Raw genomic sequence first — 48,119 nt, 5'->3', positions numbered from 1 at the left:
TGATTGGCAATGCGACTGCGGGTGAAACTGGCATCGACAACGATTTCGCGGCCAAGTCTATGGCTAACAATGGCGCGTGGATTCTAGGTCGCAATATGTTCAGCCCTACGCGAGGTCCATGGACTGATGATTCTTGGAAGGGCTGGTGGGGAGACAATCCTCCATATCACGTTCCAGTTTTCATTCTTACTCATCACGCAAGAGCGCCAATTCAGATGGAAGGCGGAACTACTTTTTATTTTGTCACCGACGGAATCGAATCAGCGCTAAAGCAAGCGAAAGCAGTTGCTAAGGAAAAAGATGTTCGTATCGGGGGCGGTGTTCAAGTCATTCGCGAATATTTGAAAGCGGGACTGGTCGATGAATTGCATCTCGCATACAGCCCGGTATTTCTTGGCTCGGGTGAGAATTTACTTGAAGGCATTGATATGCCAAAACTAGGATTTTCTGTGGCTGAAAAAGCTATCACAGATGAAGCGACTCATATTGTTTTAACTAAGAAATTTTGAAACTGGTAAGAGAGAAGGCTTAAGGGAAAACTAAAGCCTTCTGAAGGTCGACGAATTGAAACAAGCCCTGATCAAGCATCCAATGTGATGGCACCTCTTCAGGAGTTTGCATATACTTTCTTTCCCATTCAAAAGATGTGCGGCAGATTAAGTTCAAATCATCACGTTTCGGAGTCCAACCCAAAAGCTTTTTAAGCTTTGAAGAATCAGCTACCAGTAAAGGAGCATCCCCTGCGCGGCGGTCTTGGCGAATAACATCGAATGATGCGCCTGTGATACGCTTCATTGTATCTAGAACTTCCAAAACAGAATAGCCGCGACCATAACCGCAGTTCAAGATTTGTGACTCGCCACCTTGCTCAAGATATTTCAAAGCCAAGATATGGGCATCGATAAGATCTTCAACATGAATATAGTCGCGAACTCCAGAACCATCTTTTGTTGGATAGTCTGTACCGAAAACCTGAACCTGCTGACGTTTCCCACAAGCAGCTTCTGCCGCAACTTTGATCAAGTGACTTGCATCAAGAGTGCGTTGACCATTTTTACCATCAACAGCAGCTCCAGCAACGTTGAAATATCTTAAGATCACGGATCTGATACCATGGGCGTTTTCAGAATCCTGTAGAATTCTTTCAGCCATTAATTTCGAAGAGCCGTAAGGATTGATCGGAGAAATAATCGAATGTTCAGTCACTAAGCCATCGTGACCATTTGCAGTTCCATAAACTGCAGCCGTGGAAGAGAAGATAACTTTATCAATCTTTGCTATTTTGCATGATTGAATCAAAGAGATCGTGCCCGAGATATTATTGTCGTAATAATCCAACGGTTTTGTGATCGACTCTGGAACTTTCAATTTCGCCGCGAAGTGAATGACTGCATCGACTTTATTATCGATCATTGCGCGTGTTAATTTATCAGTGTTTCGAATGTCGCCTTCGATAAATTTAACTTGCGACGGAATAGCCTGAAGAAATCCAGTACTCAAATTATCATAAGCAACAACTTCAAAGCCTGCGGCTATTAGAGCATTGCTTGCGTGCGAACCGATATATCCGGCAGCACCAGTAACGAGTATTTTCATTGAACTCTCCAGTAAGGAGCCGGAATATAAATTTCCTCAATACAATCGTCCAGTTATTTTCTTGTTTGATTCTTGATTACAATGCAATGAATAGAAATTTCAATTGCGACAAACACTTAGACACCCATCGAAAATACTTCCTAAAAAGCATCATCTATTTTGACTAGAGTTCATCTTCTACATCTCGTCGAAGGTCCTGGAATAATCTCTGACTGTTCCATGAAAATTTCGGAAACTATCGAACTTATAGACGCTTTGGACTCACCCCTACATTTCTGATCTCGACCTTCCGATTGATTTCTCAACAGCGCATTCGCGGAGGACTCAATGTCGGTATGGACGTCATCTTTAGTCACACTTTTGTTAGGTGCAATGATCCCTATGGCGGCACATGCGACATCAACAAGACTTACTGGATCCACTACTTTTGGTTCCATTACTATTGGGCAAACGAAGACAAATATCTTCACTCTTAAAAATACCAGCAAGACCAGTGTGCGTTTAGACAGTAACTGGTTTTCAGGGGATTCCTCATATTCTGTGGCTGGAGGAACTTGCTCTTACGACACGACGACAGGTTGGATTTTGAAAGCTGGTGCTTCTTGTACTGTGCAGGTCAAGTTTGCCCCGACGGTTGCGGGCGGAATCAACAGTAAGCTTGTGGTAGGTTATTTTCTAAATACAGGTTGGACGTGGGAGGAGATTAGTATTTCTATGTCAGGAACAGGCGTGCAAGCAACAACGACAACTCCGACACCCACACCGAGTCCCTCACCAACGCCAACAACAGGCGCATGGTTGCAGACAAGTGGAAATAAGATCGTGAATTCCGCAGGCCAACAGGTTCTTTTAAAAGGTGTTAACATCGCCGATCCAGAGGCCCTTGACGTGAAAACGTGGGAGCGCCCAGGAGTTTCCGCTCGCAGCGTGGCGAGTTTAGCCACAGACCAATACAACGCTAAGGTGATTCGTTTGCCAATCTTACCAGGGGACCCAGCATATCCAACAGAGGGCTTCTTTGGAACGGTAAATGGTGGCGATACTTACTATCAAAATCACATCTTGCCGTTGGTGACTGAGCTTACCAGTAAAGGCATCTACGTTATCATCGATTTGCATTACGTAAGCGACTACAGCAGTTTGTACAGCAAGGTTGAATCCTTCTGGAAATATATGGCTCCGAAGTTCGCGAACAACCCTTATGTGATGTACGAAATATTCAATGAACCGATTTATCCGGACGACTGGTCGACATGGAAAAACACGATGGCTCAACCGATCGTGAATGTGATCAGAAGCTTGGCCCCGAATAATTTGATTTTGGTTGGCGGCCCATACTGGTCATCCCATATCTCTGGTGCGGCAACAGATCCTGTTGTCGGCAATAATATCGTCTATGTAGGTCACGTGTACTCGAACCAGTCGCCGTCGATTTGGGATGCTCGCTATGCGACGGTGGCAAATAAATATCCTCTGTTCATCACAGAGTGGGGTTTTGAAACTGGCGGTACTGAAGGTGGAGATATCACTTACGGTAAGGCATGGACAGACTGGATGGCGGCACACAATTTAAGCTGGACAGCTTGGTGCTTTGATAACCTCTGGGGCCCACGCATGTTCAATTCAGATTGGACATTGAAGACGAGCCCGGGAGGCATGGGCGAGTTGGTTCGAGACCTCCTCGCCAAATAGAAATTACTATTGAACTGGCGTTACAGGGATTCCCATCTCTTTAGCGCCGTAAGTTTGCTTAGTGATCGGGCTGCCATCATTTGGAATGATCACAAGAGTCATCGACCAAGCTGGCAAAGTAACTGAAGAAGCTTTGCTTAGGGATGGGCCAGATACCAAGCTCAACATCGGAGAGTGCGCAACAACGTCTTTGTTAACAAGGATGATGTTCGTGCTCTTCGCCGTTTTTACAGCGTATGAATTCACTTTATCACCGTAAGTGTCAGCAGTCTGAACAACGTCACCCAGGAAGTTGTTAGAGTAGAAGTTGTAGACCCAATACAAAGATGTTCTGTTTTGGTCTACGATCATACCCCATGAATCGTTCTTGCTAGCTCCTTGGATGAAGGAATTCACGAAAGTATCAATACCTTCAGAACCAAGACGACCCATCAAATCAGCAAGGTACAAAGGACGAACAATTGGGTGGTAGTTAATGTTATCTACAGAATCGACACCACATTCAGTCACCGCAATGCGAGCTGTTGAGTAGTATTTGTTTCTCCAAGTTTGGAAACGTTGAACGATCTTAGGTGTAATACCTTTTGGAGAAGCAGCATCATATTTGTTTACGTAGCTTACATCATTCCAAAGGTTTACAGACTCAAGCATACCAGCAACGTTTTGTTGACCGTTTGGAAGTCTGATCACGCTGTCTTTGTCGCCGAACTGAGTTCTGAACAATGGGTAGTAGTGGAATGTCAAAACATCCAAAAGTTTGTAACCTTTTGGGTTCACTGTTGTGTCATGTTCTGCAGCTGCTAGGCGAGAAAGGAAATACGGAATGAACTCTGTAAATTGACCGCCACCGTAAGAACAAACGTAACCGCCTGGAACATTGTAGTTCTCAGTGCAATCTAACGGGTGAGTCGTTTGCCAAAGAGTGTAACCTGTAGAAAGTTCTGGACCCCAAAGCTCGATATCGTTGGCGTTGCCAGAGATAGAAGCTTGAGCATCACGAAGAGCTACAGCGTATTTGATGTATTTCGCGATGTATTCATCTGCAGAAGGTGCTGGAAGACCATGAACTTCTTGTTCAATGAATGGTTCGTTACCCATAAGGATGTGCTTGATGCCCAATGCTTTTTGGCCATTCAAGAACTTGATCGCATTAGCCGCATGAGTTGCGTCAGCTGTTGGCATCATTACAAGGTGATTTTGAGAATCGTAGTCAGGCTCAAGACCTAACATGTTCACTTGGAACATAGGTGCCGCATGGTAACCGCTTTGAACACCTTGAATACGTGTTGCAAGAGGAGAATAAGCTTCTTGGATTCCATCGTGACGGTCCAAGTACATATTCAATTCCCAGTTGTACACTGAGTGCAAGCTGCCACCGAATTTAACATAACCTAAATTCAAAGCGCTAACGTAGTCTGGGCGAGGCATTGTTGCGAAGCCATTCAAGTCTACACCATAGAAGCTCTTGCGTACTGTGACACCGTTTTTAGAAGCAGTATCGATAACAACATTACCGTCAACAGCAGCGTGAGCGCCGAAAGAAATTGCCAACAAAGAAGTAGTAATTGCTAAAAAGTTTTTCATTCTGGACCCCACCTTAGTTCACGCAACGATCATTGTAATCGTAATGAGATGCTCTGTTGAAACGAGAGAGTCTTTGGCCTGAAACTTCCAAGCTGAAGTCCATACCGCAGTTGCGACCCTTTTCAAGGAATACACGGAAGATAGCTGGGTTTGACCACACAGCACCGCCGAAGTTGGCCATACCTTGAGAAAAGGCATTTTTGTTTTTACCAACAGAAGCTTTGATTTGTGCAGCTGCTTTTCTGATCGTAGAGAAACCACTGGAAACAGAAGGTCTGCTGCAAGCTGGGTTTGCAGCTTGGTTATTGTGATCGTATGGAGAATCACAGTCAGCATCGCGTCTTGCTTGAGCGTCCATTGCAGTAGCTTGGTATTCAAGCTTAGCCAAGAATGAAGGACCCGATGTGCCCATGCCCACGATCTCTCTCATATATTGGTCAGACAAGTTCATTTGAAGAATTACTTGGTTGTAGCCTAAAGAACCGTCAGTGTCTGGAACTCTTACGCAAGTTTCTGGCATGCCTTTAGTGCCAGAGATGTCCAGTGCATAGTCAACTTGACCGCGCAAGCGACCTTCTTGACCCCAATCAGCTTGGTAAGCATGTTTGAATTGGCCGTAGAATACAGAAGTTGTTTTTTTATCAGTACCAGTGCCAACGTCAGTTGTTGTTGCGCCACCCTTGAAGGATGTCGCTTTCTTAGTGTGTAGACCGCCGAAGCGACTGCTGCTTTGTTTTGTGTAAACGCCGTAGTCTTTAACTACGTGTTCGTCCCAGATAGAAAGTTCTTCTTCGTGGTTATAATCTTTGCCAGTCGAAGAGCGTAAAGAAATAACTGGGATAAATGGAGTCGACAAGCTGACGCCGAAAGATCTGCCGAATTTAGTCAAAGATGTATCAGCGATTTTCTTAGCGCCAGAACCTTCAATTTGAGAAAGTTCGTAAGCTTTTGTTGTATCACCAGCCATGAAGCGTTCGAAAGCTTCTTGAGCCGCAGAGTTGTTCAAAGTGAATTCGTAGTTAAAGCCATTTGCTTTTTCTACTTCAGTTTCCGCTCCTACAGATAATAGGGAGACTCCGCCGCCGACATCTACTGATTTTACGTATTTTTTCGCTCTTTCAACGTAAACTTTGTCTTCGCCTGTTTTTTCAAGATAGTTGGCCCAACCACCCGTCGCAACCGCAAAAACACCAACGCTGACTGGGTCGATGCCAGCGCCCATGTAGAATGCCAAGCCACCTTGAGACTCCCAATAAGCAGAGTCTTTAACTTTCCATTTGCTAAGCTCTTGAACAGTCAAAGGAAGCTTTTTAGCTTTCTCTGCTTGAACTTGGCTTAGAGAAGTAATGTTTGATGAGATAATTCCGAAGTTGTTAACCATCGGTCCAACAGAGAAAGAAGCCCATAGTTCTGGATGTGGGAACCAACGAGAGATAGAGGCAGAAACGTTTCCGTAGAAGCTAGTTTGCATTGCCGTGCGGAAGCCATCGCGATAACGATCTGTATCCACCTCAGGGCAAGCGCCGTCACGAACTGGAGTTTGGTTAACGACTTGATCTAACCAATCATAATTAAGATACCAGCCGTATCCTTGATTCATATTTTCGCCTATTTGATTGGCGTGTGCGACTGGCACAGCTAGCAAGCTAGCAAACAAAACTGAAACGAAACGTTTCATAACCCACCCTTTTTGTATTTGAAATGCGCCGACATACTACGGAGAGTTTATGAAGTGCGCTAAAAAATATAATGTTTTTAGAACTTGGAGTAATTTACATCGAGTTGAATACCCATCTCTTTGGCACCAAATTGGTTAACCTCAAATCCTTTTCCGGAAGTGGGGTTCTTCTCGATTTTAAGCACCGATGTCGACCATCCTGGAACTACATAGGTCGCCATTTTCTTAAGCGAACTGCTTTTTAGATAAATTTGAACAGTTCTGTCAGTAGGACTTTTATTGATCAAAACTAGATTTACAGCTTTACCATCGTCAGCGGCGTAAGAGTTTACAAGATCACCCATATTGTCGTCAGAAGCCACGATTGTGCCTTTGAAGTTATTGCTCAATAAGGCGTACATGTAGAACATATTGGTCTTTTGGGTGCCACCATCTAGCATAGTCCATGGGATCATAGATCCTGGGGCGCTGTTAAGAACGAAGTTATTGAAGAAACTCACGCCCTCTGTCGCTGCGATACCTACTGCATCAGCTGTATAAAGTGGACGAACAATAGGATGATAGTTTGTAGTGCGATAATCAGAATCCACGGCGAACTCATTCAATGCAAGCTTTGCATTTGGATAATAAGATGCCAACCAACTTTTCATACGGTTGATGATGTTCGGACTGGTATTCTTATAAGTACTAAGATCAACAGTATTTATATAAGTTGGATCATTCAAAGCGCGAGTTGCCTCAAGCATCTTAGAGACCCACTGACGACCATCTGGTGCTGTGATCATTGAATTAGTATCAGCGATTTTAGTTCTGAAGTTCGGATAGTAGTGGAATGCGAAGTAATCCAAAAGCTTATAGCCCTTTGGATTCACTGCCGGATCTTTTTCAGCTTTTGACAAACGGTACAAGAAGTAAGGAATAAACTGATGGAAGCTGCCGCCACCGTAAGAGCACACAACCTGGCCACGGACAGTGTCGGACCATTGGCAGTCTTTCGTAAAGTTGCCGGTGTTCCAGTCTAACCAAGAAGATGAAATTTCAGGTCCCCAGATTTTGATGCTGTTAGGGTTGCCATTGATTTCTTCCTGAGCCGCGCGAATAGCGATAGCAAATTTAATATATTTTGTGATGTATTCATCGGCAGAGATACCGCTGTCTGGGCTGAACGCTTTCGTATGAGAATGAGTCTCGTGCCATTGCTCTGGTTCGTTACCCAAGCTGAAGTTAACGATACCAAGATTCAATTCACCATTTAAAGTTTTGATAAGTTCGTAAGCAGAATGGTCTGTGAAAGTGTTTTCCAAAACAACATTGTTGCCAATGATGTCAGGTTGATAACCCAGAAGATTGATCTGATAGATACCAGTCACTTTGTAATTGCGAAGAAGAGCATCCGTGCCAACAAATCCCAAGATGTTGTAGAGGCCTGTCTTAGTGTAGGAAAGATTGTTTTTCCAATTGAAAACATCGTACTCGTTACCACCGATTCGAATCTGCCCGATTCCTAATTCGCTCACTAGGGCAGGGCTTGGTGCTTGTGAAAAAGAATCTAAGTGTGAACCATAGAATGAGCTGGTAATTGTTTGCCCTCTCTTAGATAGATCGATAACGACTTTGCCAGCTATTTTTGAATTTTCTGTAGAGTTATAAGATTGGCTTGTCTTTAATATTCCAGGTGAACTGTAAGCCATAGCTGTCGCAAAAAAGCTGGTTCCGAAGAGCAAGATCTTCAGTGAGAGTGATTTCTTCACAAATACCTCATGGTTTTTTAATTTAGCGACTAGCTCTTAACACATCCTTGACTGCATCGATACTTAAACATACTTCAGTGATGCATTTCTGGTAAATTTTGCGAGGCTTTCCATAAGGGTCCTCGATCTCCCCCTTCGGTGGGATGTTTTTCGCTGCAAAACCTAAGAGATAAGTTTTCCCAACATAGTTTGGAAACTCCTTATGAATTCTTTCCCAGTGAGAATCTTCCATTACGAAAATTACATCACTTGTCCGCAACATCTCTTCAGTTACTTGGCGTGAAGACCAATTTTCCATGTTGATATCAACAGCTTGGGCTTCCTGAATCATGACCGGATCGGCAGAGCGGCCAGAATTAGGGTGAAACCCAGCTGAAACAACTTCTATGTTAGAATCAGGATAGATTTTTTTAAAGTAACGCTCAGATAAGGCACTACGATTGATATTGCCGTAGCAAATGAAGGTAATCTTCTTAGCATCACGAATACGTTTTTGCGCCGCGCCAGAGTCCCAGAACGCCTTGTGGAAGCGGAATTGCTGGCGTTGGTGCAAAATATCCTGAACACGTCTTCGATAATTTCGAGCTATACGAAGCAAATCCTTAAAGCCAGGGGCCGGATCACGAAGAGATTGAATATCGAAGGCGTGTTTGAAAGTAAAAATTCTGAGGGCGTCAATCCAAAGGCGACGCTTGTCCTCCCATATACCGTGGAATTTTTCTGGAAGATGGCGGCGCAAGACCAACTCGTACCACTGCAAGTCCGTAGATAGATTTCGAGCATAGAAATTCTCTTTATAGGGTTTGCGCGGTTGGATCTTTCCATCAACTAAAAGCTCGGCGAGCATCCCTGGGAAATCCGCGCCAGCTGCTACTGCCAAAGGCAAAGAACCCCAGAAGCGGCCATTGATTTCGACTAAGACGAATTTTCTGCTCTCGGGATTCCATTTAAATTCGACCATGGCAACGCCCGTCCATTGAAGAGCACGAATAAGTTTTTGTGCGGCCTCATAAAGAGCGTCTTCGAGTTTCATACTTACGCGTAAACAGCTTGCTCCACCAGTGAGGGGGAGTTCATGAACACGCAGATGTTGGAAGGCATATTGGATTTCGCCATTGGAGGCTAAGAGTTCGACACCAACCCCTTGGCCTTGAAAATATTCTTGAACGATAACGTCACCAAAATTTAAAAGCGCATCTATTTTATTTTGTGCCTCTTCAAGATTGAATGCGTATTGAACTTCAAGCTTACGACGACCTTCTTTATTGCTACCAATAGAGCGGCCCGGTTTAATAACCAAGGGACCCGTTGAAGAAACATCCTTCAAGCCACCTTTGGCAATAAACTGCTGAAGGTCTTCTTGGCTGGTTAAAGTCAAAGATGCTGGTAACGGGATGTTTAAAGTTTTTGCCATCTCTGTAGTCAGGTTTTTATCAAGAACAGTTTCCAGAGCTTTATTGCTGGCCAAAGCAAGCTTGTCGCCACCTTCTTGATGGCGAATTTTCATCAACGGAACTACAGTGCGTTCAGTGACAGGGATGATGAGCGCATAAGCTCCGCGAGCTAAAAGGGTTTCCACCCACGAGAGGAACGCGGCCTCCGAGGCCAGAGGATTGGGATATATCATCGTATTCGCAACGAAGCGCGAATAGCTAGCTACACCATGTTCTACGGGGCTTGCCACATCAACTTTCCAGCCCTGTGAGCCGAGTGATCTAACGATTGCTAGGGAGGAACCCATGTCTCCGTCCAAGACTAAAATACGTTTCATTTTTTAATAGTCACATTTCTGCAAAAATCATAGACGGTCACAGCCCCGTCACTATGCAAGTGATGAGTTCCAAAAATATTAGGAAAAAAATCAGGAGCAATTCTTGCCACAGTTTCTTCGCGGTAGTCGCTCTGTGAAATATTTAAAATTTTATGAACGCAAGAGGCAGCTCCGTAAACTCCGAAGCCCTGAACTTGCGATACACGATATAGATCGCAGCCTTTACGAAGAAGACCACCGTTGCGAGCTTTCTTGGGATTAATCACCAAAGGATTTGAAGGGTGAGCTGTCCATTTGTCGCTTAATGGGGAATCCGCAGAGAAAGCCAAAAGCTCAGTGCAGTGATCGTTGCGCTGTAAAGAATCGATATTTGTAAGCATCCACCATCGACCCTCCTGCTCGAACAGCATGCTGTCCACGGCGGAGATGTCCTTCATAATGGCTTTCACAAAAGTCCATCTCATAGGAAATTCGTTACATTTGTAGACGCGAATTTCCCTGGCTCCGGAAGTCTCTGGGCACATATAGAGTTCATTTTGATATTCAAATAAATACGGAAAGGAAAGATGAAAGGGCTCCTTAAAAACCACTCCCAACGGAAGTGCTTCTTTCTCGGTCAATTCAAAGGCCGAGATATGGCCCAAGGATGTTTTAAAATCGTACTCTTCGACAAAGCAGTAGTGACGATTGTCCTTCGTGATAACGAAAGGGTCCGCGAAGAATTGATCGCTATTAATAGGAAATGAAATCCCCTGTGATAAAATTGTGGGATTCCATTCAGCTTTCTTAAAGGCCACATTCCACTGTTGTTCTTTACCCTGGCGCAATGTCTTCTTTTCCTGAAGAGTTCTGAAGATGCGCTTAAAGATATAAGAGCAAAGTTCGAACGCGCTTGGATCGCGTGGATGGGACAGATCCGATGATCGAAGATGATTCAAAGAGCTTTCGGTCCCTTCAGAGAGCTTCTCGAGATAAATCTTCAAGTAGTGCAGGGCTTTTTGTGCAATATAAGCTTTATTCAGCAAGAAGCTTGGTTGAGTCAAAAGACTTCCAGCTAAGGCAGAGCTTATCTTGCCGTCGATCCCTTGATGATCAATGCGGAAATCAGTCGTGACTTGGCGATGAAATACTTCCCAGAAGCCATAAAAATCTGCGGAAATATCACCAAGACCTGCCTGCAGAAGAAAAGCACCTTTCTTTGTGAATGAAAGTGCCTCCTGAGGAAGGGGAGAGCCATCAAAGGAAATCAAATAATCAAAATTCAAAGCTTTTAAATCGTCATAGGATCTTACAGGTTCTGCGGTAATAGCGACATGATTTAGAAGGTCGCGATAGGGCGTCCGGCGTAAATAGCGACTGTCGAGCTTAAAGATAATCTTATTGAGAATGTCGGTGATGGGGCCTGTCTTGTCTTTTTTCTTCAACTGACCACTCAAAGAAAAGCAAGTGGCGCGAATTTGTGATGGAAGGCTTTTCAGGAAATCACTGATAGGTTTTGGTACGTCGTGGGACGTCAGCAATATACCGATGTTAAGTTCCTGAGCCTGGGACGTCACAAGTTACATCCTAATCGAAGTCATTACGAGATAGGCAGTTTCGACATCTCTATACAGAGAGAAGGAGTGCAAAGGAATGGGGCTGGTTTGACCGATGCCGAACGAAAGATCGATATTATCATTAACTTCAAAATTCAAAGTAGTCTCAAGCAATTGATATTGCGAGTGAGCATCTTGATTCACTGTTGTGCCGTTAAAGTATTCGTCCTTCAAACCAATCCCTTGAGAGATATTAAATTTATCGCCAAAATATTTAGAAACCCTGAACCATTGTTCGATGCGAGATATCTGCGTTGGAAGAGCCAAGCTCATACCACTGTCCTGATATACGAATGTGCTTTGTTTTTGGGCCAAAACAAATGCCTTAGGGTAATAGCCCACAGAAAAGCCATTAGCAAAATCCTTGGACATCTCTAATTCAGCACCAACACCACCGTAAGTGCCTGCTTGCTGCCACTCGGGATCTGTCGGCACATAAATCTTGTAAATGGCTTTAGTCTTAAGATCGAAAGGCAAAGAAAATGGAGCTTTATCAATCAGAGCGAAATGAGAATCAGCCATTTTTGTACGTGCCGGCATGTCTTCACCATAACGAATCCCCGCACTGTCATAAGTGAAAGTAGGGCGAGCGCTGACTGTGAAACGTGAGCTAAGCTTGTAGTTGATAGCGATGAGGTTGTAGGCGTAAAAGCTAGGATTACCGGCGTTCACATCTTGAATTTCACTAGAGTAATAACCGAAATAACTGATGGCAGTGTTAGAAAGGCCCATCGGTGTCGACATAGAGGGCGCCTCTGCTGCACGAGCGGCAAAGGGCAGAAGCAGCAGAGTCAAAAGCAATAGGTTCTTCACCTGGATCCCTCGTTTTTCAATTAAGTTCTGACGTGGGAATTTACATGGAGACAGTAAGTCGATAAAGGGAGCGTCTTACGACTGTAAAGATTTCTAGACCTGTTCAGAAATCAGACGGTGATGCCATTTTTTCAGAGCGAGGGAAAGCAATAAGGGCTGCCTCGAATTTCGGTGTATATTGGCTGCTCTTTTCAAGTGCCTTAGCTCGGGAGAATCTGTGATCAAAGCAATTCTATGCATGTTTGTGTCTCTGACAGCAGCAGTGGCCCTGGCTGATTCGACCAGTATTTGCGATCGCGGTTCCGTCGTGCCATTTATTCTCGAAGCTGTTGGCGCGCGGGATTGTTCTAGTGTTTCGAGTGACAAATTGGCAATGTTGCAAAGCTTGGTGATTTCCAACAAGTCACTTCCATCAATTTCACGAAATGCCTTTGCGGGAATGAAAGGGCTTCGCAGTTTGATCTTGGACTGCAATCAGATTTCGGCAATTGCGCCTGGGGCTTTTTCCGACTTGGAAAGTTTGATGGTGTTAAAGCTGAATCAGAATGCTCTGACTGAGCTTGCACCAAATACCTTTGTTGGACTTCGCTCGCTGGAATCGTTGGATCTTTCCTTTAACCATTTATCGGGACTGTCCGTAAATTCCCTGTCAGGTTTGGTTTCTTTGGTAGACCTCAATCTTTCTAATAACGAACTTACTCAAGTTTTGCCTGGCTCTTTGGGAGCTCTGGGAAGTTTACGTAAGTTGAATCTTTCCAGCAATCACCTTGTTGAAATTCAATCTCTCAGTTTGAGTGGTCCACGCGCATTGGTCGTGCTGATTTTAGAAAATAACCAAATTGCGAATTTGATCGACGGAATGCTGTCGGATTCAGTTTCTTTGCAGGTTTTAAATCTGCGCGGGAATAAAATAAAAAAACTTTCCAGTGGCCTTTTTTATGGAGCCTATGCGCTAACGACAGTGATTCTAGATGACAACAAGATCGAAGACCTTCAAAAAAATGTATTCGCGGATTTGGTGAGTCTGACTGAGCTGGACTTATACCAAAACCCTATCAAAGAAATTTCTCGATCCTATTTAGGATTGAATGACAGCACTTTTGTTGGTGGTGTCACGGCACGCCCTTAGGAAGTAAATCATGCAACACCAAAAGGGATTTAATCGAGCCGCATTGTTAACAGGAGCCCGCATCTTTGGGGTTGTGTTTTCTTTTGCAATCCCTATGTATTTGGGACGTCATTTAGCGGTTGAAACCTACGGGACTTACAAACAGGTTACTTTGATTTACTGGTTTGCTCAGGTGGCCTTGAACTTAGGTTTCGATGATTCAGTATTTTATTTCCTGCGCTGGGATCGCAAGAATTTTCCTTTATACAGCTTAAACTCTTTGGTCTTCAATGTTTCTGCGACAGGCTTCTTAGCCATTTTGATGACGATCTTCCGGTTTAAAATTGCGGCGGTCGTGAATAACCCTGACTTAGCTCAATATCTGCCGTTGCTGGGATTCCTGATTGTCGTGACTATGTCGTCACTGCAAATTGAAGGCTTCCTGATCAACCTTAACCGTTTTAAGCAAAGGCTTTATCTAGATGCGGGGACTGAGCTATTTAAGTCCATGGCGATTTTAGGGGCCTTCATCTTTTTTGACTCTATCCACGTAGCGCTGGTGTTGCTATCGGTTTTGATGAGCTTAAGATTTTTATGGATGCTTCAGGTGATGCATTCGCACAAAAAGCAGGAAGGCGTTCGTTATCGAGATGCCATTAAGTTCTTTAAGGCTCAAGCCAAGTTCGGCCTGCCGCTTGGGGTGTCACGTATTGTTCAGAATGTTCTGAATATGGAGAACTTATTAATTTCTTCATTCTATAACATGACCCAATTTACTTTCTATTCAGTGGGCAGCTTTGAAAATCCCATCGTGAATTCTCTGCGTACTTCTTTGTATGAGCTGGTGAATATCGATCTGATTGACGATATTCGCCATAACAATTACGAAAAAGCGATAGAGACGTACCGTCGTATGACTCGAAATCTCTTGATGATTGTTATTCCATTTACGGTCTATATGACCTTTTTTGCCAAAGAACTGATAGTCTTTATTTTCTCGGACAAGTATCTAGAGAGTGTTCCGTACTTCATGGTGTTTAATTTTTATATTTTTATTGCGTGTTTGAATCCAGAACCATTATTCCGCTCAACATCGAACACAGGTTATGCCTTCAAGATCAAAGTCTTTGGGGTGGTGTTGGGGCTTGCGATGATGGTGGGTGGTGCTTACTACATTGGCCCGATGGCTGTGCTTTGGGGTAAGATTCTTGCGGTGGCATTCATTAATATTTCGGGCCTGTTTATTGGAGCACGCTTGATTAAAACCAATGTCTTAAGTCTTTTTTCGTGGAATGATTTGGGAAAGACATTAGCTCTGTCGTTGGTATTCTCGATAGCAACGCGTGCTGCGTTCTATAATCTTTCGTGGCATCCGTTTTGGGTATTGGCATTTAGCTCGAGCATCTATGCCGTGATATTCTTTCTGGCGGCCTGGAAAATCAATCTTATTAAGACGGAAGAAGCTCAACATTTATTTGGCATCGCAAAAAAAGTGTTGGCGAAGCTTCGCTTGATCAGACCTGCTGAGGTGGTTCATGACTAAAAAAATTCTTATTATCGCTCTTGCTAAAGACTGGACGGGAATCAGTCGTTTACCTTCTGGATTAAAGCGAGCCGGCTTTGAAGTGGCAGCCTTGTGCCCTAAAGACAGTTACTTATCTAAGACCAAGTACCTTGATCATTTGATGACATATCCGATCTTTACATACACACGCTCTAAGGTGATCTATGGATTGATTTTGGCTGCGATGGTGCGCTTTGATGCGGACATCATTATTCCTGGTGACGAAGAAGCTTTACTTGCCATGCAGAACCTTTCAAGAACTTTGAAGCATATCCCGGGCTTAAAAGGTTTTGCAAAATCACTGCGTAAATTTATCGCTCCTGAACAATTTGATCGTATTGTTTTAAATAAATCTCGTCTTGTCGAAGGCTGTGGCCAGTGGGGTGTGCGCGTTCCCAAAAATGTGCGTATTAATAGCGTTGAAGAGGCCATCAAAGAGGTGCCTTCTTTCGGATATCCTGTCGTCTTGAAATTTGATTTTGGTTATGGTGCTTCGGGTGTTTCGATTTGCCGCCATGAGGAAGATCTTCGCAAAGGTTTTTATAAATATTCAAAGGCCGGATTTGCAGCTCGCGCGAAAGAGTTCTTGAAAAGAACTTTCTTCGTAGTTCAAGAGTCCGACGAAGCGAGTATCTCTTTGCAGCAATATATCACAGGTCCGGTTGGGCAAGTGCCTTTTGTAGCTAAAGACGGCGAGGTGTTTGCGATCAATCCTATGTTGAAATATAAAACATATCCTGGCGAGACGGGCCCTTCCAGCGTGAATAGAGGAATCGATAATCAAGAGGTTCGCAAGGCCGCAATTGTGGTAGCTGCGCAGTTGAAATACTCGGGCTTTGGGTCGTTAGATTTTATTGTCGATGAAAAGACCCAGGATGCATATGTGATTGAGCTCAATCCTCGTCCAATTCCGCCATCTCACTTTAGTGGTGAATTGTGTGCAGAAGATCTTTGTGTATCTTTCTATAAAGGTGTGAACGGCATGCCTACCGAAAATCCTCCGTTTAGACCATTTACTGTAGCGCTTTTCCCGAATGAAAAACGCAGAGATCCGCAAAGTCCTTATCTGACCCAAGGTTATCATGATATTCCTATCGATGATCCAGAACTATTAGCGGCTTTAGACCGCTAGTACGTTATGCGAATGTATAAGAGCTGAGGCTGTTAGAGGCCTTGGCTTGAGTCACCAAGTTTTCCACGGTTGTGAATTCGAAATCGTTCAGAAGGTTCATGAACTTCTGCCTGTTCTTATTTAAGCCTACATAATGTCTAAAACGTTTCAATGTCGGCAAGGCTACTCGTGGTTGTTCAGGGTCGAATTCCCAAGGGTGGAAGTACATAACAACCGGGCCGTTTTTTAAATCCTGAGTCAAAGCAGATTTAGTCATACGGTAAGGAAGCATACGGAAGTATCCGCCGCCGCAGACGGGAATTTCAGCACCAAAGAATTTAGATTTTTTCAAAGGTACTTCTGTTAAGCCATGAACTGCTGTAACGGAGGTTGGGAAGTCGCGAACACCATAATCAGGGTGAGATGTCACAAAGATCGAACTATCGTATTCCAAACCGCAATCACGAATGATCGGCAAAGCCCAAGAGGTTTCGTGCATCACTGAAAAGCTTGGAGCACGGAAACCTTTGATCTTTTGGCCAGAGACCTTTTCAAGGGCTGTGAGGGCTTTCTTAAGATCGACCTCGAAGGATTTAGGATCAAGGAGATCGATAGGAGCATGTTGATAACTATGGCAGCCGATTTCGTGACCTTGGTCGGCGATTTTTTTTATAAGTTCGGGGCAACGATCTGCCAACCAACCCAAAACATAGAAAGTCGATTTAATATTCTTTTCCGCCAATGCGTTCAGAATGAAATCCATGCCGACGTTCACACGCAACTCTTGTTTGTCCCATTCGCTATCAGAGACAAAGTCGCGCATATTTCTGACTGTGAACCAGTCTTCCACATCGAAACTTAAGGCAATGGGATGTTTAGGTCGTGTAGTATTATTGGTAAGTGTCGACATAGCTCTGCACCATTTTCTCAAGTGAATAGTATTGAATTACAACTTCGCGCGCTTTTTTCTTTAGCTCGGTCAGTGATGTTTGCTCGTGATGAAGGTGGACTAATTTATTGAATAAAGCCTTTTCGTCTTGAAGATCATAAAGATCCAAAACGCCATGGGATGTTTCGCTGTGAGGAGCAATATTGCTACAGAAGCACAGCTTCTCGGTCGCCATGGCTTCTAGAACTGCCACGGGGTGGCCCTCACGAATTGAAGAACTCAAGAAGATATCTCCTTTAGCCAAAATTTCGCCAGCGTCGTCTTTAAAACCATGCATCGTTACTTGGGACTCAAGGCCGTGTTCGCGAACATAGGCCTCAAGCTTTTCTTTTGGCTCTGGAGTTTTAGAGGTTCCTGCATGATCGAAGGTAAAGGGAATTCCAGCCTCTTTAAGCAAGCGGCAAGTGTTAAATAAGTAAGCTAAGTTCTTTTCGTGAGAGATCCGGGCCACACTGACCATGCGCAAGGATTTTTGCACAGGGCTCACTTCAGGAGTTGGAAGGAACTTCGTCGTGTCAACCCCATTTGGGATGACTCTCAAAACAGACCGCTTCGTCAGAGGACAGTTTTCGATAATAGAGTTTTTAACAAATTCTGAAACGCAGATGATCTCGTGATAGAAGTAGCTCGCGAATTGGAAGAAGTAGCGATATTGAGGCTTGACGATAAAATGGTGCATAGTGTGCTGAGTGTGAATAAGGCGTAAGCGAGGGAAGCGCATTTTCAGAAGGACAGCATATTCTGTAGGCCCAAAATCATGGGTGTGAACCACGTCGATTTTATGTTCTTTGATGACTTTGATAAGCTCTTTAACCAGGTTCCAATCGCGACCTGCGGTTTTTTTGTAGGTAAAAACGGGGAAGCCTGCGTCTTGGATTGCTTTGCCGATACCACCCAAAGTTTGCGTCTCGTACGTGAAGAAATGCAATCGGGTTTGATCACCAGTATGCAATGCTAATTGCTCTAGAAGGCGCTCAATGCCTCCCAGGTAAAGGTACTCTACCAAATGCAATACGTTTTTGGCTCGGTTCATAGAGAGGGTTTCTATCAAGAATGCCTTGTTTTTGAAAGGGATATCCCTGGAATTGTAGGGTCTCCATGAAGGACTTTTCCGGGTGTTTAGAGAGTGAACAGCGTCGGTCATTCTTTCCAAAGAAATAAGAGTTTTTGCATGTTTTGGGCTTTTATTTTACTTAGATACGGCCTATGAAAAAGATCCTGTTCGTTTCCAGCCTTCAGATTTTTCCGCCGCGATCGGGTGGTCAGCTTCGCAGCGCGAATCTGTGCCGTGCCTTCGTGAAGCTGGGTTATGAGGTTGAGGTTTACTCTCTGACAGGGCGTCGAGAAGACTATCTAGCTCGCAAGGGCTCTTTTGCCGTGAATCTCCAAGAGGGTCTTCGTGAATTTGTGAATATGAATCCGTTTTGGGGCCTTTTGCAGATGCTGTCTTACCGCTATGATCTGCCTCCTTTGTGGGTTACCTGGCTGTTGAAAATTTATACACCTCGTGGCTTAAAGCAAAGGATCCAAAATGCTGATCTGGTCGTTTTGGATTTTCCATTCTTATATCCACTTTTCGCTAAGGTCTCAGGAGTCAAGTGGCTTAATACTCACAATGCGGAGTTTGAATTGTGGGCAAATCGCCAGGGTATCGGCAGCATGGTTCGCGAAATCGAGCTCAATAGCTTTGAATCGGCAGAGAAAATTTTGTTCTGTTCTGAGCGAGATCAAGAGAAGTTTTTGAATGACATGCCTACGCTTTCACAGAAAAGCGCCATTGTCTCTAATGGCGTCGAGCTTGAGCAATTTCAATTTGCAAAAGATTTGCGCGAGAAAACTCGCAAACAGCTGGGAATAGCTTCAAATCAGAAAATGTTCTTATTCACAGGTTCGTCGTATGAGCCGAATCAAGAGGCCTTTCAATTTTTGCGAAACTTTGCGAAAGAAAATCAACAGGCTCTTACTGATGGCGGAGCTGTGATTGTAGTCGCTGGAACTGTCAGCCAAGAGCTCGTCAATGAAACACACTTCAAAGTTCTGGGAAAAGTTCCAGAGATGTCCCCTTACTTTGCGGCGGCGGATTTTGGTTTAAATCCCATTGTCAAAGGATCGGGCGTGAATGTGAAGATGATCGAATTTATTGCAGCACGTTTACCAATCCTATCGACCGAGTTCGGTCTTCGTGGTTTGGAGTTCGTAGACCAAGAAAGCTGTTTTACGTTTGATCGTGCAGATTTATTAAAAACTCTTGCGAAGGTATTGCCCACTTCAGAGAGTGTGAAACAAAAAGTCACAGCCAAGGCATTTCAGGACAATGAGGTGCGTGTGGATATGACTCGGGCTTTGGGGAATTTATTTAACAACTCTAGTTTAGGGATGGGTTCATGAAGCAACTGATTAAAAAGCACAGTCTTCTTGTGACGACGACAGTTCTTTTTGTGCTAATCGCATTAATCTATATTGCGATCACACCGAAAGTTTATGTGGCGGGAAGCCGTGTGGCGATCTTCCGTATGAAGATTGAAAATCCAGAAAATGCTTCTGACGAATCTCGCAATCGTTGGATTTGGATTCGTGACGGCTTAAATATTAACAGCGCCTTGGTTTCTGATGAACAGCTTAAGAAATTTCTTGAGACGAACGATCTTGCTAAGAAGGCGACTCAGGCAATTTCATCAGAAGTTGGCAAATTGAACTTCTTAAGACGTTTGACTAATGTTCAGTTCACAGGAGCCGATGAAAACAACTATGTGATCGAGACGAAGTCTTCGGATCCACAGTTGGCGTTGGCTTTGAATGCCCATATCTTTGGCTATCTTAAGTTTTTAGCTGTTCAAAAGGACAATGATGATTTCCAAGCTTTGGCGAATAAAGTAGCCCAAGAGGCCGACACTTATCCAGAGCGCTCTCAAGAACGTGCCTTTTATCAAAACAAATTGATGAAGATGAAGTTTGAACATGTGATTGGTCAATCCCAGAAGGAAAGAGTCTTCCAGGTGATTTCTGAACCTTCTGTTGGTGACAAAGCAGTATGGCCTAAGCCATTAGCAATTTTGCTGGTCGCCGTTTTAGCGGGTTTAGTGATCGGCTTTGTTGCTGAATATTTGATATTCGCATTTAAGAGCAAGTAATAGCGATGTTGAACGTTCGACGTTTCCTTATTCAGCCTCTGGGCGCATTGATTTTATTTTTGGGCTTGGTCATTACGACCCTCCATTTGGAGGTAGAGCTTTTAAAGTCAATACACTTAGAGTTTATTTTGTTTGCCAGTGTGCTGGTGCTCACTGTGCATGATGCTTTTGTGCTGAAGAAGGAAAAGTTGACGTACTCTCACCCTCTCGTGCTTCCGATGTTACTTGTGGCATTGTATGCATTGGCACCGTTGCTGGCGTCTGTAACAGGACAGGATTGGTTGGCGGTGATGGATGATGGAGAATACAAAAGCTTAGTAAAGATTTTGTTCTTGGCACCTTGCCTGTATTATTATCTCGCGAAAAGTGAAAATCGCAATGTGATTTTAAATTCGGCTATTTTCTTTTATGTGATTTTAGGCTTTTATTTCCTATTCCGCTATTTTGTACTGAATGAGGCGCGTGCCTACGATGATCGGCCATTGCTGCATATTCGCCATGGTGATCCTAATTTTCTTTGTACCTTTTTTTCGATGATGGTGCCCGTGGCTTTGATGCAAGCTTGGAATGCAGTGACAAAGAATACAAAAATAGAGATGGTTCTGCATTTGGTAGCAGCTTTGATTCTGGTGGCTTGTGCTTTTGTCACTGAATCTCGCATGGGTATTATTGCTTTGCTGGTAGGTCTGGCTTTTTTGATGACTCGCAATTTTTCAAACTCGAAACACGAAAGACCATTGAAGGTTTTGGCGACGATGTTTGTTGGGTTACTGATTGCGGTGGTGGTTTTGCAGGGATCTTTGTCTAAGCGCTTTTCTGACATCAATGATAAATCTAGTTCGGACCGTATCCTGACTTATCAAAACGGTGTGCAGGTATTTTTAGAAAACCCTGTCTTTGGTGTGGGAATGCATAAGGCGCGCGAGACTTTTTTCAAAAACTCTCAATATCCGCATTTTCAAAGCGAGTTCAGTCCCCTTGAAGTCCACAATACTTATTTGAATGTTGCAGCTGAACTGGGAATTTTTGGACTGATTGCCTTCTTTGCACTGTTGATTTGGACATGGTTGCAAATTTGGGGAGCAAAAAATCCAGAACGTCATTTCTTAGTCGCTTCTTATATGATTTTAATTCTATCAGCTTTGACAATTGGGATTTCGTATAAGGATCTGGTGATCCTGCATCTGTTCATGTTGGCTGCACTAGGTGCACAACTCAAGGAAGCGGTATGATGTTGGCAATACAAATTTCATTCTGGATCGTTTTTGTAGCAATTTGTATGCACTATGTGGGGTTTGCTTTGCTTGTTTATGTGGTATCGCGTGTATACCGCAAGAAGCACAAGATCGCTGATATTCAACCCAGTGTCTCCTTTATTATTGCCGCTTACAATGAAGAACACATCATTCGTGAGACATTGCTAAATGATCTGCAGATTGACTACCCGAAAGATAAGATTGAATTCATTGTTGTATCGGATGGCTCTTCAGATTCGACTCCCAATATCGTGAGTGAGTTTGCAAATCAAGGAGTGACATCTTTGCATCAGCCTCAGCGCCAAGGAAAGACAGCAGCTCTTAATAGAGCTGTGGCGACCGCCAAAAATGAAATCTTAGTGTTTTCAGATGCGAACTCGATGTTCCGTAAAGACGCCATTTCAAAACTTGTCCGTCACTTCGCAGACGAATCGATCGGCGGTGTATGCGGCCGCAAAAGCGTTTTGCAGCATGCGAACCGCAATGCCTCTTTAGGTGATAATTTATATTGGCATTATGAATCTGCTTTAAAGCAGGCAGAATCCCATTTGGGCTCTATTCCCACGGCGGATGGAGAGATCTTTGCGCTTAGGAGAAGTCTTTATCACCCTGTACCAACGGCGTTGATCAATGATGACCTAGTAATTACATTTAATATTTTGGAACAAGGTAAGCGAGTCATTTACGATCAAGAAGCGATTACTGAAGAACAAGCATCAATCACAATGAAAGATGACTTCAATGTGAAGTCGCGGATGGTGTATGGCGGGATTCAAGTGATCTCTTTGTATAAGAAGCTTCTGAACCCGTTGACTAGTTGGTTCGGTTTGCAGTTTTTCTTTCATAAATCACTTCGCTATTTTATGTGGGTCTGCTTAGCTTGGATCCTGCTTTCGAATATAGCTTGTGTGAAAGTACATCCGTTCTATGCCGTGTTCTTGGGCTTGCAGCTGGCATTCTATACGATGGCTTGGATTGGGTATCAGTTAGATAAGCTTGGAAAAAAGTCGGGAATCTTCTATTTGCCTTATTATTATTGCAACGTGAATCTTGCGGCTTACAAGGGCTTTTTATATTTCCTTAAGCAACGTTCTACGGTGGATATTTGGAAGAAGGCGCAGCGCTGATGTCAGAGACTCGTTTTCAAGGACAGGATTTTATTGTGTTTGGCGAGGACTTTGCTCGCCATCCTCACTCTTTGGAGCACTTGCTGCGTCCGTTGTTTAAGGACAATCGATTTATTTGGGTTGAGACCATTGGTCTGCGTTCGCCCAAATTATCTGTTTATGATCTAAAAAGAATTGCCGAAAAATTATTGTCATGGTTTGGTCCTAAGAAGTCCCCCACAGAACGAGTGGTTCCTGGCAATATCATGATTGTGTCTCCGTTCATGATTCCTTTTAATCAATTTTCTTTGGTCCGTATGTTTAATCAATGGATGGTGGAACGTAAAGTTCGCAAAGCTTTGGCGCAGAGGAACTTTAAAGATGTTATCACGGTGACTTCGGTGCCGAATTCTTGTGACTATGTGGGAAACTATGATGAAAGGCTGACGGTCTTTGTTTGTGTTGACGAGTTTTCCTTGTGGCCCGGTTTGAATTACGATCTTGTGCGGTCTATGGAAAATAAATTGATTGCGAAGACCGATTTGATTTTTGCGACGTCGCAAGCTTTGGTTGAATCGAAAAATAATGGCAAAACACCGACAGTGTTGCTTACGCATGGTGTGGAGTTTCAACATTTCAATATTGGTCCCAAGACAAATTTAGGTCAGCCCTTAAAAATCTGCTATTTCGGTTTGTTTGACGAACGTAGCGATCAAAATATTCTTGTGGAAATTGCTTCCGCTTTGCCGAATGTACATATCGAAATCATCGGCGAAGTTGTCTGTGATTGCAGCCGCTTGTCGGGTTTTAGCAATATTGAATTTAAAGGCCCTGTTAGCTATGCAGAGCTTCCTCGGGCTATTGCCGATGTGGATGTCTTTATTCTGCCTTATGTGCGTACTGAACTGACAAACAATCTGAATCCTTTAAAATTAAAAGAATATCTTAGTACGGGCCGTCCTGTGATTGCCACAGCATTACCTGAGGTGACGAGGTCGCAAGAGCATTTGCTGTTGGCAGCGACAGGAAGTGAATTTGTAGACCACATTCATTCAATCATCGCAAAGAAATCCGGTCTTGATTATGAAAGAACCTTGATGTGGCTTCAGCAAAGTGAAACCTGGGATGCCAAGGCTGCCTTATTCACATCGTATATCAAAAAATATTTGAAAAAGTCTTAACGACCGCGAGCACCAACGACGACGGCTACGGTTTTTAGCATAATCAAAAGATCTAAATACAGATTGCTGTGTTTGATATAATAAAGTTCAAACTGCAGTTTCTCTTTGGCGTCTTCGATGCTTGCGCCATAAGGATATAGAACTTGAGCCCATCCTGTCAGGCCAGGGCGAAGGGTGTGGCGCAGGTCATAGTAGGGCAATTCCTTTTTCAGCATGTCGTTAAACTCAGGGCGCTCGGGGCGAGGACCTACGAAGCTCATATCGCCTTTAACGACATTCCATAGCTGCGGCAATTCATCCAAGCGAGTAAGACGAATAAATTTGCCCACCTTTGTGATGCGGCTGTCATTTTGAACGGCCCATTGGGCGCCGTTTTTTTCGGCATCAGTGCGCATCGAGCGGAATTTATAAATTCTGAAGGGTTCGTTGTCTTGTCCTGTGCGGATTTGACTGTAAAGAGCAGGTCCCTTGGATTCGAGCTTAATTAGAGCTGCTACAATTAACATCACCGGTGATGCGATTAACACGAGAACGCTAGAGATTGCGATATCTGTCAGGCGCTTCAAACGCAATTGTATCGGATGAGAAATGGCATCAAAACCCTTTGCATTTATGAACCAGTGATAGTCCAACAGGTGAACGGGTACCTTGTGAAGATGGCGCTCGTAAAATTCAACGATTGTAATGGTTGTTAAGCCGGAGCAGGCGGCATCAACGATAACTGCTCCTAGCTCTTGTTGTTGTTGAGGCTCTTTGATTGAGATTACCAAAGTTGTCCATTCGTCCTCGAGAATTTTTTTAAACTCTTGGGCGCTGCGGGAAGGATCGAAAAATCGCAAGACGCCTTCAAAATTTAAATCTGCAAAGTCTTTCTCGACGATATCCTGAGTTTTCGCATCGGCAACTACAAGCCAGCGCAAATTTCCTTTGGCTTTCTTAAAATAGGCAACAACCAGGCTGCGATAGCTAAAAGACAGAACGAAGAACAACAGCAAGCTGCCTAGTAAAACACCTCGACCGAAAAGTCCTTCCGGCATAGTCCCAAGTAAATAAGTGCCAACAGTAGCCGTTGCTAACGTCAGCACTAAAGCAATGACCTGGCGAATGAACAGCTGTTTGTTACTAGAGATATGGTCTAGGTCATAGTTCCCAAAAATGTACTGCATGGTAGGAACTGTGATTGCAAGAAGCAGAACCTCTAATGAAATAGATACTGAAGAACTATCCAATCGGATTACAGATGTTAGCATTAAAGCACCAAGAAAAAGCAGCACGTCCAAGACTAGAAACCTAGACTTATGCTTAGCTGTCAGCAGAGGTGCAAAGCTTTTCATGGTGGTTCGCTCCGGTATTTGCCAAATTTACGCGTATTTCAGTCGGCGTAAATTCGGCATAAAGGAGCTCTGGCAAGAGACCAGATTTGGCTTACTTATTAGGAAACAGAAGATAATTAACAGCTCCGCACTTTACTTTACGCTGCACGCTCACACCGTCATCATCGTCGTAAGACAATGTACCAACGAGATCGTCTTTTCCATCTTTGACCGTCAAAGAAAGAGTTTCGTCATAGTAAGAACCTGGGCGACTGCCAGAGATTTCCAAACCGGACTCATTCTGCTTAATTGAAATTTTTGCGAGATCAGATTTTGAAAACTGAAGGACATTTAAAGATTGGGCTGGTTTCAAGAAAACAATCTTAAGATCTTCAACTTGACCTTTGTTCACCTGCGCATAGATATGCACCTGCGTCGACTCTGAAGAATCTGAACATGTAATTCGATAGAAGTCTTGAGCTTTTAAATTTTCGATTGTTTTGTAAGACTCGGCACCAGCGGCAAAAGCACGAGTGACCGTAAACATTAATATAACACCGGCAAATAACTTCATCTTATAGCTCCCGAATTCTATTGTTGAGTTCGGACCTTCTTATAACATTTAAGTTTCAAGATGCTTTGTCAGGATTCAGTTTAAGGAAAAACTTATAGGAAAATCAGTGATCTAAATGCTGCCTTCTGCTCCCAAAAATATGCTATTTCGGTAAAATTGAGCCGAAGTCAGAATTAAATTTTCCATTCGGCCATCATTTGGATAGCATTTTATATTATCAGGAGCCCACTAAAATGACGATTAAAGAAGCCTCCAGACAAATAATCTCTTTCAAATCACCTTCTTTATTCAGAAAGTGGCTCGTTAAAAATCATGCGACTCACAGTGGTTTTTGGTTAAGAATTTTCAAAAAAAACTCTGACGAGAAATCAATCTCTTACCAAGAAGCTTTGGAAGAGGCTTTATGTTTTGGGTGGATTGATGGTCAGAAGGTTAGGTATGACGAAAATTCCTGGCTTCAAAAATTTAGTCCCAGATCCTCGAGAAGTGTTTGGTCCAAGAGAAACATCAAAATAATTCAAGACCTTACAGAGCAGAAAAGGATGCATAGCTTTGGATTAGAACAGGTTGCCAAGGCTAAAGCGGATGGCAGATGGGACAGGGCATACGAATCTCAGAAGAATGCGCAAATTCCAGAGGATTTTTTAGTAAGGCTGAAGAAGAATAAAAAAGCTTATGCTTTTTTTATTACACTGAATAAAACCAATCTTTATTCGATTTTCTGGCGACTTCATACCGCCAAAAAATCGGAAACTCGAGAGCGAAGAATAGTCACGATTATTGAAATGCTCAGTAAGGGGCAGAAATTCCACTAATACAGTTTTTCGAAAGCGGCAAATCACTCTGACGCTTGCATTCCAAACCAATTACGTACGGTGGCTTCGCCTAGATTATCAAAAACGTAGGAAGCAAATTTACCCATGTCTTCGGCAAGATCTTCTTTTGTTGGAGGGAGCTCATCAAGGGCATCCGGTATATGATGAAGAAATCGACCAAAATAAGTCTGACAGAAAGAGTCGTACTCATGAGTCGAAAGAATGAAACAATGCCACATGTGATCGACGTTGACCATGTCGTCATAAATAGCGAACAAGAAGCGCAGATCATTATCAACAGGATGGAGTAGTTGATCATTTGCGTGCTTTTGGGCGAGCCAGAGATATTTCATCAGTTCGGTGAACAGAGGTTCGGCCTGATCTGCCAGAGCTGGAAAATCGCGTTTAAACTTATTAATGACCTTGGAATTACGGTACTGAAGTAGCTCATTTAGATTTGGCAGGTGGTGCATAAAAACTCCGATGGCGTTGGGCCATCCCTGAGGGACGGCCCAAGGAAACGAATTAATTTCCGAAGCGACCGCCGTGGCAGACCTTCTGGCAGTTGGAATTCAATTTCTTTGCAACGATAGAGCGGATAAGTTTTTCTTTCATAGTCGAATCCTTTCTTTAGCAGTTCTTGTTTTGTAGAAGACCAATTGATCTTTCTTGAAATAAAGCTAACTTTAAATTTAGATATACAAAAGCTACTTTTATGCACTATATGATAGCTAATGAGCATTGATCGATTGAGATACTTCGCAGCCGTCGTCGAAACAAAGAACTTGCGCAAAGCCGCCGAGCTCGTTGGGATTTCGCCGCCCTCCATGTCAAAAGCCATCTCAGTTCTTGAGGACGAGTTGGGCTTTAAATTGATTCACCCGGAAGGACGGGGAATCGGTATTACGCCTAAGGGACTTCAGGTCTATCGAAATTCGACTTCTCTCTTAGAAGAGCACCGAAGGTTCTATCAATCGTTGAAAGAGTCAGTCGATGTATCAAATCAAATACGCATGGCGACTTTTGAAGTTTTTAGCTCTTATTTTGTTTCATCTTTTATTGCGGCAGAGAAGCAATATGAATTTCTTCTGTTGGAAATGACTCCAGGAAAAATTGAAGAGGCTATTTTGACAGGATCAGTCGACTACGGACTTACATATGTTCCTTCTCCCGATCCAGCGCTTGATTATGTTGAAGTAGGTTCTTTTGAAATGCGAATCTTTGGAGGAAAAGACTGGTTGAATAAGCCCTTTTCCGATTGGCCTTTCGCGATTCCAACAACCGAGCTAAAAATTCATTCATCAGAGATTGATTCAATGGATCTATGGCCCAAAGATGCTCCGCGAAGGCTTGTTAAACATCGCTTCGAACTTTTAGAGACAGCACTTCAAACTTCATCTTTAGGTCTTTCAGTTCTTCACTGTCCTGATTTTATAGTGCGACTCCATAATTCAAGAGTCAAAACATCGTTGCAGTTAGAAGAACTCCCTTGTCCCACTGGATATAGAAAGACGAAGCCCACCAGAGTTTATCTTGTTGGGAAAAAGGGAGCGGTTTCAAAAGAGCTTGAACGTAAATTCGCGAGATTCATGCGCTCCATTAGGTAACATCAAGAAAGTCTTGAGCGCAGCTTCAGTTTAGTGATCGAGACGTGTTTAAAATTCAATGTGCTTGTAATCAGACAGATCGGCTTTAATTCCCAGTTTTTTTAATAAATCTGGCGGATTAAATCCCTTTTTTGCCTGATCCTCACGAATCACTGCTTTCGCCTGATCGATGGCATTCTGATTTTCCCATTCTACCAAAGTGACGACATTGAATTCTCCGGGGCCAGCGAACTTTTCTAGCACATAGTCTTTTATAAACCCCGGTTGCTGGCGCAGCATTTGATGGGTTTCTTTTACTTTTGCCAAAAATTCTTCTTTGGCTTCGTGGGGAACAATAAATTTATCTACTTTACAGATCGTTTGATTTTCGTTCATAGCATCCTCGCGGCATTAGTAGGTATAATCCTACTAATATAGTAGGTTAAAATCTACTATATTTATGATAAGGTCTAATTATGACACAAAAGACACCTTCCAAAATTGAGAACCCAAGGCTTCCGTCTCGAATCCTGCGTCTTCCCATGTATTTGATGCTGACTTTAACCCGTGAGGGTTACCGTCACGCCGTACGCAGTGATTTAAAGTTTCGGATGCCCGAATACACCGTGCTAGCTATCTTAGAAGAGTTTGGTCCCAGTGATCAGCGTGCTATCGGTGAGCGCATGGGCTTTGATAAAAGTGATGTTACAAAAATTATCAATGCCTTAGAAAGTGAAGGTCTTGTCGCGCGTGAGGAAGACAAGATCGATAAGCGACGTCATTGTGTGGCTCTAACTGCTAAAGGAAAAAGAGATCTCAAAGATATTGGAAGTGATATCGAAAAATCTATGCGAAGCTTTCTGAGGGGGCTAGAGCCCTCTGAATATGCCACCCTGACAAAGTTGCTCATAAAAGCATGGAGTAGAATGGATTGAGTCTCGTCAAAATAATTTGTTGTGCAAGAACAACAAATGTTCGAAGTGACTTATATCGATGCACGCACGGGTGCTCGCACTGATTCAAAAAGTAGACGGGCTGGCACTTCGTTTTGGTTACGAAATATAACTCTGCCATCTCAAAAATAAGCAGTTAAGTCATTTTCTGTTTACTCCGATAAACATCCGGCCGTTTGACGGCAAAGGAGTTTACGATGAAAATGCTCTCGCTCATTCTGTTCGTGTTGTCGTTCCAGTGGAGCTCAGCTTTCGCTATGAATGCACCTCGCTACATAAATTATAATGGCATTAAGCTCGCTATGTATGAGAGTGCAGGTAAACATGGGCCCGCAATCTTACTGATTCATGGTAATACGTCTTCAGCGCGGTCGTTTGAGAAGATTATCGACTCACCCTGGGCTTTGTATCAAAAAATCGTAGCGATCGATATGCCGGGATATGGGCGCTCTGAAAATGCTCCAACATACAATGTGGCGTTGATGGTCGGTGCTATCGCTAAAGCCGCACAGATTTCCGGAGCAGATCATGGCGTTGTAGTCGGCTGGAGCTTAGGAGGCGATTTCGTCCTTCAAGCCGCAGCGTCTTTACCTGACGTCAAAGGTTTTTTTATTTTTGGAACGGCACCGGTGGGCGCTGATACAACTTTACCGCCGGCGTTCTTAAGCCCGACGGAAAGCTATGCAGGTAATGCCGTTAATTATGGTTTCATTCCAAATTTGACGACTCAACAAGTGAACGACTACGTCACAGCGTTTTTCAGACCGCACTATAACTCTATTCCGAATGCATTTTACACTGACGGGCAAAGAACTGATCCCGCCACTCGTGCGGCAGTTTACGTTGCAGCGACCGGTGGAGATCCAACTTTCGTAGATGAGATTGCGGTGGTTCGCTCGATGACGACACCTATAGCGATCGCGATCGGATCGAAGGACGCTTTCGTGAATCCGGAGTTCCTTGCGGATTTAGCACCAAGCATCCCACATTTGTATAAGCATAAGATTTTTACCTTCCCGAACTCGGGTCATGCGATTCAGTGGGAGCATCCGCTTCTATTTATTAGCTTCCTGCAAACGTTCGTTTGGGACGTAACTCATTAATATAAAAAAAGGGCTTGAGACTATTCAAGCCCTTTCCTTTTTAAATCGGGTTCGCTGTATCTATAACCCATGTAGGTCTAAAAATTTTTAAGGCTTTTAGACAGCAGATCCTTAAATTGTTGGGCTTCGGTTTTAGAGAATCCTTTTAAGATTTTTCCCTCAATATGTTCACCCACTAACGACTGACACTTTGTAATTAATTTTTCGCCTTTTTCTGTGAGCTCAATCTTTAAAATTCGCCCGTGAACGGGATCATTTTTTTTCTTAATTAATTCCGCTGCTTCGAGGTTCGCAATTATCCTCACCATTGTCTGTGGGGTTACAAAGCTCGCGCGGGCCAGGTCTGCATTAGAGGCCTCGCTTTTTAATTTTAAAGTTAGAAGAGTGGCAAACTGTGGCGGAGTTAAGTCATAGCGGCCCAAGGTTTTATCCATATCATTACGGATTTCCTGCTGTAATCGTCTGATAAGATAGCCTGCCCCCTCAAAAGTATTAGTACCTTTCATAATATCCTTTACTTGATATAAGCATACTGATAAGTTATAAGTGTGCTTATATTAACAAGCACTATAACCTTACAATTTAATAAGGAAGGCTAACACTATGGTAAAAATCAATCCACAAGAAAACCATCTTACACTAATCAATACGTTTACAGTTAAGCCAGAAAATCAAGAGGCGCTGATTAACTTACTAAAATCAGCAACAGACGAGGTTTTTAAGAAAATCGACGGCTTTATCTCGGCTAGTATTCACCGTGGGGTAGAGGGAACTAAGGTCGTTAATTATGTCCAGTGGCAAAGCAAGGAGCACCTGATGGCCATTTTTAAAAATCCAGAAGTTCAAAAATATCAAAAGCAGACGGAGCCACTTATCGAAAAGGTAGAGCCTGTTACTTATTTCGTAGTGGCCGCTCAGGAAAAATAATTTGCAGAGGGTGCTTAAACACCCTCGCATCCTGCGCTTTTTCTGGGATCCCGACGGAAAGTGAACTTCAAGCAAGCTATTGTAACAATCGCACTCACGGGAATCGTTGCACCAGCAGCTCACGCTGTAAACATGACGAACACATCTAAAACTCGCGGCTTCTGGACGACGATCTATGATCGTGGACAACAAGCCACTGTCGGTCGCGCTGATATTGTTAAGATTGAAGTGACTTCAGATCCGTACTGCAAACAACAAACTCTTTGCGGCACAGATACTTGCAGTCACTCAGCTCCGATCAGTGTGTACAGAAATCAAAATGATTGCTACATCGATTACACGATCAATCATCAAGGAGATGGTGGATATCAGAAGCAGAGTGCGAATTGCTGGCTTAGTTGGCTATGAGAAATGGCGGACAGAAAGAGATTGGCTTCGGTCATCCTGACCTCGGTCGCTGCGCGACTAGTTGGCCTTTGGCCAACTACCTAAAAAGCGGCTTCGCCGTCGCGCTAAAGCGCGATCGCATCGTGCGACTTTTTACGAACTCTATCGTTCGAATCGGGGCCGGCGTTCAATGTCTCTAGTTTGGAATTGCTAGCATAGTTAGCTATGGAAAATGGCGGACAGAAAGAGATTCGAACTCTTGATACGCTTTTGACGTATACTCGCGTTCCAGGCGAGCGCCTTCAACCACTCGGCCATCTGTCCACTCGAAAGATTTTGATCGGTTGTTATCAAAATTAGAGAAGCCAAGATAGCATTGTGCGTGGTGACAAAGCAAGATCCATCAGAGGAAAATTAGCTATTCACCGAAGTATTCGTACAAATCCTCTTTGGAAATATGGCGATAACGAGCTTCCTGCTTGGTTTTGCGGACGATGCCTTCAACGAAATTCCAATAGACCACTTGATAGGCAAAAAAAGCTCCGACAAAGCCCGCGACCATCAAAAGATTTTCCTTGGCTGCTGGCCAGTCCCACATCGCTGTAAATAAGACGATGGGGTGAAGTAAAAATAAAACCGAATGCAGCCAAAGTTCGCCTGGTCCACAGTATTTCCAGTGAACGTATTCATCCTTGGTCACGCACAAAGAAGAGATCACCACGAGTACATAATAGATGACCGTGGTAGTTGGTGTTGGCACTGTGAAATATAAAAATAGCAAACAGGCGATCACGGTTGCAGTATCAATTGGATGACCAATGCGTTCCCAGCGAGGCAGCCCACGTTTCCGGTGAAAAAAGAATTCATCGAATAAAATAAAAAATCCCTGAATTGCTGAAAACACTAAAAATGCAGTCATTAGATTTTCTCCATGTAACCTGCGCAAATCGTAAGGCCGGGACCAAAAGCAAGACTGATAATCGGTGTGCCTGAAGGAATATTGTCATCGTCGGCAAGACGTTGCCATAAGTGCGGCAGAGTGGCTGAAGACATGTTTCCTCGATCGCGCAACAGATCTCGGCTGGCTTGAACTTGCTCATTACGCAAATTTAGTTTTTCCTTTACCTCATCGATGATTTTCGGTCCCCCAGGATGAACGGCGAAGACTGCATTCTTGCGAATATATTCCAGGTCGACTCCACGTTTTTCCAGCCATCTGGAAACGAATTCCAAAACTTTTGATCCGACCATGTGCGGAACATCTTTCGACAAAGTCATTTTCATGCCCCAGTCAGAGACCATCCATTCCATGGCGTCTGCTGTTTCAGGAATAAGTTCTTCGTAAAGAGCGATCATTTTGAAACCACGCTCTGGCTTTTCCTGAAGCATTGAATAAGCAATACAGCCATCCGCGAATAGAGATTGAATCACCAATTGCTCGAGACTGTGATCTTGAGGATTTAAATGAAGCGAGCAAAGCTCGGTGTGCACTAAATCCACACCCTGCTTTTTTCCAAGAACTTCGCTATTTGAAAGAAACCCCGATGCCATCCTCAAAGCAGGGAAGGCGCCGTAGCATCCCATGTGATAAGAATGTGTCACTGTCACAGGCTTGTTCGCTTTCAAAGCTGTCACTTGAGCAGCGCTGGGTGAAACATATCCTGTACAACTGACATGGATAATGTCATCAGGGAAAGGGCGCTGTCCGTAAATGTCATCAAAAACTTTCTTAACAGCTTTATGGTAAAACTCATGACGTTCACGCATGGTTGCGCCGCGAGCTGATTTTTCTATGGGGTAAATAGTTTTATGGGACCAGTCACCTTCGCTAAGATCAGGAGTAAAAAAATAACGACGATTGATTTGTTCTTCTGAACAACCCACACGATGGAACAGTTTCATGAATTGCTCTTGAGTCGTGCGCTGCTCTTCTTCAGCAATTTGATGTGCCTCCGATAACCAACGAAAGCACTGTTCTTGAGTACTAGAGTAGGGAGGAAGAATAGAATAAAAGTTTCCCAAATACATGTCTCGATTCTAGGGGGCACATATTTGGGTCGATAGATCCAGTGTCAAAACACTGAAACAATTAAGAAGATTTTAGCATTTGATCCGTTTGGTATTTACGCATTCCAATCAGCATAAGTAATCCAGGAATAGCGACCAACGCACACACGTAAAAAAAGCTCGCCCAACCAAGATGTTTCACCATGTCTCCGGTAAAGCCCGAGAAAAATGTTCTTCCTAGAGTCGCAATGCTAGAAAGAATGGCGTATTGAGTGGCCGTATATTTCTTATTAGATAAAGCTCCCATGAATGCAACGAAAGCTGATGTAGCCATGCCCGTGCTAATGTCTTCAAACACCACAACTGAAGCGAATGGAATAATTTGAGCACCCGTGTATGTCAGCACAGCAAACGAAGCAGTGGACACCGCCTGAAGTATTCCAAATGTCCATAGGGAACGGTAAATTCCCAAGTAATAAATTACAACGCCACCTAAGAAGAAACCTACAAGTGACGAAATCAAACCGAAAGTCTTCGCAATCAATCCGATATCGGCATTACTAAAACCGATTTCGACATAGAATGGATTTAACAGTGAAATCGCTAAAGCATCGCCCAGTTTGAAAAGTAACACGAAAGCAAGAATATACCAGGCACCGGGACGTTTCATGAATTCGGCAAATGGCTCAACGATCGCTTGTAGTAGCGTCTTCGGTGGAGGACTATCTAACGTCGGTTCTGGCGCAAGCAGTGTCGTTACCAAACCAATACTCATACAGGCTGCCATCAAGTAATACAGTTGGCCCCAAGTGATTGGCCAGAAGTTTGAACCGACTAAACCAATACCGGCACCACCAGCAATCAACATGGCAATACGATAGCCGTAAATATTTAAAGAAGATCCAAGACCTAATTCTTCATTCGATAAAAGTTCGCGGCGGTAAGCATCGATGGCGATATCTTGAGTTGCACTGAAAAACGCTATCAATACAGCCATTGTTGCCATGATTGGTAAATTTAAAGTGGGGCTGAGTGTGCCCATGTAAAGCAAGCTTCCGATCAAAGCCAGTTGCATCGTCAACATCCAACTGCGACGGCGACCTGCTTTGAACAAAGTAAAGCGATCCAAAAGCGGAGACCACAAGAATTTCAAAGAGTAAGCGATGCCGACCCAGCTAAAATAACCAATGGTGCTGATATCAACATGCTCGCGAGAAAGCCACGTTTTCAAAGTTCCACCAGTTAATGCCAAAGGCAAACCGCTAGAGAAGCCAAGAAGGAAAACAATCAGCATTTGCTTGCTGAGAAGCTCTTTGAGTAGATTTTTCTTTTCTGTCATTACAAGCTGGTCTTTCTCAATTTTTTTCTCATCGTCCACAACAAGTGACTGATGTAAGGACGTCGCGTTTCTCCGGTTGTTACCATGAGCAGCTTGGTGATTTTAAGATTTACAGCGTCGGTGTAAAGCAAAATCAACATTTCCTGAATGAAGTTTGTATTCAAGGTGATGTGATTGTCTGTACCTACGCCAAGATTCACACCCTTCTTTTCCCACCAAGAAAACGGATGATCTTTATAGTCCTCAAATTTGCCGGTAAGCTTATTATTTGAAGAAGGCAAAGACACAAGGGTCACGCCTTTTTGAATCATGCGATTTAAAACATCATGTTGATAATGTTCAACTTCACGAGCGGTGTGGAACTTTGCTTTTACAAAAAGCACGTCTTCCGCTTCAGTCAAGCGTTCACCTTTGAGAAGCTTTTGCAGAACATCTTCGTGACTGCCCCAATCAAGTTCAATCAATTCACGATACAACGGATGTTTTGCATCAACGCCCTTGCCGGCGTGATTCAATTTTGTAATGTCTTGATAGATGCGATGGAAATATTTGTTCGGATTGATACCCAAACTGATTCCATGCTCGAGAGTATCGATGTGCCAAATGTTCATGGCATTGTCGACAGCTTGAATTCCTTTTTTTAGGGTGTGCCAAGTTTCCCCATGATGCGAGCGAATTTTAAAACCGCGATATTGTAGCTTCCTAAAACCCGATTGCATTTCATTGAAATGCTCTTTGCGATAAAGCTCACGCTCGTCACCCACGGTATCCACATCAGTCATGTGAGGGATAAGGAATGGATATTTGTCCAACATGTGGACGATTTCATCGATTTGCTCCATGAAATGTTCTTTGCGAGTTTTAAATTTTTCAGCGTCGAAGTGATTGGCTTCTTTCCTGAAAGACGGTGACAGAATAAATTTAAAATCGGGATGTTGATCTTGGAATTTTTTAAATCCGTCATAGAGACCCAACACCACGTCTTCTGGTGTGACATCGTCAATGCCAGGAATTTGTTCTGATGAGCTGGAAGTGGATCTTGATAAAGAAAATTTTAAGCGTACAGATCCGACATTGAACTTTTCCCAAAGTTCTTGCGCCATGTGGAAAGCGGCTTCCGCATGAACTTCACGATTTAAAAAAATTAATTTTGGAAGATACAGAATTTTTAGATAGCGCGAAAAGCCTTCATTTTCTTGAAGGCGAATTAAGCGATCCACATCCGCTACGGAGCGAATGGGTAAAGCTTCAGCTCCATAGACTTCGGCGATTTTCTCCTCATAGATTTTTTTATCTGACCCTTCCAAAAGCTTTTTTAAGCGGGGATAGATGAATTCCGCAGAGATGGCACCTGTTAAGTGAATGTGCTCCTCATGATATTTCAAAGGAAAGTTTTTGAAAAATTCGAATAAGGCCGCTGAAACAGGATGTTTTAGCAAAGCTTGAATCGTGACCTGATTGATTTGAAATCTATTGAGCAAATCACGAAATTCAACAACAGTCTTGTGGGCGTTTGGATGAGTTTCATCCAAGTCGGAAGAAAGCAAAAGATCCACGGTATCCGCTAAAGAAATTCCGTTGGTTTCGCTGATGATGGTGGTCAGTGCAGAAACGAGTTGGTTATGAATGTCCGTATTCACCAATTCCTCCTCTCAAGAGGCTACTTGGGAACCAGCACCTTGTACATGGTTTTATGAGGACCAATGTCCTTCATCTCGAAGAGTGGACCATGGTAGTAAAAGCCCAATCGTTCATAGAATGGAAAGGCTTTAATGCGAGCATTGAACCACAAAAGATCACAGCGTTTCTCTTTCAAAAACTCAACACCATGTCGAACAAGAATTTGTCCGAAGCCTTGCCCGCGGAAAGTCTCGTCGGTGGCCATGCCACGCAGACGATAGGGAAAGCCCGCAGAGAAGTCAGGATGAGATTCAAGAATGTAAGTGGAGATGGCGACTAATTGATTCGAATGAAAGAGTCCCAAGTGGTAAGTCGTCGCAAGATCGTCGCCCGGGTTCACACATTCTTCCTCTGACAGAAAAGGTTTCAAAACTTTTTTTCGCAGAGGAAGAGTCTGTTGAGGTGCGATCAATCTAACATCGTATTGAAGTGTCATCCTGCCTTAAGCCTTAGATAAGGAGCCCAGTCAGGAGGAACGTGATCTTCGCTGATTTCAAGCTCGAGTGTTGGTAACCACGATGGCGCACGAGGCTCGTTCAGTAAAGGCATATTTGCTGTGCGTGGAGTTCGATTTGCTTTTCTTTGATTGCAATCTCTGCAAGCAGAGACAACGTTTGTCCAATTTTTCGGACCATTTTGTGAGGCGGGAACGACGTGATCAAGAGTGAGTTGTTTGGCGGAAAACTTTGTGCCGCAGTACTGACAGGTGTAATTATCGCGGATATAAACATTTTCTCGGCAGAATCGCACGGCATGATTCAATCGAGGCCGCACATAATTTTTCAACCGAAGTACGCTTGGAAGCTTAAATCTCAGATGAACAGACCGCGCGAAGGCGGAATGATATTCGAGAATCTCTACTTTGTCCTGAAACCACAAAACCAAGGCCTTTTGCCAACTTACAATCCGCATGGGCTCGTAACTTGCGTTGAGCAACAAGGACCTCACTGAGGCCATGTGCTGCATGAATCCCCCCTCTGGTGCGTTCCTAAACTCAATTATATCTAAGGGCAGCTCTGGATTTCAAGCCCCACGTGTTAAATATACGATTTTAGAGGGCAATAATATTGCCAAAGGTCTAGTTGAATGGGATACAAATGGCATTCACAAAGGAGCCTCAAAATGAGTCGTGTATTGGCATTTAACTACGTTTTAAAAGGACCGGATGGTCAAATCTTGGATGCATCGGAAAAGGGCCAACCACTTCCATATCTTGAAGGCGCTGGACAAATTCTTCCAAAGCTTGAAGAGCAAATTAAAGACATGAAAGAAGGCGACAAGAAAGTTGTGAAACTTTCTGCCGTAGATGCTTACGGCGAAACCCGTGAGAACATGTTCATGGATGTTCCAAAAGAAGAGCTGGCACACTTGCCACAACTTGAAATCGGTGCACATCTTCGTCTTGAGTTGAGCGGTGGTGCACACATCGTTCGCGTGAGCAAAATCACTGACACTCACGTAACTCTTGATGGAAATCATCCTTTGGCAGGTCAGCCTTTGGAATTTGATATCGAGATGGTTTTGATTCGTGAAGCGACTAAAGAGGAAATGCAACATGGGCATCCTCATGGACTACACGGCGACGCCGGCCACCACCACTAAGCCGGTTGGTGAAAACGGCCCGGCTATCGAGGGCTTTGCCCTCGACCCTTCGGGCTGCGTTGTCGGGTCTTTCGCTTCTCTCCGACGTGGCGCTGCCACGCCTGCGTTTCGCGAAAGCCCCTCCGCCTTGTATCCGAACCGTTTTGACCAACCTTGGTTCCCGGTTCTTTGGGCGACTTAAAAAATGCTGCGCATTTTTTCCCGTCTTGGGTTTTTGAATTCTCGTTTAAACTAATAAAATTTTTTGGAGTTAGTTCGAATGCCTTCGTTTGATATTGTTTCTGAGTTGAATTTGCAGGAAGTTGATAATGCTATTAATCAGGCTCGCAAAGAGGTTGAGGGGCGTTATGATTTCAAGGGCAGTCATTGTGAGATTCAATGGGATAAAAAGGAAATCACTTTGCTTGCTGAAGATGATTATAAAATCGAACAGATGGGAAGCATTCTGCAAACGAAGCTCCACCGCCGTGGGATTGATATTAAAGCGGTTAAGTTTGAAAAGGCGGAACCAGCTGGTGGCAAAATGCTCCGCCAGAAGGTCACTTTGCAGCAAGGTATTGACCGCGAAGTAGCAAAGGAAATTATTCAGGCTATCAAAGATACGAAGTTAAAAGTGCAACCGCAAATCGCTGATGACAAAGTGAAAGTGACTGGAAAAAGTATCGATGATCTTCAGGAATGCATCAGAACAATACGTTCGGGTAGCTTCGCAATTCCCTTACAATTTAATAATATGAGATCTTAAAATTGGGCTTGCACGCCTTTTAAGCTATGCTAGCCTTAGTTTAGTATTTTGAGGTCCCGTGTGAGTGTTCTCGATTTTATACTGTTCGAAGGCTTCCTCGGGTTTAACAGACCAATAGGAGGTCTTTGTGGCTAAAAAGTTATACGTAGGCAACTTGCCGTATTCAGTTGATGATGAGGCACTTCACAGTCATTTTGCACAATTCGGTGCAGTTGATTCAGCAAAAGTTATCATGGACAGAGAGACAGGCCGTTCAAAAGGTTTCGGCTTCGTTGAAATGTCTGACGATACAGCTGCTGATGCAGCAATCGAAAAAGCAAACGGCGCAGAGATGGCTGGTCGCGCGATCAACGTTTCTGAGGCACGTCCTCAAGCTCCTCGCGAGGGTGGTCCTCGTCGCGGTGGTTTCGGTGGCGGTCGTGGCGGCGGTAGCCGTGATGGCGGCGGACGCAGCTTCGGTGGCGGTCGCGGTGATGGCGGCGGCAATCGCGGTCCTCGTTACTAAGTCTTTGACGAACACCGTCTTGTCTTAAACAACTTAAAAAGGTCTCATGGTAACCCTATGAGACCTTTTTTATTTTTCACTCTTCTATTCTTCTCTTCTTTAACATTTGCCGCGCAAAAAAAATTAGTCGTTCTTGGTGATTCACTTTCGGAAGGTTATGGCGTCGCCAAAGAGGCAGCGTATCCAGCTTTAGTTGAAAAAAAACTGCACGACGCTGGCAAGACTGAATGGTCTATTGTGAATGCGAGTGTGAGTGGTTCAACAACGGCTTCCGCCATCGGACGCATGAAATGGATTTTTAAATCGAAGCCCGATGTTGTCTTGTTAGCCCTGGGGGCCAACGATGGTCTGCGCGGTTTAAAAGTTGAGGAAAGCAAAAAGAATCTTGATGAAGCTGTGAAGTACGCACAGTCACAAAAAGTTCGCGTGATTTTGGCGGGCCTTTACATGCCACCGAATTATGGGAAAGAGTACGCCACTCAATTTAAAAAAATGTATGAAGACGTCGCTAAAAAATACAAGCTTGTCTTCATTCCTTTCCTTCTTGAAAACGTTGGGGGCAATCCTAAATACAATCAAGCCGATGGTATTCATCCGAATGAAGAGGGCCACAAGATTATCGCTGACAATATTTTCAAAGTTCTTAAAGGTGCCCTATGAGTCTCGTGCTTAAAGACGTTCGCAAGAGCTTTCATCAAGGCGAAACAGAAATCGAAGTTTTAAAAGGATTGAACGTACAAATTGAACCAGGTCAGGTGGTTTCTATTATCGGCCAATCGGGAAGCGGAAAATCAACTCTGTTGTCGATCTTAGCGGGATTAGAGCGCGCGGACGCTGGGGATATCTTGGTGGATACTGTGAACCTGACTCCTATGTCAGAACAACAACTGACTTTGTTTCGTGCTCAAAATATTTCTATCGTATTCCAGCAGTATCATTTGATTGCGCACTTAACTGCGTTAGAAAATGTGATGCTGGCGTTAGAGATCTTAAAAATGGAAAATGCTAAAGAGCGTGCGGGAGAGGCTCTCAAGGAATTAGGTCTTGGGCATCGTTTGGATCATTTCCCAAGTCAGTTAAGCGGCGGTGAATGTCAGCGTGTCGCGATTGCGCGTGCCCTTGTTGTGAAGCCGAAGATTTTATTGGCCGATGAACCTAGCGGAAATTTGGATACTCATACCGGCGACAAGGTCATGGAAGTTTTTTTTGATATAGTAAAAAAACACAAAATCACAACGGTGCTTGTGACTCACAGTGAGTCTTTAGCTCAGAAATGTCAGCGCACTCTTCGTCTCGAAGAAGGCCAGTTGAGGGAACAATGATTCTTTTGCGTCTGGCCTATCGTGAACTGATCCGCAGTTGGCGCTTTGGTATCTTCTTTATTTTTAATTTGAGTCTGGGCTTAACGGGCTTTGTTTCGTTAAAGGCTTTCAATAGTGCCCTGGAAAATGAAATTAAAAGCAACGCGAAGTCTATCTTATCCGCAGACCTTGCCGTGTCTTCGCGCCGTGAATTAACTGTGGATGAAGAAAAGGCAATGCGCGAGACGTTACCCGTCGGAACACGCGAGGGAAAGATCTACGAATTCTTTGCGATGCTGAGTTCTAATAAAGGATCACGCTTGGTCTTGGTCAAAGCTGTCGACGAGGCCTATCCCTTTTATGGAGATCTGCAATTACATTCAGGCAGAAAAATCGAAAGCGGATCTCCCAAAGATATTTTGAGTTCTCGCGATGCGTGGATTTATCCAGAGCTGCAATCGCAAATGGGTCTTAAGGAAGGCGACGAAGTTCAAATAGGCAAACTGAGACTAAAGATTTCAGATGTTGTAGACAAGGATGAAACACAGACTTTCCGGGCTGCCTCCATGGCGCCAAGGGTCTTTGTGAATCGTGCTCTATTGCCAGAGTCAGGATTGATTCAATTCGGCAGCACTTATTCGGCGACATATATTTTCAAACTCCCAAGTGGCGTGAAAGAAGATCAGCTTAAGAATGATCTTTATCGCAAACTCACTGATCCGCAGATCTCGGTCGATACTCCGGAAACGGCAGGTGAGGATTCCGGTCGCCAACTCGGTTATCTTTCGGATTATTTGGGATTAGTAGCCCTGGTGGCCTTATTTATGTCGGCTCTGGGTGCGGCTTATATTTATCGCCTTTTTCTTTCAAGTCGCATGAAGGAAATTGCGATCTTGCGCACCCTGGGATTGCAAAGTGGGCAAGCGGTAGGTGTTTATGTCATTCAGGCCTCTTTGCTGGGGTTGCTTGCGACGATTCCGACGGCAATCTTTAGTGAAATTGTTTTACCGTTGCTGACAAAGCTTTTGGGAAGTTTTACTCCGTTTGATTTAAAGCCTGCTATTACGCTTGAGGCTTGGGGTTTGTGTTTATTAATGGCGGTCCTAGGAAGCTTCATTGTCAGTCTTCCATTTCTGGTGAAAATTTTCGACTTAAAAGCTGCGAAGTTATTTAGCGAAGAAAAATTTTCTGTGGGAGAATGGCGTCGTCGGTACTGGCCTTATATTCCCACTGTGATTTTGTTCTTTGGTCTTTCAGTCTTTCAGGCGCACTCATGGAAAATTGGTTCCATGTTTGTGGGAATCTTGGCCATCGTTGTTTTGCTCTTGGTTCTTCTTGGCTATATGACTGTGCGTGGGGCAGGAACGCTTCGCAATTTCCATAAGTGGTTTGTGCGCTTCAGCTTCTTAAGCGTCTCGCGCAGAGCTGCGGCTAGCCTTGCGGTTTTTGTGGCGCTGGGAATGGGAGCCCTGCTGATTAATATTCTTCCGCAGCTTAAAAATTCTTTGCAAGCTGATTTCCGAGTAGATTCCAAAAGCAAAATTCCGTCACTGTTCATGTTTGATATTCAAGACGATCAAATTGCGGGCATTAAAAAACTTTTGGATGAAAACAAAATTAAAACGCTGGCTGTTTCGCCCATGGTTCGTGCGCGTATCACCAAAGTGAATGGTCAAGACTATGAACGAAAGATCGAAGGTCAGGGATTTAAAACTCGTGAAGAAGAGCGTGATGCTCGTTTCCGCAACCGCGGCGTGAATCTTTCCTATCGTGAAGAGCTGTCAAACACGGAGGAGATCACTGAGGGAAAGCCTTTTAGCGGCAACTTTGATGGCAACAAACAAAAATACGCGGAACTTTCTGTGGAAGAAAAATTCGCTGACCGAATGGGATTCCATTTGGGTGATATTGTGATCTTTGATGTTCAGGGTGTTGAAGTTGAAGGCCAGATCACCAATTTCCGTAAGGTGAAGTGGACAAGCTTTCAGCCGAACTTCTTCATTCTTGTTCAAAACGGTGTTTTGAATGATGCTCCGAAAACTTTCATTGCGGCCGTGCCAACTTTGCCTTTAGAAAAGCGCAATGAGCTGCAAGCTGTCGTCGCGAAAAATTTCTCAAACGTTTCTGTTATCGATGTGGTGCGTTTAGTGGATGAGATTTTAAAGACCGCCGAGAAGATGAGTTGGTCCTTGGAATTAATGGCCTATCTAGCTTTGATCACGGGCTACATCGTGCTTTTTTCAATCGTGCGCAGTCAAATTAAGTTGCGTCGTTGGGAATTGAATATGTTGAAAATTCTTGGAGCAAGCTGGGGTGAAGTTGCAAGCTTCATTCTGACGGAGTTCGCTTTCCTCGCGTTTATCAGTTCTTTCTTTGGGGCCCTCTTGAGTATCGGCGTTAGTTACGCTTTGAATCTCTTTTTATTCGAAGGAACTTTTGAATTTTCACTGGTACAACCATTGACCTCAGTCGTGATTATCACTCTATTGAGTTTGGTGATTAGCTTCCTCGCGAGCCTCGACATTGTTCGTGAAAGTGCTCTGAGTATTCTTCGTGAGGAGCGCTAAATACTTGCTGGGTTTTCCATTCTAAGGTAGTTTGGGGACATCAAAGGATTGTCGATGATGTCGCCAAACGAAGGCCTGGCCAAAGCCGAAGAAATTCTGAAAGAAGGGGGAGTCATTGGGCTTCCCACTGAAACCGTTTATGGCTTGGCTGCTCGTATCGATATCCCCTCTGCCATCGAAAAAATTTTTAAAGTCAAAGAGCGTCCGTTTTTTGATCCTTTGATCGTGCATGTTTCCTCCATTGAAATGGCTAAACATGTGACCGCATATTGGGGACCTGCTTCTCAGGCTTTGGCTGAAGTTTTTTGGCCGGGTCCACTGACGATGATTTTGCCACGTGATCCTTCCGTGAATGCGATGATCACGTCAGGCCTTGAATCTGTGGGGATCCGCATGCCCAATCATCCCCTAGCTTTGGAGCTGATCCAACAGGTAGGGATTCCATTGGCAGCACCAAGTGCGAATAAGTTTGGAAGAACCTCGCCGACCTCTGCGGGGCATGTGCGCGTTGAGTTTAAAAACGAAAATGTCTTTGTATTAGATGGCGGGGATTGTCAGATCGGGATTGAATCTACAGTTTTGTTCATTCGCCATCGTCCGGATAAAGTTGTTTTGTCAATTCTTCGTCGCGGATACGTTTTAAAGTCCGACATCGAAAGAGTTCTTCAAGAAAAAGGTTTCGAATTCGAATTCATCGAGCAAATCGATAAACGCGAATCGCCAGGACATATGAAGCATCACTATATGCCTCCGGTTCCGTTGGTCGTTTGCACAGAACCAAATCGTTCTGTTGAAAGTATTTTGAAAGAAGTGAACGAGAAAATGGAACAGTTGCCTGATGAAATTGAAAGCATCAAGATCATCAAGCCCGAGCATGGAATTCACTCTGCCGAGATCTTGCATCTTTCTAAAGATCCTCTGCTTGCGACTCGTCAGTTCTATGGGCACCTTCGTGATACGGCTGCAAAGGGCAAAGACGCGATCATTTTTTATCGTGAACCTCACCAAGTGGGCGAGCGCTGGGAATCTTTGTTTGATCGTTTGAACAAAGCTGCAAGCTTAATTATCTAATTTATCGAAGCTCGCAGTGCGAATGCATTGTTTCCTTGCGGAAAGATCTCTGCGAAGTCCGGGCACCGGCATTGCCTTAAAAAATTTCCGACAATATCCTCACCGACTCCTGACAATTCTGAACGCGTGCATTTGCTAACCTGAATGCATCAAGGAGGGTGTTATGGTCGAAAGAATTTCTCAGAACATTCATTCGTTCTATCAATTGCGCTCCAATAAGATCCACAAGTTCAAGCCGAAGATTGAAATTCAATCCGATGTCGGGCCCTTCTTGATCAAAACTGTGACTACGACGGAAGAACTGAAAGAGGCCTTAGCTTTGCGCTTTGAAGTTTTTCATAAAGAAATGATCGGCAAGAAAGCCTCTAGAGGTTTTGATGTCGACGAGTTTGACTTTGACTGCGACCATTTGATCATCAAAGAAAAACGTTCGGACAGAATCGTTGGCACTTACCGTGTCCGTTGTTCTCAATTCACAAATAAGTTCTATTCTGCCAAAGAGTTCTCGATGGCTCACATTCTGTCTCAACCGGGTGTGAAGCTTGAGTTGGGCCGGGCCTGCATCCACAAAGACTTTCGCCGTGGTGTCGTGATTTCCTTATTGTGGAGAGGTATCGCTGATTATATGGCGGCCTCAGATTCCAAATTCTTATTCGGGTGTGCGACGGTGAAAACAGACGATCCTCGCGATGCGGCTTTGTTGACTCAGTATTTTGAAGAGGAAGGACGTATCAATCCCGGCTTCAAAACTCGTCCGACGTTGCCTTATACGATGCCGATGTTTGGTTTATTTAGAGACGAATTTCGCGGCCCTCTCACGGAGACTCAGAGAGTGGAAGCGGAAAACCTTCTCCCAGCATTGTGTCGCGCCTATCTAAAGATCGGGGCCTACGTTGGTGGAGATCCAGCCTGGGATCAGGAGTTCCAGTGCATTGATTTCTTGACCATTCTTCACAGGGAAGATTTAAATAGAACTCTGTGGAAGAGATTCAAGCTGGACTCCGCGGAGTCCTAAGACTGTTTTATTTTGTTTTAGTGATCGGAACGTACCTCACGTGGTCGTTCTGCTGTCATCTTGTCATTCGTGATGAAGATAAACGCCGCGCACGTTTTTCAAAAAATGCCAGCTTCTTTTGTGGCGTGATTCTGAAACTTTTCAATATGCGTTTGACTGTAGTGAATAAGCCTAAAGACGGCGAAAAGTTTTTGCTAGTTAGCAATCACATGGGCTTCATCGATATTCTTTTGATGTGCTCAATCTTCCCAATGCTTTTCATAACTTCTAATGAGATGCGCGAAACTCCGTTCTTGGGTCTTCTGACCGAGATGGCAGGCTGTATGTACGTTGAGCGTCGCAGTCGCACCAAAATCTTGGAAGAGATGAAGTCCATGATCCACGCTTTACAAAAAGGCTTTCGCATTGTGCTTTACCCAGAAGCAACTTCCCATAATGGTGAGGAGGTTCTGCCATTCAAACGCACGTTGATGATGGCTGCTTCCCATGCAGGGGTTCCGATTCAACCGGCAGTGGTGAACTTCCGCAAAGTGAATGGTGAAGAGTGGACAATGAAATATCGCGATCATTTGTGTTGGTATGGTGATATCTCTTTTGCGACTTCTTTGTGGAAAGCACTGACACTGAAGTCTTTAGATGCAGAGATCGAATTTCTAGAGCAGATCCATACAACACCTGAAGATGATCGTGGCTTGATTGCCGATCGCGCCTATAAATTGATTTCGGAAAAATTTGTTCCAGTAAAGGGTCGCACTGAGCAAGGGCAGCCACCCGCAGAGATGGAAACAACCTAGTCTTTCAGTGTCTTTCAGTATTAAGAATATTCCCGAATTTCAAAGAGATAAGCTTAAGGTCTAGCCGTCGCAGTTTCATTTTTAAAATCCATTGACGCTTGTATTTTAATGTGTAAATAATGTGTAAATGAGAAAGATCATCCATATCGACATGGACTGTTTTTATGCCGCTGTCGAGGTGAAGTACAACCCTTCACTGAAGGGGAAGCCATTGGGCGTGGGTGGTCCGCCGAATACTCGCAGCGTCCTCACAACGGCGAGCTATGAAGCGCGGAAGTTCGGTGTGAGATCCGCGATGCCGTCCTCCCAAGCTGTGCGTCTGTGCCCACAGTTGATCTTAGTTCCGCCACATTTTGATCTCTATAAAGCGGAAAGCCGCAAGGTTCGTGAAATCCTTGAACGCTTCACAAACAAGATTGAACCGTTGTCATTGGATGAGGCTTATCTTGATGTCACTGATTGCAAGCAGTTCAATGGCAGCGCCACTTTGATTGCTCAAGAAATTCGTCGTTTGATCTATGTCGAAACAAAGCTGACTGCTTCCGCCGGTGTGGCTCCGAATAAATTTTTGGCGAAGATTGCTAGCGATTGGAAAAAGCCAAACGGACAATTTGTTGTTCGTCCTCAAGATATTGAAGAATTTGTGAAAGACTTGAAAGTCGAAAAAATTTTCGGCGTCGGCAAGGTGACGGCGCAAAAGATGCACGAACTCGGTTTGCATACATGTGCTGATATTCAAAAATATTCTGTTCAAGAGTTGCATCGTTGGTTTGGTTCTCGCGCGCAGGAACTTTACAACTTCGCACGTGGTATTGATGAGCGTGAAGTTGTGACCGAGTGGGAAAGAAAATCTCTGACTGTTGAAGAAACTTACAACAGAGATTTGCAAACTCTTGAAGATTGCAAAAAACAGATTCCTTCACTGTATGAAGACTTTCATCATCGTCTTGTGAAAGGTGAATACCAAGATCGTATTAAAGGTATCGTAGTAAAATTAAAATTCTTCGATTTCAAATCAACAACGCACGAAGAAGTTTTCCAAGACATTCCTTCTGAAGCAGATTTTCATCGCTTGCTTGAAAAAGCGTGGCAGCGTCGAAATGTCCCCGTTCGCCTTGTGGGATTGGGTGTCAGGTTAGGTACGCAAAATAAATCAGAAGAAAAAACTGACAAGTCACAACTCAAATTCGCAATTTAATTTCATTAGGATCTTTTCACTGGTGTCGTTCTGTTCTGGCACTTAAGTTGCTTTATCAGCCTTTGGCTAACGGCGGAGTCATTGTGACATCGTCAAAGAAAGGAACCACCAATGAAGAAACTTGTAATTATGGGAATGCTAGCAACAGCAATGATGTTCAACGCAGGTTGCACTGATGGAGAAGTCGCAGCGGGAGCTATCGGCGTTATCGTAGGTATCGGTCTTGGCAGCGGTCCTGATCATCATGATCACCACCGTCCACCTCCATATCACCGTGGTCGTCACTGGGATGCACAAGCTAATGTAACTTTACCAACAACAGGTGCGGCACCGGTTGCGGCTCAAGTTGAAGACACTCAAGCGGACTCACAAGTTGCTGACTTCGCGTTCAAGTACAACATCAGTCTTGATGCTGCTAACAAAGTAAACGACGCTTTCCAAGGCGTTCAAAAAAATGGCGTCAGCTCTTTTGCGACAATCGGTTTGAACAAATCAGATATTCAAGCAATCATGAAACATCAATTGCCTGAAACATCTTCTATCAAATCAATGGCTTCAAAATTAGATATGTCTGAAGCTCAAGCTCGTGACTTCTTGGTCGCAATGAACCGCGAATTCCAAGCGCAAGCATCTGACGTAAGCAGCCCCTACTGGCAAGCATGTATGGCGAAAGGCAGCTGGAAAACGGCTGAGAACATGTACTGCAAGTCCACAAGTTGGAACGGCTGCGCCCCAGAAACAGGCGCCACTC

47 protein-coding genes and 1 tRNA gene are annotated in these 48,119 nt (G+C 43.9%); 27 read left to right on the top strand and 21 right to left on the bottom strand.

Annotated elements, in window-relative coordinates:
- Window positions 1–509 (top strand): dihydrofolate reductase family protein (locus VF412_RS18100; protein WP_331340676.1); only part of this gene is annotated, 509 nt, incomplete at its 5' end.
- Window positions 510–528: 19 nt separating this feature from the next.
- Here VF412_RS18100 and galE read toward each other — a convergent pair.
- Window positions 529–1,596 carry a UDP-glucose 4-epimerase GalE gene (galE, locus tag VF412_RS18095; RefSeq protein ID WP_331340675.1) on the bottom strand — a complete coding sequence of 356 codons (1,068 nt, stop codon included), beginning with the start codon at window positions 1,594–1,596 and terminating at the stop codon, window positions 529–531.
- A gap of 327 nt (window positions 1,597–1,923) precedes the next feature.
- Between galE and VF412_RS18090 the strand changes: the two genes are divergently transcribed.
- The gene (locus tag VF412_RS18090) at window positions 1,924–3,288 is read left to right on the top strand and encodes a cellulase family glycosylhydrolase (protein ID WP_331340674.1); all 1,365 of its coding nucleotides are present in this window, start codon (window positions 1,924–1,926) and stop codon (window positions 3,286–3,288) included.
- Window positions 3,289–3,294: 6 nt separating this feature from the next.
- Here the strand turns inward: VF412_RS18090 and VF412_RS18085 are convergent, their stop codons facing one another.
- The 6 genes from VF412_RS18085 to VF412_RS18060 form a co-directional block, all read right to left on the bottom strand.
- Window positions 3,295–4,872, bottom strand: coding sequence for a glycoside hydrolase family 44 protein (locus VF412_RS18085; RefSeq protein ID WP_331340673.1), 1,578 nt, complete (start codon window positions 4,870–4,872; stop codon window positions 3,295–3,297).
- A 13-nt stretch (window positions 4,873–4,885) separates the two neighbouring features.
- On the bottom strand, window positions 4,886–6,550 hold the full coding sequence (locus VF412_RS18080; protein ID WP_331340672.1) for a hypothetical protein: 1,665 nt from the start codon (window positions 6,548–6,550) through the stop codon (window positions 4,886–4,888).
- A gap of 77 nt (window positions 6,551–6,627) precedes the next feature.
- Complete coding sequence (locus VF412_RS18075) at window positions 6,628–8,301, bottom strand: glycoside hydrolase family 44 protein (protein WP_331340671.1); 1,674 nt, start codon at window positions 8,299–8,301, stop codon at window positions 6,628–6,630.
- A gap of 22 nt (window positions 8,302–8,323) precedes the next feature.
- Window positions 8,324–10,072 carry an ATP-grasp domain-containing protein gene (locus tag VF412_RS18070; protein ID WP_331340670.1) on the bottom strand — a complete coding sequence of 583 codons (1,749 nt, stop codon included), beginning with the start codon at window positions 10,070–10,072 and terminating at the stop codon, window positions 8,324–8,326.
- Window positions 10,069–11,628, bottom strand: a complete 1,560-nt coding sequence (locus VF412_RS18065; RefSeq protein ID WP_331340669.1) for a glucosamine inositolphosphorylceramide transferase family protein — start codon at window positions 11,626–11,628, stop codon at window positions 10,069–10,071. Before VF412_RS18065 ends, VF412_RS18070 begins: the two co-directional genes overlap by 4 nt.
- 3 nt (window positions 11,629–11,631) lie before the next feature.
- Window positions 11,632–12,480 (bottom strand): hypothetical protein, encoded by an 849-nt coding sequence (locus tag VF412_RS18060; protein WP_331340668.1) that lies wholly within the window; start codon window positions 12,478–12,480, stop codon window positions 11,632–11,634.
- A 217-nt stretch (window positions 12,481–12,697) separates the two neighbouring features.
- On the opposite strand from VF412_RS18060, the gene VF412_RS18055 reads away from it, so the two are divergent.
- Genes VF412_RS18055 through VF412_RS18045 form a run of 3 tightly spaced genes read left to right on the top strand, consistent with a single transcriptional unit; the run spans window position 12,698 to window position 16,284 of the window.
- Window positions 12,698–13,609, top strand: a complete 912-nt coding sequence (locus VF412_RS18055; protein WP_331340667.1) for a leucine-rich repeat domain-containing protein — start codon at window positions 12,698–12,700, stop codon at window positions 13,607–13,609.
- Window positions 13,610–13,619: 10 nt separating this feature from the next.
- Window positions 13,620–15,131 (top strand): lipopolysaccharide biosynthesis protein, encoded by a 1,512-nt coding sequence (locus tag VF412_RS18050; RefSeq protein WP_331340666.1) that lies wholly within the window; start codon window positions 13,620–13,622, stop codon window positions 15,129–15,131.
- The gene (locus VF412_RS18045) at window positions 15,124–16,284 is read left to right on the top strand and encodes an ATP-grasp domain-containing protein (RefSeq protein ID WP_331340665.1); all 1,161 of its coding nucleotides are present in this window, start codon (window positions 15,124–15,126) and stop codon (window positions 16,282–16,284) included. Before VF412_RS18050 ends, VF412_RS18045 begins: the two co-directional genes overlap by 8 nt.
- A gap of 4 nt (window positions 16,285–16,288) precedes the next feature.
- Here VF412_RS18045 and VF412_RS18040 read toward each other — a convergent pair whose 3' ends face one another.
- A complete protein-coding gene (locus tag VF412_RS18040; protein WP_331340664.1) occupies window positions 16,289–17,173 on the bottom strand; it encodes an XrtA system polysaccharide deacetylase in 885 nt (294 codons plus the stop codon).
- Window positions 17,154–18,245: a glycosyltransferase gene (locus tag VF412_RS18035; RefSeq protein ID WP_331340663.1), complete on the bottom strand. Its 1,092-nt coding sequence runs from the start codon at window positions 18,243–18,245 to the stop codon at window positions 17,154–17,156. The genes VF412_RS18040 and VF412_RS18035 overlap by 20 nt, the downstream gene beginning before the upstream one ends.
- A gap of 173 nt (window positions 18,246–18,418) precedes the next feature.
- On the opposite strand from VF412_RS18035, the gene VF412_RS18030 reads away from it, so the two are divergent.
- From VF412_RS18030 to VF412_RS18010, 5 genes are read left to right on the top strand one after another with little or no spacing between them, the layout of a single operon-like run.
- Window positions 18,419–19,600 (top strand): glycosyltransferase family 4 protein, encoded by a 1,182-nt coding sequence (locus tag VF412_RS18030; protein WP_331340662.1) that lies wholly within the window; start codon window positions 18,419–18,421, stop codon window positions 19,598–19,600.
- Window positions 19,597–20,343 carry a hypothetical protein gene (locus tag VF412_RS18025; RefSeq protein WP_331340661.1) on the top strand — a complete coding sequence of 249 codons (747 nt, stop codon included), beginning with the start codon at window positions 19,597–19,599 and terminating at the stop codon, window positions 20,341–20,343. Before VF412_RS18030 ends, VF412_RS18025 begins: the two co-directional genes overlap by 4 nt.
- Window positions 20,344–20,348: 5 nt before the next feature.
- Window positions 20,349–21,575 (top strand): O-antigen ligase family protein, encoded by a 1,227-nt coding sequence (locus tag VF412_RS18020; protein WP_331340660.1) that lies wholly within the window; start codon window positions 20,349–20,351, stop codon window positions 21,573–21,575.
- Entirely contained in the window at window positions 21,572–22,726 is a 1,155-nt protein-coding gene (locus VF412_RS18015; protein WP_331340659.1) for a glycosyltransferase family 2 protein, read from the top strand. Before VF412_RS18020 ends, VF412_RS18015 begins: the two co-directional genes overlap by 4 nt.
- Window positions 22,726–23,886, top strand: a complete 1,161-nt coding sequence (locus VF412_RS18010) for a glycosyltransferase (protein ID WP_331340658.1) — start codon at window positions 22,726–22,728, stop codon at window positions 23,884–23,886. Before VF412_RS18015 ends, VF412_RS18010 begins: the two co-directional genes overlap by 1 nt.
- Here VF412_RS18010 and VF412_RS18005 read toward each other — a convergent pair.
- Together VF412_RS18005 and VF412_RS18000 are read right to left on the bottom strand one after the other, a co-directional pair.
- A complete protein-coding gene (locus tag VF412_RS18005) occupies window positions 23,883–25,220 on the bottom strand; it encodes an exopolysaccharide biosynthesis polyprenyl glycosylphosphotransferase (protein WP_331340657.1) in 1,338 nt (445 codons plus the stop codon). The genes VF412_RS18010 and VF412_RS18005 overlap by 4 nt on opposite strands.
- A gap of 91 nt (window positions 25,221–25,311) precedes the next feature.
- Entirely contained in the window at window positions 25,312–25,773 is a 462-nt protein-coding gene (locus VF412_RS18000) for a hypothetical protein (protein ID WP_331340656.1), read from the bottom strand.
- Window positions 25,774–26,006: 233 nt separating this feature from the next.
- Between VF412_RS18000 and VF412_RS17995 the strand changes: the two genes are divergently transcribed.
- Window positions 26,007–26,588: a YdeI/OmpD-associated family protein gene (locus tag VF412_RS17995; protein WP_331340655.1), complete on the top strand. Its 582-nt coding sequence runs from the start codon at window positions 26,007–26,009 to the stop codon at window positions 26,586–26,588.
- A 23-nt stretch (window positions 26,589–26,611) separates the two neighbouring features.
- Here VF412_RS17995 and VF412_RS17990 read toward each other — a convergent pair whose 3' ends face one another.
- Window positions 26,612–27,061: a hypothetical protein gene (locus VF412_RS17990; protein WP_331340654.1), complete on the bottom strand. Its 450-nt coding sequence runs from the start codon at window positions 27,059–27,061 to the stop codon at window positions 26,612–26,614.
- A gap of 261 nt (window positions 27,062–27,322) precedes the next feature.
- Between VF412_RS17990 and VF412_RS17985 the strand changes: the two genes are divergently transcribed.
- Window positions 27,323–28,195, top strand: coding sequence for a LysR family transcriptional regulator (locus VF412_RS17985; protein ID WP_331340653.1), 873 nt, complete (start codon window positions 27,323–27,325; stop codon window positions 28,193–28,195).
- Window positions 28,196–28,243: 48 nt separating this feature from the next.
- Here the strand turns inward: VF412_RS17985 and VF412_RS17980 are convergent, their stop codons facing one another.
- On the bottom strand, window positions 28,244–28,570 hold the full coding sequence (locus VF412_RS17980) for an antibiotic biosynthesis monooxygenase family protein (protein ID WP_331340652.1): 327 nt from the start codon (window positions 28,568–28,570) through the stop codon (window positions 28,244–28,246).
- A gap of 80 nt (window positions 28,571–28,650) precedes the next feature.
- Here VF412_RS17980 and VF412_RS17975 point away from each other — a divergent pair, with 80 nt between their 5' ends.
- Both VF412_RS17975 and VF412_RS17970 read left to right on the top strand, forming a co-directional pair.
- Window positions 28,651–29,109, top strand: coding sequence for a MarR family winged helix-turn-helix transcriptional regulator (locus VF412_RS17975; RefSeq protein ID WP_331340651.1), 459 nt, complete (start codon window positions 28,651–28,653; stop codon window positions 29,107–29,109).
- Window positions 29,110–29,324: 215 nt separating this feature from the next.
- Window positions 29,325–30,230 carry an alpha/beta hydrolase gene (locus VF412_RS17970; protein WP_331340650.1) on the top strand — a complete coding sequence of 302 codons (906 nt, stop codon included), beginning with the start codon at window positions 29,325–29,327 and terminating at the stop codon, window positions 30,228–30,230.
- Window positions 30,231–30,307: 77 nt separating this feature from the next.
- On the opposite strand, the gene VF412_RS17965 is transcribed toward VF412_RS17970, so the two are convergent.
- The gene (locus VF412_RS17965) at window positions 30,308–30,736 is read right to left on the bottom strand and encodes a MarR family winged helix-turn-helix transcriptional regulator (protein ID WP_331340649.1); all 429 of its coding nucleotides are present in this window, start codon (window positions 30,734–30,736) and stop codon (window positions 30,308–30,310) included.
- Window positions 30,737–30,833: 97 nt separating this feature from the next.
- Between VF412_RS17965 and VF412_RS17960 the strand changes: the two genes are divergently transcribed.
- Both VF412_RS17960 and VF412_RS17955 read left to right on the top strand, forming a co-directional pair.
- Window positions 30,834–31,157 (top strand): antibiotic biosynthesis monooxygenase family protein, encoded by a 324-nt coding sequence (locus tag VF412_RS17960; RefSeq protein ID WP_331340648.1) that lies wholly within the window; start codon window positions 30,834–30,836, stop codon window positions 31,155–31,157.
- Window positions 31,158–31,217: 60 nt separating this feature from the next.
- Window positions 31,218–31,565, top strand: coding sequence for a hypothetical protein (locus VF412_RS17955; RefSeq protein ID WP_331340647.1), 348 nt, complete (start codon window positions 31,218–31,220; stop codon window positions 31,563–31,565).
- A gap of 212 nt (window positions 31,566–31,777) precedes the next feature.
- Here the strand turns inward: VF412_RS17955 and VF412_RS17950 are convergent.
- The 7 genes from VF412_RS17950 to VF412_RS17920 all read right to left on the bottom strand — a co-directional run bounded on the left by VF412_RS17950 (window position 31,778) and on the right by VF412_RS17920 (window position 37,536).
- Window positions 31,778–31,868 (bottom strand) — tRNA-Ser (locus VF412_RS17950).
- Window positions 31,869–31,962: 94 nt separating this feature from the next.
- On the bottom strand, window positions 31,963–32,463 hold the full coding sequence (locus VF412_RS17945; RefSeq protein ID WP_331340646.1) for a hypothetical protein: 501 nt from the start codon (window positions 32,461–32,463) through the stop codon (window positions 31,963–31,965).
- Complete coding sequence (locus VF412_RS17940; RefSeq protein ID WP_331340645.1) at window positions 32,463–33,572, bottom strand: 3-oxoacyl-[acyl-carrier-protein] synthase III C-terminal domain-containing protein; 1,110 nt, start codon at window positions 33,570–33,572, stop codon at window positions 32,463–32,465. The genes VF412_RS17945 and VF412_RS17940 overlap by 1 nt, the downstream gene beginning before the upstream one ends.
- Window positions 33,573–33,633: 61 nt before the next feature.
- The gene (locus VF412_RS17935; protein WP_331340644.1) at window positions 33,634–34,890 is read right to left on the bottom strand and encodes an AmpG family muropeptide MFS transporter; all 1,257 of its coding nucleotides are present in this window, start codon (window positions 34,888–34,890) and stop codon (window positions 33,634–33,636) included.
- Window positions 34,890–36,530 carry a hypothetical protein gene (locus VF412_RS17930; protein WP_331340643.1) on the bottom strand — a complete coding sequence of 547 codons (1,641 nt, stop codon included), beginning with the start codon at window positions 36,528–36,530 and terminating at the stop codon, window positions 34,890–34,892. Before VF412_RS17930 ends, VF412_RS17935 begins: the two co-directional genes overlap by 1 nt.
- A gap of 20 nt (window positions 36,531–36,550) precedes the next feature.
- Window positions 36,551–37,006, bottom strand: coding sequence for a GNAT family N-acetyltransferase (locus VF412_RS17925; RefSeq protein ID WP_331340642.1), 456 nt, complete (start codon window positions 37,004–37,006; stop codon window positions 36,551–36,553).
- The gene (locus VF412_RS17920) at window positions 37,003–37,536 is read right to left on the bottom strand and encodes an HNH endonuclease (RefSeq protein ID WP_331340641.1); all 534 of its coding nucleotides are present in this window, start codon (window positions 37,534–37,536) and stop codon (window positions 37,003–37,005) included. Before VF412_RS17920 ends, VF412_RS17925 begins: the two co-directional genes overlap by 4 nt.
- Before the next feature lie 156 nt (window positions 37,537–37,692).
- On the opposite strand from VF412_RS17920, the gene VF412_RS17915 reads away from it, so the two are divergent.
- The 11 genes from VF412_RS17915 to VF412_RS17865 form a co-directional block, all read left to right on the top strand.
- Window positions 37,693–38,172: a peptidylprolyl isomerase gene (locus VF412_RS17915; protein WP_331340640.1), complete on the top strand. Its 480-nt coding sequence runs from the start codon at window positions 37,693–37,695 to the stop codon at window positions 38,170–38,172.
- 259 nt (window positions 38,173–38,431) lie between these two features.
- On the top strand, window positions 38,432–38,917 hold the full coding sequence (locus tag VF412_RS17910; RefSeq protein ID WP_331340639.1) for a YajQ family cyclic di-GMP-binding protein: 486 nt from the start codon (window positions 38,432–38,434) through the stop codon (window positions 38,915–38,917).
- Between the two features lie 127 nt (window positions 38,918–39,044).
- Window positions 39,045–39,422, top strand: coding sequence for an RNA-binding protein (locus VF412_RS17905; RefSeq protein ID WP_331340638.1), 378 nt, complete (start codon window positions 39,045–39,047; stop codon window positions 39,420–39,422).
- Window positions 39,423–39,479: 57 nt separating this feature from the next.
- The gene (locus VF412_RS17900; protein ID WP_331340637.1) at window positions 39,480–40,082 is read left to right on the top strand and encodes an arylesterase; all 603 of its coding nucleotides are present in this window, start codon (window positions 39,480–39,482) and stop codon (window positions 40,080–40,082) included.
- The gene (locus VF412_RS17895) at window positions 40,079–40,744 is read left to right on the top strand and encodes an ABC transporter ATP-binding protein (protein WP_331340636.1); all 666 of its coding nucleotides are present in this window, start codon (window positions 40,079–40,081) and stop codon (window positions 40,742–40,744) included. Before VF412_RS17900 ends, VF412_RS17895 begins: the two co-directional genes overlap by 4 nt.
- Window positions 40,741–43,290, top strand: a complete 2,550-nt coding sequence (locus VF412_RS17890; protein WP_331340635.1) for an ABC transporter permease — start codon at window positions 40,741–40,743, stop codon at window positions 43,288–43,290. The genes VF412_RS17895 and VF412_RS17890 overlap by 4 nt, the downstream gene beginning before the upstream one ends.
- Window positions 43,291–43,344: 54 nt before the next feature.
- On the top strand, window positions 43,345–44,361 hold the full coding sequence (locus VF412_RS17885) for an L-threonylcarbamoyladenylate synthase (RefSeq protein ID WP_331340634.1): 1,017 nt from the start codon (window positions 43,345–43,347) through the stop codon (window positions 44,359–44,361).
- A gap of 163 nt (window positions 44,362–44,524) precedes the next feature.
- The gene (locus VF412_RS17880; RefSeq protein ID WP_331340633.1) at window positions 44,525–45,376 is read left to right on the top strand and encodes a GNAT family N-acetyltransferase; all 852 of its coding nucleotides are present in this window, start codon (window positions 44,525–44,527) and stop codon (window positions 45,374–45,376) included.
- On the top strand, window positions 45,340–46,170 hold the full coding sequence (locus VF412_RS17875) for a lysophospholipid acyltransferase family protein (protein WP_331340632.1): 831 nt from the start codon (window positions 45,340–45,342) through the stop codon (window positions 46,168–46,170). Before VF412_RS17880 ends, VF412_RS17875 begins: the two co-directional genes overlap by 37 nt.
- A 127-nt stretch (window positions 46,171–46,297) precedes the next feature.
- Window positions 46,298–47,368 carry a DNA polymerase IV gene (dinB, locus tag VF412_RS17870; RefSeq protein WP_331340631.1) on the top strand — a complete coding sequence of 357 codons (1,071 nt, stop codon included), beginning with the start codon at window positions 46,298–46,300 and terminating at the stop codon, window positions 47,366–47,368.
- A gap of 111 nt (window positions 47,369–47,479) precedes the next feature.
- Window positions 47,480–48,119: hypothetical protein (locus tag VF412_RS17865; RefSeq protein WP_331340630.1), on the top strand; the 640-nt coding region annotated here is incomplete at its 3' end.

Source organism: Bdellovibrio sp. (assembly GCF_036384735.1).
Lineage (GTDB): Bacteria > Bdellovibrionota > Bdellovibrionia > Bdellovibrionales > Bdellovibrionaceae > Bdellovibrio.
This window is presented reverse-complemented; position numbering and strand designations above follow the sequence as displayed.

Excerpts from the sequence above, each read along its gene's own strand:
- VF412_RS17965 (WP_331340649.1), bottom strand. The coding sequence starts at position 30,736 with ATGAAAGGTACTAATACTTTTGAGGGGGCAGGCTATCTTATCAGACGA.
- VF412_RS17945 (WP_331340646.1), bottom strand. The coding sequence starts at position 32,463 with ATGACTGCATTTTTAGTGTTTTCAGCAATTCAGGGATTTTTTATTTTA.
- VF412_RS17985 (WP_331340653.1), top strand. The coding sequence starts at position 27,323 with ATGAGCATTGATCGATTGAGATACTTCGCAGCCGTCGTCGAAACAAAG.
- VF412_RS18015 (WP_331340659.1), top strand. The coding sequence starts at position 21,572 with ATGATGTTGGCAATACAAATTTCATTCTGGATCGTTTTTGTAGCAATT.
- VF412_RS17895 (WP_331340636.1), top strand. The coding sequence starts at position 40,079 with ATGAGTCTCGTGCTTAAAGACGTTCGCAAGAGCTTTCATCAAGGCGAA.
- VF412_RS17970 (WP_331340650.1), top strand. The coding sequence starts at position 29,325 with ATGAAAATGCTCTCGCTCATTCTGTTCGTGTTGTCGTTCCAGTGGAGC.
- VF412_RS17910 (WP_331340639.1), top strand. The coding sequence starts at position 38,432 with ATGCCTTCGTTTGATATTGTTTCTGAGTTGAATTTGCAGGAAGTTGAT.
- VF412_RS18085 (WP_331340673.1), bottom strand. The coding sequence starts at position 4,872 with ATGAAAAACTTTTTAGCAATTACTACTTCTTTGTTGGCAATTTCTTTC.
- VF412_RS18010 (WP_331340658.1), top strand. The coding sequence starts at position 22,726 with ATGTCAGAGACTCGTTTTCAAGGACAGGATTTTATTGTGTTTGGCGAG.
- VF412_RS18070 (WP_331340670.1), bottom strand. The coding sequence starts at position 10,072 with ATGAAACGTATTTTAGTCTTGGACGGAGACATGGGTTCCTCCCTAGCA.
- VF412_RS17920 (WP_331340641.1), bottom strand. The coding sequence starts at position 37,536 with ATGCAGCACATGGCCTCAGTGAGGTCCTTGTTGCTCAACGCAAGTTAC.
- VF412_RS17990 (WP_331340654.1), bottom strand. The coding sequence starts at position 27,061 with ATGCACCACCTGCCAAATCTAAATGAGCTACTTCAGTACCGTAATTCC.
- VF412_RS18025 (WP_331340661.1), top strand. The coding sequence starts at position 19,597 with ATGAAGCAACTGATTAAAAAGCACAGTCTTCTTGTGACGACGACAGTT.
- dinB (WP_331340631.1), top strand. The coding sequence starts at position 46,298 with ATGAGAAAGATCATCCATATCGACATGGACTGTTTTTATGCCGCTGTC.
- VF412_RS17880 (WP_331340633.1), top strand. The coding sequence starts at position 44,525 with ATGGTCGAAAGAATTTCTCAGAACATTCATTCGTTCTATCAATTGCGC.
- VF412_RS17995 (WP_331340655.1), top strand. The coding sequence starts at position 26,007 with ATGACGATTAAAGAAGCCTCCAGACAAATAATCTCTTTCAAATCACCT.
- VF412_RS17915 (WP_331340640.1), top strand. The coding sequence starts at position 37,693 with ATGAGTCGTGTATTGGCATTTAACTACGTTTTAAAAGGACCGGATGGT.
- VF412_RS17980 (WP_331340652.1), bottom strand. The coding sequence starts at position 28,570 with ATGAACGAAAATCAAACGATCTGTAAAGTAGATAAATTTATTGTTCCC.
- VF412_RS17925 (WP_331340642.1), bottom strand. The coding sequence starts at position 37,006 with ATGACACTTCAATACGATGTTAGATTGATCGCACCTCAACAGACTCTT.
- VF412_RS18045 (WP_331340665.1), top strand. The coding sequence starts at position 15,124 with ATGACTAAAAAAATTCTTATTATCGCTCTTGCTAAAGACTGGACGGGA.
- VF412_RS18040 (WP_331340664.1), bottom strand. The coding sequence starts at position 17,173 with ATGTCGACACTTACCAATAATACTACACGACCTAAACATCCCATTGCC.
- VF412_RS17900 (WP_331340637.1), top strand. The coding sequence starts at position 39,480 with ATGAGACCTTTTTTATTTTTCACTCTTCTATTCTTCTCTTCTTTAACA.
- VF412_RS17890 (WP_331340635.1), top strand. The coding sequence starts at position 40,741 with ATGATTCTTTTGCGTCTGGCCTATCGTGAACTGATCCGCAGTTGGCGC.
- VF412_RS18020 (WP_331340660.1), top strand. The coding sequence starts at position 20,349 with ATGTTGAACGTTCGACGTTTCCTTATTCAGCCTCTGGGCGCATTGATT.
- VF412_RS17975 (WP_331340651.1), top strand. The coding sequence starts at position 28,651 with ATGACACAAAAGACACCTTCCAAAATTGAGAACCCAAGGCTTCCGTCT.
- VF412_RS17935 (WP_331340644.1), bottom strand. The coding sequence starts at position 34,890 with ATGACAGAAAAGAAAAATCTACTCAAAGAGCTTCTCAGCAAGCAAATG.
- VF412_RS18090 (WP_331340674.1), top strand. The coding sequence starts at position 1,924 with ATGTCGGTATGGACGTCATCTTTAGTCACACTTTTGTTAGGTGCAATG.
- VF412_RS18080 (WP_331340672.1), bottom strand. The coding sequence starts at position 6,550 with ATGAAACGTTTCGTTTCAGTTTTGTTTGCTAGCTTGCTAGCTGTGCCA.
- galE (WP_331340675.1), bottom strand. The coding sequence starts at position 1,596 with ATGAAAATACTCGTTACTGGTGCTGCCGGATATATCGGTTCGCACGCA.
- VF412_RS18005 (WP_331340657.1), bottom strand. The coding sequence starts at position 25,220 with ATGAAAAGCTTTGCACCTCTGCTGACAGCTAAGCATAAGTCTAGGTTT.
- VF412_RS18050 (WP_331340666.1), top strand. The coding sequence starts at position 13,620 with ATGCAACACCAAAAGGGATTTAATCGAGCCGCATTGTTAACAGGAGCC.
- VF412_RS17940 (WP_331340645.1), bottom strand. The coding sequence starts at position 33,572 with ATGTATTTGGGAAACTTTTATTCTATTCTTCCTCCCTACTCTAGTACT.
- VF412_RS18035 (WP_331340663.1), bottom strand. The coding sequence starts at position 18,245 with ATGAACCGAGCCAAAAACGTATTGCATTTGGTAGAGTACCTTTACCTG.
- VF412_RS18000 (WP_331340656.1), bottom strand. The coding sequence starts at position 25,773 with ATGAAGTTATTTGCCGGTGTTATATTAATGTTTACGGTCACTCGTGCT.
- VF412_RS18030 (WP_331340662.1), top strand. The coding sequence starts at position 18,419 with ATGAAAAAGATCCTGTTCGTTTCCAGCCTTCAGATTTTTCCGCCGCGA.
- VF412_RS17885 (WP_331340634.1), top strand. The coding sequence starts at position 43,345 with ATGATGTCGCCAAACGAAGGCCTGGCCAAAGCCGAAGAAATTCTGAAA.
- VF412_RS17960 (WP_331340648.1), top strand. The coding sequence starts at position 30,834 with ATGGTAAAAATCAATCCACAAGAAAACCATCTTACACTAATCAATACG.